Genomic DNA, 57,671 nt, shown 5'->3' with positions numbered 1-57,671 from the left:
AATCCAGTCCGACCGCCTACTGCAATACCGGCTGATGATTCTACATACGCACCAACTGGTGAAGTCCCCAATAGAGAACCTGCCAACATAGCAGTTGAATCAGAAGCCAACGCTTTGCCGACTCTCGGCATTTTATTATCTTTCATAAACCCAGCTTGATTAGCAAGTCCCACCAATGTCCCGGCAGTGTCAAAGAAAGTCACCAACAAGAAAGTCAGAACGACTACCCACATTTGCAGAGAATTGATATCACTGACATGTTTGATTGCGACTAAGAAAGTCGGTGCTAAACTTGGCGCACCGGAAACGATCTTTTCAGGCATCGCGATCAATCCAGTTACTAAACCTAAAACGGTAGTAGCAACCATTCCAATGAAAATCCCACCAGGTATACGACGAACCATTAAAATCGCAGTAATCACCAAACCAAAAATCGTTAACCATGTTGTTCCCGTGCTTAGTGAACCCAGACCAACCAATGTCGAATCATTCGCAACAATAATACCGCCTTCGCTCAATCCCAAAAACGCGATAAACAAACCGATCCCGCCAGAAATCGCATATTTCAAATCCGTAGGTATCGCATCAATGATCATTTCCCGTAATTTGAAAATTGTAATCAAGATAAAGATCAATGAAGCTACAAAAACACCGGCTAGGGCTGTTTCCCATGGAACTCCCATGCCCACACAGACAGAATATGCAAAAAAGGCATTGATTCCTAACGCTGGTGCTGTCGCAATAGGATAGCGAGCTAAGACCCCCATCAAAATACAACCAAGCGCGCTAGCCAACGCAGTCGCTGTAAAAACAGCACCTTCATCCATTCCAGAAGCGCCTAATACTGTAGGATTAACAAATAATATATATGCCATAGAAATAAATGTCGTAAAACCTGCCAAAATTTCCCGCTTGACTGTCGAATGCCACTTTTCTATTTCGAAGTAAGAAATAATTTTTTCTTTCATCAAATAACCTCCTAAATAAAACCTTTTCGTTTAATGTTCGTAAAAAAGTTTCATTTTTCATTTAAACAACGTGTTTAATCATATAATAAACTTTACGATAAGTAAATATCAAATTAAATGCCAGTAAAACACGAACATTAAATATTAAACTTAACTGAAAGCATCTTGTAAAGTCATAGCGAAATCTATAATCAACGATATACTCTAAAAAAATCTAACCTATCTTTCCCTCAAAAAATCTTTCCCTCAAAAAGATTCTACTAAAAAAGTTTCTATCTTTTTCCATAAAAATGACTGTTCCTTTACGTATAGAAACAGCCAGTATCATAAAATTCTGCTTTTCAATTTCTTAGCTGCTATACAACTCATCAGGATTGCTGGAAAAAATGGGACAGGAAAAAGAAACAGTAGGATCGCGGCGGTTACATAAGGCTGGTCCAGAATGATCGTTACACTTGCGGCGACAACGAGACCCACGATCAATCCCGGCATAAAAGGAAAAGTATTGGCTAGCGCAAAACCGATCGCTGTATTTGAAAAAATCGCCGGAAAAATCGTTCCACCCTTCCAGCCGAATGAAAAACAAATAACCGTCAGTAACGCTTTTCCGATTCCTAGTAATAAGAGTTCATTCACGGACTGGTCCAACGCGATTTCAGAAAATCCTATCAGCTGATGTTCCCCGGAAAATAAGAAATACGGCGACAACAAGCTGAAGCCTCCTATAAATAATCCTCCAATAATCCCTAACAAAATCGGCCGAGAAATTTTCTTAGCGATTTTTCCAGCAGCTCTTTCCAAAAAAAGAAAGAGCAAACCAAAAAAAATCCCTACTGCCACTGCTGGTAAAACCAGCCAGAGAGCTTTGCTGTCCCACGTGATTTCTGGAAAATGAAGTGCAAAGACCACTTCTCGCGGAAAGAAATGATTCAGTCCATTGAATCCTGCGATCCCCCAAAGAGCGGTTGTCCCGTACAAAAAAATTTTGATCCATCTGCTTTTAAATCTCAGACTTTCCCGATGCTCTTCAAACTCCATACCGATCCCGGCAAAAGGCGCATAAAAAATCGTCGCCAACATCGCTCCTAATCCTAATTCCAGCAATTCGCTTTTTTTCTTAATCGTCAGTTTCAATTGATCTCCGAGCCAGCTGATCAATCCCCCTAAAATTCCTGCCAAAGCGGCTTCCGGTCCGATACTTGCGCCAAATGATAAGACCACTACCGCTGCAAAAAAGGTTTTTCCTATTTGTCTTTTATAGTTTACTGCTCCGGTTTCTTTAAACTCTTTCAGTGTGTCATGGAGTGTTGGCGGATAATCTCCCAAATATTTCTGAATAAGTCCGACACAGATTCCACCAATCAAACCTATAATCAGCGGATAGGCAGGAAAATCAAGAATCGCCGGGATCTCCGTCCAGATCAATCGAATAAAAAAATCCGTCAATAGTAAGAATGCCGCTGCAATGACTCCTACGAGAAATCCTAAGACACTGCTGTAAAACCAAAAAACAAAATCAAACCTCATCCCCTCACCTCGCTGATCAAGTTCAGAATCATTCTTTTTTCACCGATTCTTTTACTGAATTTTCTCTTTTCTGCCGATGATACTCCGCAAAAGCCCGATTACAGTTTGCGATCATTGCGCCAAGGAGCCCTACACCCAAAAACACATATAAAATAGAAAAAAGCTTGCCAAGAGTCGTCACTGGATATAAATCACCGTACCCGATCGTTGCCAAGGTCACCACTGAAAAATAAAGGGCATCTAAATAACTCATGCCTTCGATATTATGATAAAAAACCGTCCCCAATGCCAGCAGAAAACAGACAGCAATCATCAGCGCTTTTTGCTCTTCTTGTTTGAAAAGGATCTTGATGATATGCCCCATGTTTCGCAGCAATATAATAAAAGAAATCATGTTAACTCCTCCTTTTCTCGCCTCATTGCCGTCGTTTTCCCTGTCACTTCTTTTATCAATTCTTCTCTTATTTTTTCTACGAAATATTACGACACAGATCCACTAAAGATTTACTGCTCCTCAACCACTGACAACGGAACCTTCACCAAACGATCATCTTCATCGCTAGGCTCGCCCCGACCATCAGTATTATTCGTGATAAAATAAAGATCCTCTCCATCAATATAAACATCTCGGATCCGGCCAAAATCAGTGAATAATTCGGTTGTTTCTTTACTTTCGGTATCTATCGCTAGCAACGCCGTACCCCGCAAAGCAGCGACATAAAGTTTGCCCTCATGGTAGGCGATCCCTGATGGTGCCCACGTTTTTTCACTGCCTGTGGTGATCCATGGTGCTTCCATGCCTTCTGCGGTATTTTCTCCTTCGATGGTTGGCCAGCCATAATTTTTTCCTGCTTCGATCTTGTTGATCTCATCATTTTGGCTGTTCCCGTGTTCACTGGCATATAAAATATCATCTGCTCCCCACGTCAGCCCTTGGGAATTGCGATGACCATAACTGTAAACGTAAGAATCATCAAAAGGGTTGTCATCCGGAATCGATCCGTCCAGATTCAATCGCAAGATTTTTCCCGCCAGCAAATCTCTGTCTTGGGCTGTCTCTGGTGAGGTGGCATCTCCGGTCGTAGCATATAATTTATCATCTGGACCGATCGCCAAACGACCGCCGTGATGGACACTTCCACTCGGTATTTCATCCAACAAGGTTTCGCTTTCCTGCCATTCATTTCCTTGCAGGTGCAGCCGAATAATGCGATTGAACCGCCCATCATCAGCTTCATAGGTGTAATAAGCGTAGGCTTCCTGTGTATCAGAAAAATCCGGTGCTAGAACAAAACCAAGAAAACCCGCTTCTGAAACAGAGGAAAGTTCCTCTTCCAAAGCGACTTCCTGCTCCTCTGACCGTCCATCTTCGATTTTCAAAACCTTGCCTTCACGGCTGGACAAATAAAAAATATCTCCGTCTTTTTGAATGGACCATGGAACTGACAAGTGATCGGCGACGATCTCCGGTTCACTGGAGACTTGTTCACTGCTTGTTTGAGTTTCACTGCTTTCGACTTGACTGTTTTGCATTTGATCAGTTTCTGAAGTTTCTCCGGTACCACGGTCATTTGGCGTATTTTCCGGCGTACAGCTGCTGAGCAACAAGAGACATAACGCGCCGAACAACCAAATCTGCTTCATGAGTCTCCTCCTTTTAAATAAATCCCTTACAAAACGTCCATCCTTGTTCGTATTTCTTATCTCTACGATACCATTTCACTAAAAGCTCTGTAAAAGAATATGGATGCGAAACAATTCATAAAAAAAGCGTCGCTTGACGAATCATCAAGACAACGCTTTTATTTTTTTACAATTTTTGAATACTATCGGCGCTTTCATACCATAACTCTTCTGGGGTATAAATGTCCTTACCATTTAAAATGACTGTACCGTCCGATTTGATCTCCGTTTCTGTTCCCACCCATACATTGCGAGAAAGCAGCAGCAGATTTGCTCGTTTTCCTTTACCGTTGCTGAGAGAAAGTGCATCGGTCAGATCCTTGACGTAATGAGTTTTCAAAAACTTAGTAGTGCCATTATCAAATTCGATGTGGTTGATATTTGCGATGTTCGTCACTTTGACCGCTTTAGGCAATGTGTTGTCAGCAGATTTAACCGCCTTCTGTTTATTTGTCGTCACTGTTTCTTTGTTCATCTTTCCTCTTCCCTTCTTAGAAAAAAGAGCCTCAAAAAAGGAACGCTTCTCAGTCCCAAGGATCTCATCTGTCGATACTTGAAAATACTGACTGATTTTCACCAATGTATCAAGATCTGGATAACTCTTGTTCAATTCCCATTTCGATATCGTCTGGGGCGTCACATTCAAATGATTGGCTAAATCTTTTTGCGACATCTTTTTCGCTGCTCTTAATTCCTTTAGTTTACTGCCAATTTCTACCATCAGCATACCCTCCCATATATTAAAACGGCAAACAGCCTTCTGTTGAATCGGGAAAAATACTCCTCAACTGTACGTTGAATCGTTGAAAACAGTGTATTTATCAAAAATTGCCGGTCTTTTTATTAAGTATACCATCAACCATCTTCCCAATAATTAAAGTCATCAAATTTTTCTACTGGATCTCGATAAAAGATCCGAATTGTTGACTATAAAAAATAAAAGCCCAACGATCACGCTGATTGTAAAAAATACTGCATGATAACCGACAATTGTTTTTTGAGATAGGGTATAAAAATTCTGATTGATCATTCCTAAAAAAGTGATCATAAAGCTTTGCCCTAACGTCCGACATAAAGTGATAAAACCGGAAACAGTACTAAGATTTTCTTTGGAGGCAAAAGATTGCGCCGTGATGACACTGATCGTCACTCCGATCCCGATACTAACTCCCAAAATACTTGAGAGAATCAGCAATACAATGTAAGACGTTTCTTTTGGAAGGAGACCTAATCCGATAAAACTCATCACCAAAACTGCTAAAATAAATTGCAAAAGTCGTTTTTGTCCCAGCTGAGTTGCTAAACTTCCTGAATAGTAAGAACCGCCAATAAAAAAGATCGAGGATGGCAGCAGGATCAGACCAGCTGCAGTCGGCGACATCGCCAGCTCTGTTTGGACCCAAATAGGCACATACACTTGGAACCCGATCAATGCACCGTTGATCAGCAGCACACAAAGGATCAGAAGTCGAAATGTTCCGTCTGCTAATGGTTTGATGGGTAAAATCGCAGAAGCTGCCCCCTGTTCTTTTCGATAAAAAACAATTAAGTCACTGATTCCCAACAAAATAACTGCTGCTCCCAACAAGATAGAAGTATCCGTCAGCTGGATCCCCGCCAATAAAACAAATAGACCTGTCGCAAAATGGATATGCTGACGAAACTCATTGGAATCGACGGCTTTTTTTGCAGTTTCCTCATGATAAAAAAACTGGACGATAGCTAAAACCACAACAGCAAATGGAACATTGATAAAAAAGATCCAATGCCAGCTAAGTACAGATAACAATAAGCCACCTAACAGCGGTGCTGCTAATGAAGCGATCCCCCAAGCGGAATTGTTCAGCCCCATTACTTTTCCCCGAGTTTCCAAATCAAACAGCTCGCCGATCAACGCAAAAGTCATCGGCATGATCCCGCCGGCGCCGACCCCTTGTATGATACGAGATAGGATCAGCATGACACTTGAAGTCGATAGACCGCACAGCACCGTACCTATCAAAAACAGCAGCAGACCCCATTGAAACACGCGTTTTTTTCCATATTGATCTGCGATCCGACCAAAAATCGGTGTCGCGATGGCACTAGAAAATAAATAGACTGAAAAAATCAACGAGACGGCTTCCCCGCTGTTTAAACTGTCTGCGATAGAACGGACAGCAGTGACCACGATCGTTGATTCGATGGCCGTCATAAACGTAGCAAGATAAATCGCCGCGATCATCCAATACTTGTTCGTTGCCTTCATTTTCATTCCTCCAACAAAACTTTTTATTTGACGCGTTTCATTATATCGGTTATTATTTGCTTGCGCAAGTAAATAAAATTCGGAGGTGAACTGATGGAACCATCAGTAACTGAAATTGATTTATTAAAAAAAATCCCGCTGGTCAGCCGGCATTATGTCAAATTGATCGATCGTGCCTTAGCACCTTACCAATTAAGCTCTAGCTTGTACTATTACATCGTCAAACTCCATGAATTTGGTGATCTGCCCCAAGAACGGATCGTCCAATTAACTGGGATCAACGCCAGCAACGTCACGCGAGCTGTCCAAAAACTGATCGACCTTCATTATTTGACAAAAAAAGAAAATCCTGAAGATCGGCGAGGCCACCTGCTTTCACTAACTGAAGAAGGTGAAAAAATGTATCCCATCATCGCGAACTGTTTAGCCGATGTCCACAAAGAATTTCTCGCTCCGTTGTCTCAAGAAGAACAAGAGATTTTTATCAAAAGTATCCAAAAACTAGGACACTAAAACAAGAAAGAAGAATGACCATGAACAAGGAAGCATTTATCAAAGGAATCATTACAATTCCAGAAGATTACCGGTTAACCGAAGAAACCACTGAAGTCAGAAACCAACAGCCAGTGACGATTTTGCGATATCAAAAAGATGGTGCGTTCATTTATAACGGTCCGCGAATTATTGCCGTCTTTCAGCAAGACACATTAGTCAGCCTAAAGAATTTAACTGAAGTTCCTGAAGGCAAGCTTCTTGCGCCTGATCGCGCAAAAGAAATCGCGAAAAAAATCTTTTCCCAAACTAACCGCAGTTATGCTCGTCAATTATCATTCATCCGTATCGAAAGACAACAACGAGAATTTGTGGATGATACTGGACGGACCCAGCAATTTCCTGTACTTTGGATCAAGTTTGGTCATTCGAACGGCAGTTACAACTGGGTAACTTTAGGTCCAAATGGTAAACTCATCGAAATGGAGATCGACTCTCGTTGGGACTATTTCCACGGCCGCCGCAAAACTGAAATGTGGGACAACGATGATTGGGTACTGGCTCGTGAAGGCAAAGGTCCTCAACTAGCCAGTCCCAACGCCTTGGCTTAGTTCAGAAAGGAGCTTTAAAATGGACGAGATCAATTACGAACGCGACTTGGAAACACTGGGTCAATTAAGAGACCGCCTGCAGCGTCTGGAAGATAATGATTATATGACCGCCTATTATAAAGGCTACAGTACAAGCGGCGCGACTCTTGAAGAAATCAAAGAAGAGATCCAATCACTGCAAGATCAGATCGCTCAATTAGAAGAATCACTAGAGGATTTTGAGTGGTGACGGACATCTAAACTGCCTAAAAATTTTTACCCCACCAGTGATTTTTCCTATTAAAAAGAGACTTATTGTATAACAGTTTCGACAGCCAATAAAAATCAGCTGCCAAAACCTGCTGCAAAAGTCTCTTTTTTTATACGTGTATGTCACTTTTTCTTCTGCTTGATTCAATAATCATTGCTACACTATGCCCGTTTTCACCAGACTATTTTTACTCTATTTTTACTCAATGGTAGTATACTTCATCAAGAAACAATCCTTGGGCAGGTACCGTTTCTCCCGCGGCTTTTCGAACTTTTTTCTCAAACAATTCGTCAATAGTTTCCAAAGGCAGTTTTCCTGATCCAATATCCAACAGGGTTCCCATGATGATCCTCACCATTTTGTATAAGAAACCGTCGCCTACAAATGTAAAATGAAGCATACTTCCTTCTTGCTGGATAGAAAGCTCCTTGAGCGTACGGACAGTTGATTTTTTGCTTTTTTTCAAAGCGGAAAAACCGATAAAATCATGTGTTCCCATCAGTTTTTCGCAAGCTGTCTGCATTTTTTCCATGTCCAGCTCTTGTGGATAATGGAAGCTGTAATTTCGATACAATGCAGTCGGAATCGGATCATTCCAAATGTAATAGCTGTATTTTTTTCCTGTCGCATTATAGCGGGCGTGAAACCTTTCCCCCGCTTCCTCTACTTTTTTGATGACGATGTCTCGGGGAAGATGATGATTCATAAAATCCAGCATCCGTGCTGTTTCCATCGTATTAGTTGTTTTGAAATTAGCAACTTGACCTCTTGCGTGAGTCCCGCCGTCTGTGCGACCAGAACCGATGATCTCGATTTGTTCGCCAGTCATTTGCATTAAAACACTCTCGATTTTCCCTTGGATCGTTTTCTCAGAATCCCCTAGCCGTTGCCAGCCTAGATATCTTTTGCCATCGTATTCGATAGTCAATTTGATGTTTCTCATGGTTTTGCTCCCTTTTTGAGTTTTTGCTTTCACACTAGTTCACGTATTTTTGCTAGTCCTACTATCACACTGAATGATAGCTGGAAAATCCTTTTACTACAAGACTTTTCCATTCTTTTACAAAAACTGTTGCCTTCAAAATTACTGATAAAATTTTTTTAATGATTTCCTCAAGCCAAAGCAACTTTCAATCTAACAAATGCATCTAAAAAAACAGAGGCATCTTAGCAACACCTCTGCTTTATTTTAAGAGTCCTATCAATCATCTGTTGGTTAGTTATTTTCCAATAACCAGTCTTCTTGTATAAACCGCTTGACCTGAATGCATCACCGCATCATCGATCACAGAAACGATCCGGACATGGCGGGTAACAGGCGGTGTCCAATTTTCATCGATCACTTCATCAAGACTTTCTTCGTCCATGTTTTCTAAATACTCAATCGTAAAATCTACACTGGCAGACAAATAATCCGACAACAATTGTTTGTCTTTCACGACGACTTTTGCAGCTTCTTCCGGTGTATGATGCCATTCTTCCGTATCATCTGGCAGGTCTAAATCAAATTTTTCACTCCATCCAGCAGTTAACCACAAAGATTCTGTTCCTTTAAGATCGGAAATCTGCATGTCAAGCTCGCGCGCAGTATGCCAGAACAACCAAGTAACAGATTTGATCAACGGCGCCGGCATGGTATTCGCTTCTTCCGCAGTCATCTGCTCCAATGTCTCTTCCAATCGTTCCTGCGCTCGTTTTAACGTATCGATCGATAGTTGCGTGATTTTCATTGTGATTCTGGTCCTCCCTTGTATTTAACTTCCTAACAATTGTCTCTCTATCAATTACTCTACTATAGTGGCCACCTAACAGCAAACGTCACGAATTATCTCTAAGCTCCTTGATAGAAACAGGCTGTTTGATTATTGCTTTTTAGTCAAAATATTTTCTCACCCTATCAGCAAGATAACAGTACGACACCGTAAGAAAAAGATATCTGAACGAACTGCATCACGCTTAAAACACGCTGCATATCTCGTTCAGATATCTTAGTTTGCACTTATCTCACAGTCATTTACTATCCTTTGACAGAGGCGCTGGAAACTGCATCGACAGGAGCTTCTTGTTTGGAAGTAGCGCCAGAGACCACATCGACTTTTTCTTGTTTCGAAGTCGCACCGGAGACCGCGTCAACATCACCCACTAATTTTTGACCGGTTTGGTTCAAGTACCATTCAACGATCGGTTTGAAATCTAAAATGTATTCATTGATCCCTACATAGTTTCCTTCTTCATCATGCATCGCTTGGTAATTATGAACGATGTATTTTTCAGGCATATGTTTTGGTACATGTACCCGAACGACATCCTGTGCACCAGAGCGCAGCTGAGAAATCACCCAGCTGACATTTTTGTAGGATTTTTCCGGATGGCATTTTGCCAATGGGTTGCCGGGTTGTCCAGGAACACGAGGCGCCAGCATTTCTTCTGCTGGTTTGGTTTTATTGTAGTACAGAAATTGATTGTTGCTGTCTGCATAAGTCAATTCCATCGGCATAGATTTCAAGAAGTAATTCAACTGATCTACCGTCAAGATCCCGCGATCCAGTTTGACATAGGCTTTACCTTCGACAGCATGGACAGCTTCCGCGGCTTGCTCTACCCAATCATCGGCAGTCATATCGACACCTTCGATAGTAGTGTCGATCGTACCAGTAGCATACAAATCCTCTGGAGCGGCTTGTGGTTTTGGTCCTTCCAGTACACTGACGACTTTGACAAATTGGACGAATTTCGCAAGAGTACTTCCTAAAAACTGTACAGTACTAGGATCTTTCAAGTTGTTTTCTTCATCGAAGGCTTCTTTGACCTTGCCCAATAAAAATTCATTTCCAGGAAAAACTAAGGCATTGACTCCTGGCGCATCAAGGATTTGTCGCAAGTGCAGCTGCGCACGGGAAGAACCTTGGTCATAATAAGATGCCCCTACGATCATCACCGGTTTGTTTTCCAAAGGATGGATCTTGAAAGAAAGCCATTCCAGCACACTTTTCAATGCGGCGGGGATCGTATGGTTGTGTTCCGGTGTTGCAATGATCACACCGTCTGCTCCTTTGATTTTCGTGTTCAAACGCTGGATCTTTTGCGTATTTGTTTGATCATCGCTTTGGTTGAACAAAGGGATATCCTTGATCTCTAAAATTTCTAAATCAAACAGCGGTTTAAATTGTTTTTTGATATATTGCAGCAGATATCGATTATAAGAAACTTCTGCGGCGGAACCAACGATACCAACGAATTTCATAACTATTACTCTCCTTTTAAATTTCTTCCCAATTGAAGTTTTCTGCTTCTTTTTTGTGGCTGGCGTGATTATGATTCAACTGTGCTGTGATCGCCACAAATGTCAAAAAGTCTTCAACTAATTCTTCCAATTTTTTGGTTTGCTCTGGATCCAGCAGGTTGTCTTCTTCGTCAAACGCCTGCAGGGAATGACTTAACAAAAATTCCGAGCTGGGCATGATTCGTGCTTTTAATTCCGGCGCATCCAAAATTTGCCGTAAATGAGCCTGAGCTCGTGATGAACCTAATGTGCCATAGGAAGCCCCAGTGATCATCACTGGCTTGTCGACAAACGGAAAAGTCCCGTAAGAAAGCCAATTCAACGCGTTGATCAAAGAAGCCGGCACGGCATGATCGTATTCAGGGGTACTGATGATCACTCCGTCAGCCGCTTCGATTTTTTCCGCGATCGTGGTAACAATCTCTGGCAGTTGTTTGTCTGCCGGCTTATTAAATAAAGGAATATCCTTGATCTCTACTAAATCAATGCGGACTTTATCTGAAAAATGTTTTTGCATGAAACGTAATAATGTGCGATTGGTGGATTGTTCTGAATTGGTTCCAACTAGTCCAATAAATGTTTTCATCTTTTTTCTCCCTTTCTTTTTTGGTTCAAAGGCATGCACTAATAAACAGAGCAAGTGCCGTTTACCCTAAATCAATGAGTTGTTGAGAAACTGCAGGTGTCGCAAATACTTCCCCCGAGGTAGTAATGATGATACCTTCGATGCCTTCTGTTGACAGTTCAGAAAGAATCGTCTCAACATTTTTGCCGAATAAACGAGTTGTCCAGATCTCACCATCTACAGAATGTTGTGAGAGAATCGTCAAACTTGCTATTTCTGACTCCATAGGATAACCCGTCTGAGGATCTAAAATGTGATGGTAGACTTGATCTTCTTTTTTTAGAGAGCGTTCGTAAATACCTGAGGTGACAACTGATTGGTTTTGTACTTTGACAGCAAGCAGCGGCTGATTCCGTTTACGGAAAGGATCCTGAATACCAATTCGCCACTGATGATCTTCATGCGGTGAAGGTCCGAAAACAACAACATTTCCGCCTAGATTCAATAAAGCAGTGCGTACCCCCTGTTGTTGGAAAAACAACAGGAGTTTATCAGCGATATACCCTTTGGCCAAAGCCCCTAGGTCGATCAGCATCCCCGGTTCTTCTAAATAAACAGAATGCGAGGTGTCATCTAAGCGGATTCGCTGCGGGTCTGTCTGTTTCAATAAATGACAAATTTCTTGCGGTGATGGGACGCGAGCATCTGAAAAACCGATCCGCCAATTTTGCACCAAAGGACCAATAGCAATATTCAACCGACTGTTAGGTGCACAGCTGTGTTTTTTCCCTAATTTGATCAATTGATATAAATCTGGATGAACAGAAACTGCTCGTTTTCCCGCTTGATGATTGACCTTCATCAATTCAGAATTGGTATCGTTTGCACTAAAACGTTGCTCATAGACCTTCAGTAAATCGACAGCCTCTGACAGGACTTGGTTTGGTGATTCCTTATCAATTGCCAGTTCAATGGTCGTTCCCATTAGGTGGATTGTTTGTGTATTCATTTCTCCACTTCTTTCAATCTCGATAGTGCCAAGTTAGATAACAGTTTCAAGCATAACGGATTGTTCATATTCCTCATCAAATTCGGAAGCAGTCTTATCATGAGCGTTAAATCTAACACAATCATTCACGAAGTATCTGCATGAAACAGATACACAAGAAAAAGCAACCGATATCATGCGCTATTTATCTGAAACAGTTCGTCTATAATCATTGTGTTGTAATTCACATTTTACACTCTGATCATACGCTCAGATATATATCCTGTCAATAAAATATATAAAAAAATATATAAAAAATGTGCGACTTTCATCAATCGAAAGCCGCACATCCAATGAAGATCAAATCTTTTGTTGGATATCTGTTATCGTCACAACGAGTACACGGGTCAAAAAAGGAAATTCTTGTTTCATCTGATCTACTTTTTCTCCTTCAGTCAAAAACGTCGCCGTTCCTTTTACGTGGAAACCAGTTCCTGGACCTTTCAACCCTTCAACTTCACGGCTTCCCATAGTTAATAGGACTTGATCATTTTGCGCTATATCTTGCTCGACACTGTGCATACCAGCAGCTGGGATCAACAGTTGTTCACCGTCCATCCGAACATAGCTGTTCCAAGTATTGACTACATGATAATCTCCGCCATTGGCAGAAATGATGGTCACAACCCCTTCATGAGCCAATACTTCTTTTAATTTTTCCTTCAACATACTATCTCCTCCTATATAAATAATGCATAATTAGAAATAGCACATATTGTATCGAAAGTAAAATCTTTCGTTTTTATTCCATAGCAAGCTTTTTGTCTTATACCTTTAAAAAGAAGGGGCTCTTTTAAGTAATAGATTTTTTATACCCTCTCTCAAGTCAAAAAAATTTTATAAATAGTACTTTTTGTATATAATTTCAACAAACCGCTAGATGAAACGGTTTCAAAAAAGGAGTGAGTGCTATGACAAGTTTTGCAAAAAGAACGGAAGATGATCTACTGTCTCCAGAAAACAGTGTATTGACGGTTATTGACTATCAGCCGACACAAATCAATTCTATCAATTCTATGAACCATTCCGAATTGATCCGCAATGCCGAGATCGTGATCAGGCTCGCTAATCTTTACCAAGTCCCCATCGTGTTATCCACTGTCAATGTAAAAAAAGGCTGGGATGCTGATACGATTCCTGTGTTAAAAAAGCAGTTGGTCCAGATGTACCTTCTTATGATCGAACCTCTATCAACGCGTGGGAAGATGCAGAATATCAGGAGGCGCTAAAAGCCACTGGACGCAAAAAGATTATCATGATGGCTCTTTGGACAGAAGCCTGTTTGACATTTCCAACATTAGATGCGCTAAAAGAGGGATATGAAGTATACCCTGTTGTTGATGCAGTCGGCGGCACTTCGCCTCTAGCTCACGAGACTGCTTTGAAACGTGTCCAACAAGCCGGTGCACAACTGATCACAATCCCTCAACTAGGCTGTGAATGGCAACGAGACTGGGCTCGCTCTGAAACAGTCCCTGGTTTTGACAAATTAATGACTGCTTTTGGTGCATTTTCTAATTTGCGATGATTATACAACTAAAGCCTATGAACGCTGCTTCAACGATTCATAGGCTTTAGTTTTTTCTAATGATCGATCCATCAAATCAAAAATAGGATGAAACAGAGTTCCGCTGTTTTTCTATATCTGCTAGATTTTAATTAAATTATCCATTTACGATACGGTTGAAACCAGCTTTTAATTCGCTGTTGGCAGTTTCATTAAAATAAATATAGTTGTTTGCATTTCCTTGGTTTTGTTGCGTGATCAATACTTTAGGTTGACCTTGTTGAAAACCAAAAAGATAAACATGTTTTTTCAAGTATGGCTCAGTCTCCGCGTCTGAATAAACTGCTACGATTTCAAAATCAGCTTGTCCTGTACCATCTTTCGACCATTCCATAGATACAGGCATCTCGCCGATTGCAGCCGTCCATTCCCCATTCAAAATGGCCTGCGGTAGTGGAAGACCATATAAATCGACGCTTGTTTGATTGCTATAGCTTTTATATTGTTGATCCATTTCTTTTCCCCAAGAAGCCATGAATTCTGCTAATTGCGCAGATTTATTGGCGTCCCACAATGTTTGTACATATTCACTGCTCTCTGAAGAAGTTTCCGTTGTCACTTGACTGCTTTCTGTCGTTTCTGAGCGTACTGATGAAGCAGCCGCATCATTTGTATCATTCGTTGTGACAGTTGTTGTCTCCACTGTGCTTGATGTGTTGGTACTTGATACAGCTGTGCTGGAATTGCTGGTATTTGTCGTACTTGAATTTGCTGCTTTTGCATCGTCATGGGTAGAGCCATTTGCCGTAGCACACCCTGTTAACAACAGTAATAATCCTGCTGATAGTAATACTTTCTTCACAAAAATTCCTCCTCGATCTTTTCACACGTGCTTATTCTACCAAATAATCAATCAATTTCTGTTATATTTTCAGCTATTTTTAGTATTTTCCAATCAAGCTGTAGAGAAACTAAAAAACAAATTGATTTTCGGATAAAAAACAGCGTCTTTCTTGAATTTTTACTAACAGCAAGAACTGCAAAGTGCCTGAAATTCATTATAATTGAATAAGTTTAAAAAAGCCGTGTCTATAATAGACATGGCTCTATCGTCATCACTATTCAACTGATTTGTATCGTCTCATTTATCAATGCTATTTACTTTTATCACTTTACGAAAACATCTGCATCAGCAACTTTCCTTCATCATAGATGTTCATTAGTGATTCAGGACGGCCTGTTTAAGGTGATTCTTAAAAACCTGATTGTAACTTTAAAGCAACGACAGATACGCCAAACTATGCTCCTTCTCCTAGATACTCCTCTAGTGCGATATCTGCTTCAAATATTTTTTCCGCCGCTTTTTTCCCTACATATCGATAATGCCAAGGTTCATAATCCACACCGGTAATAGCCACTTTATCTGATGGATAACGCAAAATGAAGCCATAACGATACGCATTGTCAGCTAACCAGCGATAAACAGCTTTATCCGTTGAAGCATTTGGTTTTGCATTGATATCTACCGCCAACCCCAATTCATGTTCACTGGTACCAGGAAGAGCCACCCATTTTTTCGCTTCTTTTTTTGCATCTTCATAAGAATATCCTTGTCCTTGGAATGTGGCGATTTTTTCTTCCATGATGGCTTGTTGGGTTTCAGTCGTCCGATAGCTTGAACCGATCTCTGGGTAAATCCCTTGAGAACGCGCGGCATCAAACATTTCTTGCAGTTCTGGATAAATACGTTTATCAACAGCTTGGCCATTTGGCAGTTCTTGCAACTCGACCTCATAGTTATCAGGAATCGAATGATTTTTATTTACTAAGATCAGATTCCACTCCGTTTGCTCTTGAGCATTTGCCTGAACATCTGTTTTAGATCCTTTCATCAATCCATTCATTCCAAAGATCATTGCGACAGCCATCAATCCCAATACTAGTGTATGTTTTATCTTCATTTCCCTTGTCCTCCAAAAAAATAACTTTGCTTACATTGGTGAGTGTACCAAAGGAAGCAAAGTCAATTTTCTTTTATTCGACAAGAATTTCTTACAAATTTCCTACAAAAGCGGCAATGTCACAGTAAAGGTTGTTTTTTCGTCCACACTTTCAGCCGTCAAACTTCCATTGTGCAGCTCTACGATCTGTTTTGCAATCGCCAGCCCAAGACCGGCACCGCCTCTATTTGTTTGACGAGACGTATCCAAGCGGAAAAACTGTTCAAAAATACGCATCAGTTTTTCTGGTGGAATCGTTGGCCCTTGATTGATAAATGAAATACTGATTTTCTTTTCTTCTGTATCAGTTTTTGCCACTAGCTGGATTTTTGAGCCTTCGTAGCTATAATTCACTGCATTTTGAAGCAGGTTATCAAAAACCCGCTGCATTTTATCAATATCAAAACGTGTTTCGATATTTTCCTCAAGATGATTTTCAAGGGTTAATTGTTTCGTCTTCAATACAGGCAAAAATTCAAATCCCAACTGTTCCAGCATCATTGTTAAATGAACTTTTGATGGTTCCAGCTCAATATTGGAAAGATTGAATCGTGCGATCTCAAAAAATTCATTGATCAGCTCTTCTAATCGTTCCGCTTTGTCTAAAGAAATCGTCATATACTTTTCTCGTAATGTTTTTGAAATTTCCTGTTCATCTCGAAGCAGCGTCAGATAACCGATAACAGAAGTCAATGGTGTTTTCAAATCATGAGCTAGATAAACGATCAAATCATTTTTACGCTGTTCCGCTTCTTTTGCCTGCTGTTGACTCCACTCGATCTCTTGGCGAAGCTGATTTAATTCCGCTTCGAATTCGTGCAGATCTGAAGAAAGTACTACCGGCTGTTCTGTCATTTTGTATAACTTGCGGGAAGCGTCTAATACTTCATCAAGCTGACTGATGCTTCTTAGCCACGTCCGAAATAAAATGATGAACACACCTATCAAAATACCTACAACCGCCAGCAGAGGATAGACGCTTTCTATTTTTTTAGCCAATTGATACAATGGATCTGACCAATGCCAAGCCCGCAAACCAAATAAAAAGGAACTTACAAAAAAAATAAAAACACAAGAGAGTAAATAAATGGCTACAAATACGCTCAAATTCATTGCCAGCCGTTTGATCAATTGAGCTTTAAGCATTGAACTGCGATTTTCTTTTGATTTATTCAACTTTATATCCCACTCCCCAGACCGTCTTGATAAACTTAGGTTTCCGTGCAGGTTCTTTGAGTTTTTCCCTCAAACGTCCGATATGGGCCATCACTGTATTGTTGCTGTTTTGCAGATACTTTTCGCCCCAGACTGCTTCAAAAAGATTTTCAGCAGATACTACTTCTCCACGACGTTCCGCTAAATACCAAAGGATCGAAAATTCAAGCGGCGTCAGCGACAGCTCTTTTCCATATAAAGTCGTTGTATGGAGTGTCTTGTTAATGATCAGCCCATTGATATCTATTGATTCTTCATGCTTGGTCCCATTACTTTCTGATTGAGAATTATACTTTATAAAACGGCGAAGCTGGGTTTTGATCCGCGCCACCACTTCAAGAGGACTGAATGGTTTGGTGATATAGTCATCTGCCCCTAAAGTCAATCCTGTGATCTTATCGACATCCTCAATTTTAGCTGTCAGCATAATGACAGGAAAAAAATACTGTTCGCGAATCTTTTGAACGATTTGAAACCCATCGATATCTGGCAGCATCACATCCAGTACCGCTAAATCGAAGTCTTCTTCTTTTAGACAATCCAATGCCGGTTGTCCTAAATAAAATTTTTTCACCTCATAACCATCATTGGTCAAATACACTTCAAGCAGATCGGCGATTTCCTGCTCATCATCAACCAATAAAATCTTGCCGCCCATTGTAGTTCCCCCTCTATAAATACTCGAACACAGTATACCATATGCTAATCGATAGCTTATCATTTCCTTAGCTCACTAATCACTAAGATACCTGTCTTTTAACAAAACTTTTCTACATTTTCTCTATAAATTTCTTACATTTTTCTTACATTGTCTGTTTGACTGTAACACGAAAAAAAGAAGCGTCAGAACGCTTCTTAGATTACGACTTTGTACAAACTATGATTTGGCTATACGCTGAAGCTAATATTCGCTTCGCCACTGTCTTTTGTGACTTATCGCAAGTATCGTCATTTTTATAGTAAAACATTACTGAATGACCTTACTATATAACATACAGCGAAGATCTACTTCTTTATTAAGGATCTTCATGACGATATCTTTTTCTTTTTTCCGTTCGAAACCGCGTCGTTCATAAAATTGATACGTACAGCCGCTATCCGTGAACAGAAACACTTCTTTTCCTTGCTCTCGGCGTTCAAATTCTTTTAATAATTTACTACCGATTCCTTTGATCTTTAAATCAGGATTGGCAGCTAAAAAGACAATTTCTCCGTCTGGGGAATGTTTTTTTAAATAGTCTGAAAGCAATTCATCATTGGTGGCGTCATACCCGCCTTTGCTGTCTTTCACAAATACATTTTGTAAGAAATCAAATAGTTTAACATATAACTTTTGACCAAATGAATGATGCTTTTTTGTTTTTCCTTTGATGTCCGCTAATAAAACTCCTGCCAGCTCATCATCCGCATATAAAGCAATGATTTGTGTCGCGCGATTCAATTCCAGATACCAAAAGTATCTTCCATAAAGATTCAAAAGGAGTTTGCTCTTGGTATACCAATCAAAGTGCATACCTTTAATCGCGAATTGAATGGCTTTTTTGTAGTCTTTCTTTTCTAGTTGCTTAAAGGCTAATTCCATCACTTATTCTCCTATTCTTTAAATATTGATATGCTATACTTATATTATAATAGACAAAGTGTCGGTTATCTATGTTCAGATAGCGATGAAATTGTCGGATAACCGACACAATTCCTTAATTATGTTGATTAGGAGGCTGCAAAATGAAAAAAGAAGATCGCCGCGTTAAAAAAACAGAAAAAGCGTTAGCAGAAGCATTATCAAAATTACTAGTAGATAAAAAAATTCAAAACATCACTATCCGTGAACTGACCGAAACTGCTGATCTTCACCGTTCGACATTTTATACACATTATACGGATATCTATGATCTTTATGAAAAGCTAGAAAATAGTTTTTTCCAAGACTTGGATGAAATCATTTCCTACGACACGACACATAGCTACGAGGATCTATACGCTCATTTGATCGACTATGTCTATACGAATACGTTCGTATACAAGTTATTCGTTATCAACCACGGAGATATCCAGTTTCAAAAGAGATTAAATAATCTGATCGAAGAAAATTATTTAAAAATCTGGCTACAAGAAGACAAAAAAACCGTGATCACAGAAGAAATGCGTTACTTCACCATTTACCATATCCAAGGGTGCCTCTCCGTTTTAAATCATTGGGTAGAAAGCAATTTTGCATACTCTAAGAAAAAAATGCTGACCTTCTTGCGCTTATTGAACGACAACATCGAACCCATCATGCCTTAAAGACAAACGAAAAAGGAAGCGTCGGGACGCTTCCTTTAAACAAAGATCCAATAAAATGATCTTGCGTATTTCCAATTATTTAGTAATGACTCCGTTACCCTCAGTTAACTTCGGTATTTTTCGAATGCCCAAAATAGTTAATAAAGCACCTAGCACCGCAAAACCAGTACCGAAAATCAGCATCTCCCATACACCGAAATGCTGCAGCAGACTGCCGCCCAAGACATTTCCTATCACCCCACCAAGAGTTGTGGCGATGATGATCATCGTTTGTCCAAACACACGGTCGTCATCCGCCAGAAATTGATTGAACAAATAAGCCGAAGCTGGAATAAACAAAGCAAAACTGAAGGCTTGCAGGAGATGCGTCATTTCCATCATCAAGATCGAACCGGCCAGCAGCATCATGAATCCTCTGACAGCAAATGAAATACTGGCAATAGACAGCCAAAATTTGCTGGATTTCTTTTCGACAAGCTGTTCAAAAAAGATCATTCCCGGTAATTCGCATAAAGCGGCGATCATCAATGCGATGCCGACTTCTTTACTGCCACCGTGGATGTTTTCAAAGATCTGCGCCAAAAAGCTGTTGATCATGGTGTGGAAAGTAAAAAGAAAACTGAAACCTAAAAACAACAAAATCAGAAAAGGATATTTTTTTCTCAAAGAAACTGAGCGATCCTGTTCTTTTGTCATAGGAAAAACTTCTTGATTTTTTACATCCGGCAGCAGATGCAAAATAACGAAAAACACTACTGCTTCAACTATAACCAAGATCGGCAAAATCGCGGCAGAATAAATCGCTAACAACTGTCCCAGTAAAAAAGAAGTCACAGCATAAGAAAATGAACCGCCAGCTCTTGAAAATCCAAAGTTGATTTTGTAACCGGTATTTGAATACTCAAACGCCAGCGCATTGAGAAATGATTGCATAGAAACTACTAAAATCCCACCCAAGATATAAGTAATGATCGGCAAATTCGGAAGCAATACCCCAGCTAAGAGAATCACTCCTACCCCTGCTGTCATCGTCTTCAACACGGTGATCAGTGGAATCTTTCTTTTCTTGATGATCACTTGACTGATAAAAGGCTGAAGCACCGTTGAAACAATATTGACCAATGCTAAGATCCCTCCGATTTTAGCTGGATCAATCTTGAAATAAATCAAAAACAATGTCGCAAACCCATAGACCGAACAAAACATCATCCAATAGAGAAATTGCAAACTTGTGTAATAAAAACGAATCATTTTCCCGCTTGTTTGATCGCGCATACATCTCCCACCTTATTGGTTTTTCTTTAGCAATTTACTATAGCATACTTGTAGGGGTTTTACTATTTTTGAAGGTGGTTTAGTAGACAGGTACTCTGAGAATGACAATTACTATGGATTTTTTTCAATGAAAAATCGTTTATTGTTAAAGCAAATAAATTTTTAAATTTTGTCCCCTAAATTATTTTCTGTTACACTAGATAAAATAAGAAATAGATTACATTTAGGAGAAAAAGATGATCACTATCAAACAAATCGCAAATGAAGCGGGCGTTTCTAAAAGTACAGTCTCCCGCTACTTAAATAATGGATATGTCAGCCAAGCTTCTGCTGAAAAAATCCAAAAGATAATTGATAAATACAATTTTTCACCAAATGAGTTCGCCCGCAATCTCAAAGCTGAAAAAAGTAAATTCATTGGTGTCATTATTCCTCGATTGGATTCACTGTCTGTAATGGCTATGTTAGAAGGAATCGATCAACGTGCACGAGAAGCCGGCTATCAAATCTTGATTTCAAACACTAACCTTGAAAAAGAATCAGAGATAGAAAGTCTCAATAATCTAGTGCAAAACAAAGTTGCCGGGATCATCTTGATCGCTACAGAAATCAGTCAAGAGCATATTGATACTGTCCAAAAGATCCCTGTTCCGGTCATTTTTGTGGGACAGTCAAATGAAGCCGTTTATTCTGTCAACCATGATAATTATTTAGCCGGTAAAAACCTTGCCGCAGCAGTTTTACCAAGCCGTCCTAAAAATGTTATATATATCGGTGTTTCGGAAAAAGATGTTTCAGTAGGAATAGAACGTAAAAACGGTGTTCTAGATACACTTGGTGAAGCTGGTGTCCCGGTAAAAACGATCTATTCATCTTTTCGTTCAGAAGACACCTATCTTCTTGGTCTTGAGTTGTTGAAAAAATCATCTGAAACTCTTTATATCGCTGCTACTGATAATATGGCTCTCGGTTTGATCAAAGCAGCTCATGAATTGAATATCTCTGTCGGTGAAATGATCTCTATCACTGGTTTTGGCGGATACGGCTTTGGTGAATACTTGTTTCCAAGTCTGACGACTGTAGATTTTCATTATAAAGAAGTAGGAGAAACCGCAGCTGACAGACTTTATCAAAAAATACAAGGACAAGAAATCCCCCAACAAACGATAGTTGAAACTTCCGTATTAATAAGAAATAGCCTTATTAAAAAAAATGATTGACAAGAAATCCGCTTACATGATACGCTGAATTTATAACATGAGACCGTTCCCACATATCCTTTAATCAGTGTGGGTCTTTTTTAAAAGGTATGTGGGAACGGTCTCGCAAAGGAGGATAAAAATGAACAACCGGGAAATTGCGAAAGAAGTGATTCAAGCTGTAGGCGGTAAAGAAAACATTCAAAAAGTTGCCCATTGTGCTACGCGTTTAAGAATCATGGTCAATGATGAACAAAGGATAGATAAAACGAAAGTCGAGTCTATCGAAAAAGTCAAAGGAACTTTCTTCAATTCTGGCCAATACCAGATTATCTTCGGTACTGGAACAGTCAATAAGATTTACGCGGAAGTGATTGATCTTGGAATAGCTGAAAGCTCTAAAGATAACATGAAAGCTGAAGCAAACCAAACAGGTAATTCATTTATGCGTATGCTAAGAACATTTGGTGATGTATTTGTTCCGATCATCCCCGTTTTAGTCGCTACTGGACTTTTTATGGGCTTACGAGGACTTTTGACACAGCCGGAAATTTTAGCGGCCTTTGGAACGACACCAGAAGCGATCGATCCTAATTTCTTATTGTACACACAGGTATTGACGGATACAGCATTTGCCTTTTTACCCGCTTTAGTTTGTTGGTCAACTTTTAAAGTGTTCGGAGGAAGTCCGATTATCGGAATCGTTTTAGGATTGATGTTGGTAAACCCTGCTCTTCCTAACGCTTACGCTGTCTCATCTGGAGATGCTGTACCGCTGATGTTCTTTGGCTTTATCCCAATCGTTGGGTATCAAGGAACAGTTCTGCCTGCATTTATCGCAGGGATTCTGGGAGCTAAGTTAGAAAAAAGACTGCGTAGAGTGATCCCTGACACATTTGATTTATTACTTACACCGTTTTTGACATTATTAGTAATGAGTATTCTGTCTCTGCTTGCTATCGGACCGATTTTCCATTCATTGGAAACTGTTGTTCTAACTGCTACAGAGGTCATCTTAGATCTGCCATTCGGCTTAGCGGGACTGATCATAGGATTCTTGAATCAGTTGATCGTCGTTACAGGCGTTCATCATATCTTCAACTTTTTGGAAGTTCAGCTGTTAGCTAATTTAGGAAACAATCCATTTAACGCCATCATTACTTGCGCGATTGCGGCTCAAGGTGGAGCAACACTTGCGGTAGGTATAAAAACAGATTCAAAAAAATTAAAAGCTTTAGCTTTTCCATCTGCTTTATCTGCCTTTCTTGGTATTACCGAACCAGCTATTTTCGGAGTAAATCTGCGCTATGTTCGTCCATTTATTATGGGGTTGATCGGCGGTGGTATCGGCGGTTTTGCCGCTAGCTTGCTGCAACTTGCAGGTACAGGAATGTCTGTGACAGTGATTCCTGGAACCTTGCTTTATCTAAATGGTCAATTACTTCCATACCTGTTTGTAAACCTTTTGTCTATCGGCTCCGGCTTTGTATTGACATACCTTTTTGGGATCACAAAAGAAATGATTACTGCGGATAAAGAAATTCCGGCAGAAAGAAAGATTTTGGACGTTGCTTAAGCTTCAAACAATAGAAAATCCCTACACACTGTCTTTTCATGTTATGCCCTCGCACGGTTTATTAAATGATCCCAATGGATTGTGCGAATTCAAAGGGACGTTCCATTTGTTTCATCAATGGAATCAAACAGGTTTAGTCCACAAAAATAAATCATGGGGACATCTTACATCGTTAGACTTGATTCATTGGAAAAGACAGGCACCAGCATTAGAACCTTCTGAATGGTATGACAAAGATGGAATCTACTCTGGTTCTGCAATAGAAAAAGAAGAGACACTATACCTTTTTTATACCGGAAATGTGATTAATGATGATGGAACAAGAGCTAGTTACCAATGTTTGGCTATCTCAAAAGATGGTTTTCATTTCGAAAAAATCGGTCCCGTTTTAAAGCATCCTGAAGGTTATACTCGTCATGTCCGTGATCCAAAGGTCTGGTTTGATGAAAAAACGCAACGCTATCTGATGGTCTTAGGTGCTCAAAAACTTGATCATACAGGTGATTGCCTCTTGTATCAGTCAAAAGATTTGTATACATGGGATGCGTTGGGAAGTATTTTTTCAGATAAAGACTTTTCTCAACTCTCGCAACGAGGCTATATGTGGGAATGTCCTGACTTGATAGAGTTGGACGAACAAGAGCTTTTGATCGTCTCTCCCCAAGGCTTTGAAGCAGAAGGATTTCGTTTTCACAACTTGTATCAAACAGGATATTTTAAAGTTCAAAAAGATAATGAAAAATATCGGCTGGTCGATCCAGAGTTTATTGAAATGGATTGGGGTTTCGAATTTTATGCACCCCAAACATTTGAAACCAGCGACGGCCGCAAGATTCTTTTTGGCTGGATCGGACCCATGACTGAAGAATCAGAAAAAAAATTACCTACAAATGAATTCGGCTGGATGCACAGCTTGACGATCCCAAGAAATCTATCATTCAAAAAAAATCGTTTGATCCAACAGCCGTTAGCAGAGTTAAAGAAATTGAGACAAACAAAAGAAACCTTCTCACTGAAAAAAAGCTGGCAGCTTGAAACAGCTGATTTGGCTTATGAAGTGCTTTTAGACTTTCCAGAAGGTGCCACCGATTTTGAGTTTACAATAAAGAAAGAGACAAAAATCTTTTATGAAAAAGCTACTCGACTCCTTTCCTTATCAAGAAAAAATTGGGTAACAGGATGTTTGGAATACCGTCATGTAAAGCTGTTAACGGATCTTTCCTATCTACAGTTGTTCATTGATGGATCAAGTCTGGAAATCTTTGTAAACAATGGGACTGAAGTGGCAACAAGCCGTTTCTTTGAACAAGGTCCTTTGCAACTCAGCTACCAAGGAGAAAATACAGGGTTGAGTACTTGCTACTCATTAGGGAATAAAAAAACGATAGAGGAATTGATTTTTTAACGCCAAATAGCATAAAATCAGTGAATTATAGATAAGGACAAATAATCTGGGCTTTCTCTAAAGCTCAAGTTATTTGTCCTTATCTTATTATGTATGATTGTAAAATTCCGTACACTACTTGAATAGAACAAATGGAAACTTTACTTCTTCATTGAAAGTCCATTGCAGCTCATATGTCCCCATCCCAACGGCAGCGTTTCAGATCCACTTGTCCATTCTCGCGAAAAATAATACCCTCTTCTTGCAATATTAACGGCTGTTCTGGCCAGCCTTTGGCACATTCTCCCTGACTATTCACTACTCGTTGACAAGGATAGCGACCATAATATTCGGCGTGGCTCAATACTTTACCGACTAAACGGGAATTGCGAGGATATCCTGCCAACTCGGCAATTTGTCCATAAGTAGCTACTTTTCCTTTGGGAATCTCCGATACGATCGACAACACCAAAAAAGCAAATTCTTCATCTAGTTTGGCCATACCAAATTCCTCCTTTTCTACAAAAAAAGACCACAGAGTTTTGTTCTGCGGTCTTTCATGATTGGGATAGCAGGTCTCGAACCTACAATTACCTGATTCAGAGTCAGGCGCCTTACCAGTTTGGCTATATCCCAAAAATCCAACGAGATTATAATACTGCTGTCTCACGATTTCTTCAAGTAAAAAACCTCGGTTAAGTTTTTATAGGTAATCAACAACTATGTTCAACATTAGGATAATTTTTAGACACATTCTGATAAAATCTATTTCTCAAAACGTGTGTCTAAGATAACCAATGCCAAGAAAAACTTTGATGGGGACTTTAAGATGATAATTCTAAGTTTGTATCATTCAGGTTAATCTGTTGAGTAGTTGGCAGACGAATTAGTGTAGTACCTCAGATAATATATCATCGGAAAATCTCTATACAAAGAATGAAGGGTTCAATACGCCCTAGACAGAGGTTCTTACAATAAAAACAATATACTCGAGTCGCTAATAAATAATTCATACTAAATATCGAATAGTAGTTACCACGATAATTTTTTTCTGGAAAGTAACACTACAAATATGAAATTATCAATCTTTGAATTATCCAAAAAAGATATGTTCTCTTTAATGTTAATAAAGAATCTTCCAACACACCTTGTATAATATGTTGGAAGATCCTTTTTGTGTTTAGACTAGTTTATCCCATCATTAATCAGCATGCTATTAATAATCGAATTGTCGGTAGTAGCGACGGATTTCTAGTGGATGACAATTTAGTTTTTCGACATGAGCATCGATTCGTTGTGTAACACAATGCATCAATAGAAATGACAATACGCGACCGCGATATTTTTCACTGATTCCTTCTACTGAATAATCTTTTGAATCAATGAAAGTATAGTTAGCACAAATACGTGGCAACAGATTTTTGACACGTTCTGCTAACGGCCGTTGTTCATCTTCTCCTAAGAAAAGTGTTACTGGTGTTGTTTCGTCCACAATTTCTAGTGTACCATGTAAAAACTCAGCTGCATGAATTGATTTTGAACGTAGCCAGCTTTGTTCTTCCCAGTAACACATAGCATATGAGTAAACTGCCCCCCATTGATTACCGGCACCAATGAAGTAATGCATTGCGTCATGGCGGTGTTTCTCAGCGAACTCTAAACCAAAAGCATCTGCCTGTTTTTCAGCTTCTACTAATCCTTTAGCTAAATATTTTTCTAATTCTTGGTAATATTCTTCGTAGTCATCAAATTCACCATTATTTTTCATTAAGCGATCCGCTACCATAAAGAATTTGATTTGTTCTGTTCCAGGCGCTGGATAAGTAATGACGTGGTCACATTTTTCTGCTAATGGACTGCCAACAGTATCTATAAAGCCAATCAATGTTGCACCAACTTCTTTAATTTCATCTACTGCTCTAACAACTTCTTGTGTTGTACCTGTAACAGAAGATAAGATAACGATAGAATCTTTAGTCAAACGTTTGTTGCCAGTTGTGTAATATTCAGCTGCATGTTCCACATAAACAGGCAAGTTGCTTTTTCCGTTAATGTAAGTAACAGCCTGCATAGCTGAAGCATAAGTACCACCGATTCCTAAGTAGTAAATATTATCAAATCCTTTTTCCCATACCCCGTCCATAATCTTTTCGACTTCTGGACGTAGTTCTAAAGCTCCTTGAATGTTATCAATTTGTTGTTGTTCGTTGAATTTTAACATTTTTCCACCTCTATACTTTACTTTTTAATACGTGATCAAAATCATCAAAAATACGCTGACTCAAATCAATTCCTTTTGATGTAGCAATTTTATAGGATAAAATTTGGAAAGGAATCACCAATAATAAGGATGAAACCAGTTCATCACAATCCACTGCTAAACCTAAATCATCGGCATTTTTTGCTACTTCGGTTGTCACGGTAATTGTTTTACCGACATATGATGTCATATAGTCCTTTAGACTTTGTGAACGAGTTTCATTGACACTTCTTGTTTCAATAAAGAATAAAATATGTTCACTGTCAGCTTCCAAATACGGTCCATGCATATAAGCTTCTAGTTCAAACCCTTGGGAAGGTTTGCGAACTGTTTCAGTAAATTTCGTTTCGAATTCTTTTGCTGTACCCCAGTTTGGTCCATAACCAATGGCAATAAAACGCGTTCCTAGTTTAAAGATTGCTTCATGTGTGGTAAAGAAATCATCGGTCTTTTCAATGGCTGCAGGAATATAGGTGATGACTTTTTCTAATTCACTTTGATAAAAATCCGCCTGTTCTTGCGAGAGTGTTCGCTTAGTATGGCCAATTGTTAAACCTAATAAGAATAGTTGCAACACTGTCGTAACGTAGCCCTTAGTTACAAATCCGACTTTTTCAATTCCCATATCCAAATCAATCACTTGATCAGCAGCTCTTGCAATTGGGCTGTTTATATCGCTTGTCAAAGCAAAAGTAGACAAACCTTCTTTTTTCAATTTAGCAATCGCATCAATTGTAGAGGCGCTTTTACCACTTTGAGAAACAGCTAAGACCGCATCTACAGCATTTGAAACTCGACCATAATGATTAAAGTTATAAGGTTCTTCAATAGTTACCGAGATATCAGCAAATTTTTCTAATGTTACTTTTGCCGACAAACAAGCATTGTAAGAAGAGCCTGTAGCTAAAATCAAAAGATTATTGATATTCTTAAATTCTTTAGCTTCTTTTAAGGTAAATTTTTCTAAGATACCTTTTAAAGTAGCTTCTTCTTCGTTGATATAATCCAACATCGTTTCCATAAATCAGCCCCCTAGAAAATTCCAATTAATGAGCCTAAGATTCCCACAACTGCTAAACCTAAAAGGATCGTTAATGGTTTTACTTCTTTTTTCAACAAGTAAAACACAGCTCCAAAGACTCCAAGACATAAAATTTTCGGTACTATATCATCAAAAATGCTTTGAACGGTCACAGCGTTTTCTCCAGAACCGATCTTCATTGGTAAATTAATGTCGATCATAGTAGCTGTCATGCCTCCAACAACCATCAAACCAATAATAGAAGCACCTAAAGTTAAGCTTTCCATCATGCCGTTCTCTTGAATTTTCTTTAAGAAACCTGTTCCTAACTTATATCCCCAGCCAGTTGCCAAATAACGGAACAAGATATGTGGAATATTGAAAATCAAAAAGAATAAAATTGGGCCTAAGATATTTCCTTGCAATGCTAGTGAAGTTCCAACACCAGTTGCAATTAAACGTAACGTACCCCAGAAAAATGAATCGCCAATTCCTGCTAACGGTCCCATTAATGAGGTTTTGATACTGTCGATCGTAGAGGTATCAAAGTTTGGATCATTAATATTTTCTTCTTCCATTGCTGCATTAATACCTAAGATAAGTGTTACAATGTGAGGCGTTGTATTGAAAAACTCTAAATGACGTTTTAAACCATCTGCCATTTGTTCTTTGGTATGATATAATTTTTTCAAAATTGGAATCATGGCATAGACATAAGCCATGTTCATTTGTCGTTCATAGTTCCAAGAAAATTCCATCTGAAATGAGCGCCAAAAAACTTTGTTTAAATCTTTTTTAGTGATCTTTAATTCCGTATCAGAAGTCTTCATCATCAACTACCTCCCCTGTAGTGGCTTGTACTTGTGGGCCATGGTTGCTACGAACATTCATAATATTGACCACAACAACTGCTACAATAGCACCAAAAATTGCAATTCCTGTTACCGGAATTTCCAAGTAAGCGGCTAGCGCAAAACCTAAGAAGAAATACGGAGCCACTGTTTTATTAATTAATAAACGTGCTAACATAGCAAAACCAAGAGCTGGAATCAATCCCGTTGCAACAGATAATCCATTTTGAACAAATTCTGGAATCATCGCAAGTAAATTACCAATGGTCTTACTTCCTACCATAAAGGAAATCATCACGATTAAACCTAACATCAAAGATAAACCAAATCCGGCCAATAAATGCATCCGTTCTACACCTTTATAATCACCGTCAGCGGCAAATTTATCGGCTTTATGGTTCATAATTGGAATCAATAGTCCTAAATAAATATTTTTCAAAATCAATGTCAAAGTTGCGATTGGCAAACCAAGTAATAACGCCGTTTCCGGACCAGCCCCTGCGGTAATTGCGAAAGCTGTACCTAAAACCCCTCCAGTCACCACATCTGGTGGAATTGAAGCCCCTACAGAGAAGGAACCTATAAAGGCTAATTCAAGCGTCGCTCCCATAATAACACCCGTTTTTATATCACCTAGTACGATTCCTGTAAATAAACCTGTCACAATAGGACGTGACAAAAGGGAGGTCCCTAATGCATATTCTGATTGCGCAATAAAAGCGACGATGCCTAATAAGATTGCTTGTACAATCATTTTTTCACTACCTTTCCTTTATAAAACCTCAGTAACATTCACCTTTTTATCATTTGGTACTTGGCGAATTTCAACCTCAACACCTTGATCCACTAATTTTTTCAAAAGCTCTTCTTCCTCGGGTAAAACATTTACGGCTTTGCCGATATTGCGAGTACCTTCCTTAACTTTAGTTCCACCTAGATTGATAGTTTTAATTTGTGGGTATGCTTCAGCTAATCTATAAGCATCTCCCACTGATTCCACGACAATAAATAATTTGTATTTATCAGTAACTCCACTTTTTAATGCCGCAATAGAATCCTCAATATTTTTGATTACCAACTTAACGCCTTGTGGTTTAGCGAGCTTAATTGTTGTTTTACGAACTTCATTGTTTGGTACATCATCGTTGGCAATTAAAATGCAATCTGCGCCTAAGCTTTGTGTCCAAGAAAACGCGACTTGTCCATGTAAGAGACGATGGTCTACACGAGTTAAAATAATCATAATGTTTCTCTCCCTTTTCTAAAAATCTTCTTCTATCACAGTGTTGCTATAGGTTAAGTTACAAAGCTGAATGGATTCTTTTGAGCTATCTAAAACAGTAGCAATCGTTTCTTTCAAATCTGCTGCAATTGCAAACTGTGTCGTAAACTCAATTAAAAACGGTAAATTCATCCCTGCTACTAAATAAAAATGCTCCTGATTAATGTAGCGTAAGAATTCATTATTGACGCTACCACCAAATAAATCTGTCACCACTACTACTTCTGCGCCGTTATTTTGCTGCATCAATTTGTCCACAGATTTGGTCAAATCGAAGTCTTCTGTTATGTAACAATCTAATGTGGTAATATTATCATTCTTACCACAGATCAATTCTAATGAGCTCAAAATCCCCGAAGCAAATTTTCCGTGCGAAGCTAAAATCATTTTGCGTTCCATTTTCTTCACCTCATTTCTTACATAAAAATAAGAGCAAATTGTGTGCCAACTTTAGTGGTACACAATTTGCTCTTATTAAAATTCCTCATCCTTTAGTATATTATCAACGTTTTGATAGACAATATCATAAATATAAGCAATTTCTGAATCGGGTATTTTGACACTGTAATCGCTTTCTATGACACTAAATGCCTTTTTTATTTGTATTAATGCTTGCTTTTGACACTGGTACAAATCTTCGTAGCCAGCATAGTTATCGATAGGAATATTTCGGATTAAGCGTTCAATTAGACAGCTCACATGAACATACAATGCTAATTTTTTGGCATTGGTAATGATAAGTCCACTATAGGCTTCTAGTTCCCGCATAAAAACTTCAATTTCTCTCATTACTTTCTCGGTATCTAAAATCGTGACCGAGTCGATTACTTTTTCTAACGAAAAATTACGGATGACATTAGTATTGAAAGCTGCATTTTCAGCTGGAGTTAAACATGCGCTCAACCATTCTGATAAGAGCTGATTCTCATCACCGGAAATTAATTCTTCTAAAGATAAATAAGGAACTCCTTGAATCATCGGATCCGCTGTACCAATAATCCCCAAAACATCATACATAGAAAAAATCGTTTCGTTTTGTTTCTGTTCTTTTAGCACATCGTATTCATAAGGAAAAATTTTTAACGACACTGAAGCTGGCAAACTTTTTTCTAATAATTGGCTGATATGAGTAGCTGTACCAATACCAGTCAGACAAGTAGTGATCAAAGCCTTCATTTTGTTTTCAGTCGGATAAATAATCTTCCAGTCTAATCGCGCTTGTTTAGCTGCTGTTTCAATCATTTCTTGTAGCGGCAATGTTTTTTGTAAATTTTCTCCGATGGCAATTGCTAAAGGTGTCGTCACGTTATTCATAATAACTACAGGAGTGGTAATTTGTTTAGGGAAGAACTGATAAATCTCCTTTAATGACCCCATATCTACTAAAATCACCAAACCATTAGAGACATCGTGATTTTCACTATAATCTAAAATTTCTTCTGCAATTTGTTGAGGTGTTACATCTAGTGGCATGTCAAAAGATGCAAAAATATCTTTACCTAGAAAACGATTAGCAACATTGGCAATACTGCTGGCTGTTGCATAACCATGGGCTACGATGATCCCTCTTGGAATCCCTACTTCCTTTTGCCAATCTGTCCGATTTAAATAAATCGTTAATAAAATACAATCCATTTCAGAAATTTCCAAATCTAATTTGGGTTGGCATAATTCCAACAGTCGTTTAACATACTGGTAGCTGGCAGCATATTCCGTAGCGACTTGCTGTTCCAATATTCTTATCAAGCTTAACACGCTAGCTTCTTCTGGATACCATTTACCGGCTCCTCTTTGAAATAAATAGTAACTGATCGCGTACACAGCATTTCCATTAAATTTAATTTGATAGGCACTTTCCATCTGTTTAAAAGTATCGCGGATATATTGGGTCAAATAAATCAACATCTCTTGTTTTTGCTGACGATCCGTCTCAAAAAGTAAAAAATCAAATAAATTTTCTACTTCTTGTTTTAATTGTTCTTCACATACTGCTAAATGTTGCTGCTTGGAAAATTCAGTAATTATACGTTCAAATGTAGTAATTACCCGTTGCTGTTGTGGATGATTTTTTTCTAATAGTTGCAGAATTGTTGTATTTTCTGTTATCAATATATCTTTTTGCAACACGCTTGATAGTTTGCCGGTAGTAGAGGATAGTAATTTTTCCGGCAACTGATAGATCGTTACTTGAATTTCTGGAGTATTCTTTTGTTCCGCAAAGGCTTTTGCTACTGATACCTTAACCGTATTTTTCAGCTCACCGATGTTCCCTTTAAAGTAGCTGCTCGTTAACAGGGTCAATACTTGACCACTGACTCTCAGCGGCCGTTTAATTTTTCGTGCCTCGCTTAAGAAAAAAGAATAAATCAATTCCAATCGCTCATTGCGGCTACGAGCACTAATAGGCGGTAATGTCACTTGAATCGGAATACGACGCATAAACGTCGTTAAAAAGCCGCTTTCTAAATCTTCTGTTGTAGCAAAAAACAATCGTGTTTTAACTTTAATAGGATGATCAGTAGCACCCATAGGATAAATGATGCCTTGATCTAAATATGTAAATAATTTTTCCTGGCCTTCAGCGTTTAAACGATGAACCTCATCCAAAAATAAAATTCCACCATCAGCTGCTTCAAAGGCCCCGATTTTGTCACTATCTGCCCCAGTATAAGCACCTTTAACATGACCAAAAAGATTGCTGGTTAAAAGCTCAGGATTATTAGCGTATTGGGCACAATTTAAAGTAATCAAAGGTGCATCTTCTTTAATCAACTCATTTTCCAGACAATATTTATGAATCAAACGTACCAAAAAGCTCTTACCTGTACCGCTTTCACCAGTGATTAAAGTAGGCAACCCATTATCTGGATAATACAGAGCGGTTTTGATTTGTTCTATCGCGCGACTCAAGCTTTTATCATGACCAATCAAAAGGGAAAATAAATCTTTTTGCTGCTCAAATAAAGGCTGCTCCTTTAAAATTTCCTCCTTACTTTGATAAAAGCTATCCCGCAATAGAAAAAACTCTTTTTCAAATGCTTCTTTATGGAAATAATAAACCGGACGAGAATTAATCTTTACTAATAGACCAGCTTCATTCAATTGATTTAAATAGTGACTAATAGTATTACGCTTAACAGCAAAAATTTCCGCTAATTTTTGTGCGGTAAAAACTTCACTTAAATGGTGAAGATCAATAAAAGCTGTCTGGTTTTCCAAATACATTAATAGTTCGTCTTTCATTGTTATCCCTCTCTATTTTTATTTATTGTTGGTATTTATGAAAAGGTTATGGTTTCAGCCACACTGTAACACAAAAAAAGACCGAAATTTAATGAATTTCCGTCAATTTTTAGTGAATATTAATAATACGATATATCATTAATGCGTGGTGCTGATCCGTTATAATGTCGAAGAAGTCTAAGTTATAAATGAAGATTACTAGTTCAATTTTTAATTGAAACGCAATGACACGGCGTGTTAAATTCATTTTGATCCCTAACCCCCTAACTAATATAGAAAAATAGGGTTCAATCTTAAGCTTTAACGCCTTAGGTGCCCCTTATTATGTTGCATATTTGAACGATAAAGGGACTATAAAGTATAACCAAGCTATTTAAACTCTAATCACAGTTTTTTCCACATAACCAATGTTTGACAATATCGATAATAAAGAATTGAGCATAAGTAATAGAAATAAGGGAAACTAACTTGTAATTCGTGACGATTTTGTTCAAATTATAGACTTCTTTCAAGCTTAGTCACTTATGAGTTTAATTATGTTGAGTTTTTTTGCTAAGTTTTTTTACTATTACTAATTAGCACCACGCATAATATATGCTTATAGTTAGTCAAAAAGGCTTTAATTAGTTAAATCCAAACTTTTACTTATGGAATATAGTTTAGTCTAACTTAATTTGACAATTAATATAATAAAAAAATAGCAAAAACAAAAAACTTGAGAACATCATACGTCTCAAGTTTTTTGTTCACATTATATAACAAAATGAAATACTCGTGGTTTAAGATAAAGCAACCTAAAAGTTAATCTATATTTACCGATTTACCGACAAACTCATACGATTAAAAGTATGACGAGTTCCTCGAATAGCTACACTCAACGCATAGATTGTTTCCGGAGAAGAACAATCCCCGATATGTTGGATATCGACACCACAAATTTTATTTCGAATCCCTATGTCTTCTAAAGTATGCGTAGATGAACTTTCCTGACTGGTACCAATTGATGACATTACTAACGCTCCTTTATCATGTGCTTTTTTAACGATTGCTTTTTGTTTTTCATCATCGTGATCAGGAACTGTACCTATGGCTGGCACCAATATAATATCTGCCCCAGCTTCAATAAATGCCTCCACTGTCTGGATATCGATAATTGATTCATCGACTCCTGCACTATGCATCTTTCCAGCAATCACTAATCCTTCGAAACTTTCTTTAGCTAGCTTGATTGCTTCTAGTATCTCCTTATTATCAACTCCGGTTCGTGGGTTCCCCGTCAAACAAACGAAGTCAAATCCCATGTCGTTCGCTTTTTTTAAATTCTCAGTTGTTGCAATTCGTCCCGTAGAAATATCTTTTCGTTTTTCTAACATCTCCGCTTCCTTATCAATCGGTTCAAGATTCAAACCAATAACTCTTCCAGTCAGCTGTTTTAGAATCCTGATTGATTCCTCATTAGGTATTACTTCAAATAAATTATCATCTGTAGTCTCGAGACCATTAACAAAGGGTCGATTCAGATCAAAAAAGTTCATCAATAACATATCCGCACTAAAACCAGCATGGATTTCAGCATTGGTGATTTGATCTACTAATGGTTTGTAGATAACCATGTTTTCGGCCATAATAATTCTTCCTTCACTCGCCTTGATTGATTGTTTTAACTCTGCCGTACTCATTTTTAAAATCTGTGAAGCGGTCGCACTCAATAAACGTTCTGTCATTTTTTTTATCCCCTTTATCATTATTTTACTAAATCCAATGTTAATAGCTGATCAGTTGCACCAACTACGCTTTCTTCTAACAAAGATACAGTCTTCTGTTCAGATGTTACGATAATTGGCGTTGTCATATCATAGCCCTTGCTAAGCAGATAATCGAGATCAAAACTTAAGATAAGCTCACCTTTAGTTACTTGATCTCCAGACTTTACATGAGAAACAAATCCTTTTCCGTTTTCATTGACAGTTTCTAATCCGACATGGATCATCAGTTCAAGACCATCCGAACGTTTTAAACCGATAGCATGACTTGTTGGTAAAATGGAGATCACTTCCCCATCAAATGGAGCAAAAACCTTTCCTTCCGATGGATAGATAGCACAGCCAGTTCCTATTAGATTATTTGAAAAAACCGGATCGTTCACATTTTTCAATGGAACGACTTTTCCTTTGATAGGTGATAAGATTATTTCATGTTCTGTAAGGTCATTTGTTGTAATTTCAATATTGGATTTCTTTTCTAACTCTGGTTCAGTATTATTCAACTTAGTTTCTCCAAGACCAAAAATCAGCCCCAATGCGAAACTAGTTATAAAAGCTGCGGCACAGGCGATGATCCCTGGAATAAATGTCTTTCCATCGCCACCAGCAAACACGGTAAAAAATAGAAGATTACTAGCACCATAAGCATAAGCTTTCACATTAAATAGGGAAGCTAAAGCACCACCTACAAATCCTCCGGTAAAAAGCCAAATAATCGCTTTTTTGAAACGGAAAATCACACCAAATAATGTTGGCTCACTCACCCCACCTAACATTAAAGTAACCGCATTCGAAATACCCATACCACGTTCTTCTTTCTTACTTCGAATAACGTATACTAATGAAACGCCCATCAACGCATAAGTCCCAAGTACTGCACTTAACCAGAACAAGTCATCATAGCCTTGAGTAGAAAATTGGTTAAAGATGATTGGTAACAAAGCTTTATCCATACCTAGACCAACAAGGATATACCATAGACCGCCAATCAAGCCAACTGCTAGCGGACCTCCGACTGTAGCAAGCCAATTTGCTACACTAGCAATCACGATACCAGCATATGTGCCAATAGGACCAATAACACATAACATTAGCGGCAACATTATAAGGGTCGTGACCAACGGAACAAACACATAGCGTAAAGAAGTCGGGATCACTTTTTCTGTATTTTTATATACATAAGACATGATCCATACAATAAGAATGGATGGAATAAGTTGATTCATATACGAAACTAACGTCATGGGGATGCCGCATACGTAAAAAGTGTTACCCTCAGCAACGATTCTGATTAATTCTGGATGTACTAGAATTGAACTTAAAAATACGGCTAAGGGTATACTTGTCTTAAAATGACGAGCAGCAGACCAAGCGATAAAGATCGGCATAAAGTAAAATCCTGCATCACCGACTAATGTTAGGAGTCGTAAAAGATCACTTTGTTCGGACATCACTTTAAGTAAACTTGGTCCCAAAATATTGACGATCAATTTGAGCATCCCAGCTCCCATAAAGACAGGTAAGACGGGAAAAACGCATGCAGATAGATTACCGATCAACTGCTCAGTAAAGAAAGATTTAACAGAAAATTTATCTTTAGAAATCACCAGTTGTTCTTGCATCGAGATATCAGAATTTGTTTTCATAGCCCTTCCAAAATTCTCAGCGACTTTAGCAACATCTTGTCCAATAATGACTTGAAATTGATCACCAGCAAACCTAGTCCCTAGCACACCTTCGAACTTTTCTATTTTTCTTACATCGATCAAACTTTTATCTTTTGTAAGTATTCTCAATCGTGTCACACAATTTGTATAAGAAACAACATTGTCTTTACCACCAATATTCTCTAAAATCCGTTTAGATAATTCTTCATGTTTTGTCATCCCAGAACCTCCTTAAATTATAAATGCATCACTTGATTGGTCTCTTACTTAATCATTCCTTTCATTATCAAATTAAACAGTTTGTGCATGAGAAGTATCAAATCTAGTTCAATCTCCACTTGATGCTGCTTTAGCTATTTTCTGGTTGATCACACGATATCTAATAGGAAATCCATAAAAACTATAATTTTATGCTAAAAACGCATAAAATTATACATGCAAAAAACGCATACTATAAAATAAAATCGAGGTGATTTTATGTATTATAGAATTCGAGCTTTGCGGGAAGATGCAGATCTAAATCAAGAACGACTAGCTAAAGTTTTAAACGTCAGTCAGACGACGTATTCCCGTTATGAAACAGGAAAACTAGATATCCCTACAGAAGCATTGATCAAACTTGCACAATATTATTCCACAAGCACTGATTATTTACTAAATCTAACTTCTCAAAAGAAACCGTATCCAAAAAATTAATTAAGTTATGTTACAAATTCATTTTATGCGATTTACGCATAAGTGTCAATAAAATTTTGGTTCCCTACTTAATATATTTAGTAGGGAACCAAAATTTCATTACTCGTTTATTAGACATCCATTCCAAGGAAAGAAAGATAGAGTCAGAAGAACGATAAAGATTTCATTACAAAGCAGATACGATATCTATCCCATAGAAAACTTGTAAGGTATTTGTTAGCTAGACATCTTTTTGATTGCTACTAATTAAATACATAGCCCTTTTTGATTCTTCCTGAAAATAAGTGAATTAATCAGAAACATACAAAACTCATCAAGTAACTAAAATAACCAGTCGCGGTATCTATGAGGTTATTGTTATTAGTATGCTTTAACACCAAACCTCGTTTTTGTTAAATTCCAACTAATGTCTAAATATCATTGTTCCTAAAACAACTTATATAGAAAATCTGCAACATATGCTTCTATAAAACCACTAATAATAATTAACGGTAGTACTAACACGAGATATCCAATAAAAACTCGTTTTAATTTAATGAAAAAAGGTACTCTTTCACCTTTCTTAACTAGATTTAGCAAATTTTTGATAATTGCATTATTCATAGGCTTTATAAGCGCAGCAAAAATACAATATGCAAAAATCTCAAAAGGCGCATACGTAAACACAGTGAGAAGTATTTTTACAAACGATAAATGCGAATCAATCAAAGGCATACTCAATGCAATCCCTAATACGATGGAAGAAAATATCAGATTTAGCAAATAAATCCATGGTACAGGGATCAAACCCATAAGAAACATTCCTCTTGGTACCTTAAATCCATTGTTTTTCAAATAGCTTATAAACTCATTTTCCTGTTCTTTATTTCCTCTTTGTATTGTAGAACCAAGTCCATCAACTAGCTTGTTCAAATCTGGATGTATAATAAATGTTACTACACAACTCAACGTAATTAACACAAGGCTAAATAATGCATATTTTTTTGCCCTTCGCCACATCGCTTTATCCTGAATAACCGATACTATTTCATTCTTCATGAAAATGCCTCACTTCATAAGTGTTCCACCATAATTCTTTTAAACTGTAAATCTACAGATTATGATACTTTAATATGACATTAAATGTTTGAATTATCAAGTTTATCGTTATGCTTTACATAACAAATAAACCTATTGGTTACACTGACAAGCGATCGACAATAAACTAAATTACAGACGATTCTTTAACAAGCTGTAGACTAACGATGTCTACACGTTTACTTGGGATCGTGTTTTGCATGTATCCTACTCCTCTCTCTTAGTACTCTTCTGGTAGCAACATGGTGTAATAATCCCCATCATCGATCATCCAGATCTTTTGTCGGATCAGTTGTTCAAAAGTTGGATAATAGATATACTGATACTCTGGTACTTCTTGTCTGTGGATCAAAACTTGTTTTCCATTGGTGTCGACTTGAAAATCAAAGATCTGTAAGTAATCCACTGGTTTTTTCAATCTCATACGTAGATCGATCAAGTACCAGCATAACAATTGCGCTTCAGTGGGTAACTTTTCATTGATTCCTTTTGTCAAATAGCGTTTCTTATTCTTCTCAGACATGTGTCAACTTACTCCTTTCTATTTTTGGGTATAAGAAAAGGCCAATGACGTGATTGTCATTGACCTTCATGGGTATAATATATATTTATAATTTCTGTTAAATCCTTCTTTAAATATGAAAGAAGCTTACTTAAAGATAATCATATCTCAACTTCTTATCACATTTCGTAACTTTAGTTAAAATAATTATCTTTAAATCTTCTATCTCTCAGGATGCATTCAGTATTTTTTCCAATAAGTCAGATTATTATCCAAGCTTAATATTCAAATTCATTCACTCAGGGAGTTTACTGTCAGTCCCAACTTCTCCATACGCTAAATATCCATATTCAATAATTATATCAGATAAACCCCAACTCCCCCATACCATACCCCTGCAATTCACCAATGAAAACCTTGCTATATCAATATTCCCTTTCCAAAAATATCATCATTTATGATACGGTTCCCCACGATTTATCCGATACGCCCGATAGATCTGTTCTACTAATATCAGCCGCATGAGTTGGTGAGGATAAGTCATTTTGCCAAACGAGATTTGGGTATTGCTGCGATCGATGACGGATGTCGCTAAGCCTAACGAGCCGCCGATCACAAAAGTTAGATGGCTTTTTCCTTGGGTTCCTAATTGATCGATTTGTTTGGCGAAGGCTTCGCTGGAAGGGTTCTTGCCCTCGATTGCTAATGCGAAAACATATTCCGAATCTTTGATTTTTGCCAAGATCCGTTCGCCTTCTTTTTCTTTGACCTGAAGCATCTCTGCTTCGCTGAGGTGTTCCGGTGCTTTTTCATCGGGAACCTCCACTAACTCGATCTTCGTATACGCGCCTAGTCGTTTGACATACTCAGCGATTCCTTGGACTAGATATTTTTCTTTTAGTTTTCCTACTGAAATAATTTTGATTGTCATAATTTCTCCTTGAGTTCTGCTATTGTTATTATTTAAAGATATGAACAAAGTTATGCACACTAATCACAGGTTTATCCACAGAAATAAACCAGATAAATCCTATTATAAAGGAATTTCTGATGCAAACGTATGTTTAGGTCCTTTTTTATTCACTATATCCACATTTCTGTGGAAAGTACTATCCCCTTTTTTTCTACTACTTATTTTAACTTTTTCCACACGAATTGTGGAAAATATCTCCTTAATTTTACAATTTTTTTATCGTGACTTTTTCATATTTTTTTCAAATTCATTCATTAGACTAAACTCAGCAATAAATAATATACTATATTCATGGATGTCAAACTTAGGAGGTAATATACATGGAAAGAAAAGAAGTAAATCCAGATTCAAAAAAAACATCTGGAGGTTTTTTAAAGCGGTTTGCCATTGGTGTGCTTGGTGGTATCGTGGGCGCTTTGATCACAGTAGGCGCATTTTATCTTTTGAATGGTTCGGGAAGCAATCCTACTAATAATGCAGGCAATACCAATGACAAAGGCGAAACCGTAGTAAGCAACGTGAAAGTCAATGCAGACAGTGATATCACTGAAGCGGTGGATAAAGTCCAAGATGCGGTAGTGTCGGTCATCAATCTGCAAAAGCAATCTCAAAGTTCTGAATTAGGACCATGGGGCGGCTTGTTTGGACAAGACGAAGGCACGGAAAATTCTGAAGGCTCAGACGACTCCGGCGAAATGCAAGAATCCAGCGAAGGCAGCGGCGTCATCTATAAAAAAGACGGCAATAGTGCTTACGTTGTAACTAATAACCACGTTGTCGAAGGGCAAGATGGATTAGAAGTCGTTTTGAAAGACGGAACAAAAGTCACTGCTGAACTTGTGGGAACAGATGCTTATACTGACTTGGCTGTATTAAAGATTTCATCAGATAAAGTCGATACTGTCGCAACCTTTGGCGACTCCAGCGAATTGAAAGTCGGCGAACCTGCGATTGCTATCGGTTCACCATTAGGTTCTCAATATGCCAACTCTGTCACTTCAGGGATCGTTTCATCATTGAATCGTCAAGTATCTAATACAACAGAATCCGGTGAAGCAGTCAATATCAATGCGATCCAAACTGACGCTGCTATCAATCCTGGGAATTCCGGCGGTCCATTAGTAAATATCGAAGGTCAAGTCATAGGGATCAACTCAAGTAAGATCGCCAGCACCAGCAGTTCTGCTTCCAATGTCAGCGTAGAAGGTATGGGCTTTGCGATCCCAAGTAATGATGTTGTCACTATCATCAATCAATTAGAAAAAGACGGCAAAGTGACTCGACCAGCACTAGGAATCACTATGCGGGATCTTTCAACCATCTCTTCGCAACAACAAGAACAAATTCTAAAAGTTCCTTCTTCTTTGAAAAATGGTGTCGTTGTCTTGTCTGTTGTTAACGCAACACCTGCTGAAAAAGCTGGTCTAAAACAATATGACGTTATCACAAAGATCGATGGCAAAGAAGTTACTTCAACTACTGATTTGCAAGCAGCTCTTTACAAGAAAAAAGTCGGTGACTCCATCGAGATCACTTTCTATCGTGAATCTAAAGAACAAACAGTCACTGCTGAATTGTCCATCGATCAGTCAACATTGCAAAAATCACAAAACAACTAAAAAAAGAACGGGATACGATCCCGTTCTTTTTTATTTTCCAATTGTAAAAGCTTCACCGACAACCGCGTCAGCTGGCAATTCTAGAATTCCTTTTTTTGTTGGCGCGTTTGGCAGATGAAGTTCACGGGCTGAACAGATCATTCCGTAACTTTCAACGCCCCGCAAAACGCCTGGCCAGATCATCATTCCATCGGGCATCATAGATCCTGGTTTAGCAACGACTACTTTTAAGCCCGCCTTGATATTCGGCGCGCCGCAAACGATCTGTAATGTTTGTCCACCGTCTACTTCTGTTTCAGTGATAGACAAATGATCGCTGTCGGGATGTTTTTCGCAAGTCTTCACATAGCCCACCACGAATTTTGGTTCGTGATCGTATGCCAACACATCCGAAAACCCTGCTTCTTTGATCAAACGGTTCAATTGATCGACTTGTTCATCTGTCAATTCTACCGCTCCATTGCCCGATACCGTCAAATAATTGGAAATATGAAAAAAGTTCCAACCGACAACGGTTCCGTCAACAGTTTGGATCCGCGTCACATTTGATCGGCGTTCAGCAGTCTGATCTGATCCATGATCATCAGCAGTGATCACCATCAGTGTATCGCCTACTTGTTCTTTATTGTATGCAAAAATCACTCGTTCTTCCTCCTAAAATCTACTCTGCGTTTTATCATAACAAAATATTGTCAGTTCGTCATGAAAAATCGCAGCTTCTTAGAAAGAGCTTTAAAAATCTTTTTGTTTTTTTAATTCTTCGATCAAGAAGAGCCTATCTTTCTTTTTCGTCAGTAACAACTAATACGTCACATGGCGCTTGTCGAATGATATGACTGGCAACACTGCCGGTCATAAAACGTTCCACCGCATTCAAGCCGGATTGCCCCACCATGATCAAGTCGATATTGTATTTTTCCGGCAGTTGTCGTGCCATCGTATCCTTTGGTGAACCGTAAGCGACGATTCCTTCGATCGCTTTGAAATGAACAGAAGCACCGTATTCTTTGCATTCTTCGATCATTTCTTTAGCAGATTCTGTTTCCTGTTCGATGATATTTTGATTCAAAGCGCCATAGCCCATCATATCATAGAATTGTTGCTCGATGACATTCGCCACGTAGATCTTACCTTCATTACGACGCGCGACTTCTACTGCCTTTTTAAATGCTTCTTTCGCCTGATCGGAACCATCGATACCGACAAGAATGTTTTTATACGCTTGTGACTCCATAGTAGTTACCTCCCATTATGCTTGTATGCTGGATAAAAAGCTTTCGATTTCTTCTTTCGTTTTACGATCTTTATTTACTAACCGGCCCAGTTCTTTGCCGTCTTTGATCACTACAAAACTAGGAATACCAAAAATATTCCATTCCGCCGCTACATCGATATAACGGTCACGGTCTACTTCGATAAATTGCCATTCAGGAAAATCTTTTTCGATCTCAGGCATATATGGTTTGATGAAATTACAATCTCCGCACCAACCTGCCGTGAAGAAAAAGACATTTTTTCCTTTCTCTACATAGGTTGATAACTCTTCTAAACTTTTAGGTGTAATCATTCGTTTGCCTACTTTCTCTATATTATAGGTAAATTATACACCTTTCTTTTTCTCTCACAAACAGATTTATCTTTTTAGCAGTCTTCCGTCCTTTATTGCTTTACCAATTATTCACCGCAAACTTGATATTTTATTATATGTGTCTGAAAATCTTTCGCTGATTTTAAAAAGGTCTGCTTTTACGAAAGTGTTTTCTTTGTCAGTGTTTTTAAAATGGATTAAGCTAGAATTAAAGACAGGAGGAATGGACATGAAAAAGATACCAGAAATAAAAATAAAAGCAGCGGATATCAAAGCCCTCTACCAAGCCGGCTACGACGCTCTTGCTGAATTGAGAGAAGAAGCCGCGGCACCAGTGGTCAAAGCCAGCTTTTTCAACAAGGAAATCATCGTCGTTTACGGACAAGAAGCCGCGAAAAAATTCTATGATTCTGAAAACTTCAAACGCAAAGGCGCGATGCCTGAAATCGTCTTGAAAACATTGATGGGTCAAGGTGGAGTCCAAACATTAGACGGTGCTGCCCATCGTCACCGCAAAGCGGTTTTCATGGATTTAATGACTCCTGAACGGATGGAAGAGTATCATCAAATCTTGGATCGTAAATTGTCAGAAGCCTTGGAAAAACAACATGGGCACTTTGAATTGTTCAATTTAAGCAAAAACGTCTTTTTCGAAGCCATCTGCGAATGGTCAGGAATCAATTTAGGGAGTTATTCTCCTCAAGAGATCGACGAATTAGCCAGCTGTCAAATCTCGATGATCAGCGGTGCCGCAGCTTCACCAGTGACACACCTCAAAAGTCGTGCCGACCGTAAAAAGTCAGAACTTTGGGCACAACAACTGATCGAAACTGCTCGCAAACATCCTGTTGAAAACAAAGAAAACGTGGCGTTGTATGCTTTTGCCAACGCCACGGATTTAAACGGCGAACGACTGCCTCTTGAGATTGCGGCAGTTGATCTGTTGAATATCATCCGCCCAACTGTAGCACTAACTGTCTGGGCTGCCTTGATGGGGCATGCGCTGTTCAGCCGTTCTGATATTTATGAAGCATTAAAAGAAGATTTTGATGAGCTGCAAGATTCATTTATCCAAGAAATGCGGCGGTATTATCCATTTTTCCCAATGATCCCTGCTATCAGCTTAAAAGAAGTTGAGATCGACGGCTATCGTATTCCTAAAGACAGTTGGGTCGTTTTAGACCTTTATGGTACAGACCATGACCCACGTTCTGTCAAAGAGCCCTTTACATTTGTCGTCGACCGTTATAAAGGACGTACCAAAGAGATTTCTTATGAAGAAGAATACGAAATGTTGGCGCAAGGCGGCGGCGATTTCCGCAAGATGCATCGTTGCGCCGGTGAATGGATCACCCTTCACAGCTTGCGGGTTTTCAGCGATCAGCTCGTCAACAAACATCACTTTATCATCCCTGAACAAGACTGGTCGATTCCTATGAACCGCTTCCCGACTTATCCGAACAGCAGAGTGTTGTTGTATAGGGATTAGGGATTTGTTGAAAGAATCAAAAGAAGTTTGTGAGTTCTAGGACTGATGGGGATTTTCTGTCAGTCCTAGAGTTTTGTGAAAAAAGAGGAAACGCTGTGGCGTTTCCTCAAAATGATATAATCAATATGAACTGTAAATCTGAATTCCCCATCACTGCTTCGCAGAACCATTCCCATGTCCTGGACTATAGTTTGCGGCTTCTGCCACTGTGATCAGACTGAAATTATTAGGATTTTTGACTTGTCCATAAGTTTTACCGCTCGAAACTTTCAAGAATTTATATCCGTCTGGTGCTTGATACCAGCCTCCTGAAAGTGTTGGTTTGCCCGCTGTAGAAGAATTATTGGCTTGTGAGGCTTGTTGTTTTGCTGCCTCGGCTGCCTTTTCTGCCGCGGCTTTTTCTGCTTGCTCTGCTTTTTTCTTTGCTTCTGCGATCCGTTGTTTGCTGTTATCGGAATAATCGTCGTATTTTTCTTGCAAAGCTTGATAGTCAGCAGCTAAATCGCCCGGCTCATAATCTTTTAGGGCAAGAGAAGCATTCAATGTTTTGCTGGCTTTGTTTAATTCATCTTTTTCTTCTGAAGTTAGATTTCCTGAAGAAAGCAGCGTTTTAGTTGATTGGATGATTTTTGTTGCATCTTTTTTATTTTCTTTGAAGTCTTTTTCGCTTTCTTCCTGTTTACTTTGCAGAAGGTCTACTAAATCTTGTGAATCGCTTTTCCGACTTTCAATAGCTGCAAGTTCAACAGCGTCATCGAAATACTTGGCGTTTTCTTTTTGATCTTTTTCCAGTAATTTCTTATCTTCTGAAGTCAGATAATCTTTTTTAGTCAGTTCTTCTGAGGTTTGATTCAGCTTTTTCAGATCTTTCGATAAAGCAATCAATTGTGACTGATTATCTTCCATTTCCGTTGCTAACTCGTCTACCTCTGTCGCCAGCTCTCGAATCGGCTGAACTTTTTTTGATGAAGTTAGTGCTGTTAATTCTTCTTTCAGCTCTTCGACTTGTTGAACATCATCATCTAAAATAAATGCTTCCTGACTTTTTGTTTCAATCACTTTTAAATCATTCGTCAGTTGTGCCAATTCATCCTGTGCCGCTTGCGCCTCGTTTGCAACAATGTTTTTCTGCGCCGCTGCTATGTATTTCTTTTCCTGGTCGATCTTGGCTCTAAGAGTACGTCGTGTAGCACTCTTCTCCGCTTTGTCGATCGTTGCCATTTCTTGCTTTAACTGTTTTTGATCTGCTTCTGAAATGAATTCAGAATCTAATAATTTTTTTATTTTTACTTCCTGCTTGTTCTGCTGCTCATAAGTCGTTTGATACGCTTGCGCATTCGTCGTTGTCGCTACGATCCCTGTTGCAGAAAAGGCTAAAATAATCCCTAACAATTCCCGTCTCAATTTCATCTTTTTCACTCTCCGCCTACACTAAGTCTTGCTTACGCTGTTCAATTGATTTTTTATACCAACTCAAAGAAATCTCCATCTCTTGTTCCAATGATTGACTATCCAATAAATAATCATGATAGTTCTTTATCTCTGTGGTGATCCTTTGCAAATCAGCAGCCGCTTTTTCATCGTTCCAGTCTTCTGCATCATTCAGCATTTTGATCAGTTCATCTGACTCATGATCAAAATAATGTCTCAACTGATAGTCGATGAAAAAGACAAGTTCTTTGTTTTTCAACGTTTCAGGATCATGTTCTTGTAAAAATTTGATCAGTTTATCGTAATTTCTGCTTTCAACACGTGAACGAACTGCGTAATAAAGCGCCACTGCCATGGCAAGAACGTAGAGAATAAATGGATTAATCCGTATAAGATCCAACCACACAAAAATACTGACACCCACGATCAATGCGAAAGACACCAACGCCAATCTTCCTTTATACTGCTGATGCTTCTGATATAGCGATAAGATATATTTATACTCGCTCATGCTACCAACTCCCTAAATTAGTTATCTTATAGCCAATGATAGCTCTTTCTAAAATCACTGACAATCTTTTTTAGCATTTTGGTACGTTTTTAGGTGTTTTTATTAGAGAAAAAACCAATATTGTACTCTTGAGCAATCAAATAGCCTTTTCAAGAATCATTTGATTTTGTTGGAATATCAATTGCAAACACCTCATCACATAAATTCTCTTTCTAAAAATAAAAAGCCAGAAATACTGTTTAAAAGTATTTCTGACTTGGGATTTCATTTTTATTTGAGAAATGGTTATATAAGATTTGTAACTGTCAAGAAGTTCACTATATAGGATTTATTGATCCTTCACAGTTTTTTAATCTTGACCGATATACGTTACTTGATTTTTTCTAGTGCCTTTTGTGGAACATCTTTTTCAGGAACCTCTTCGTATGTCTCAACATGAGCGCCTTTATTGGTCAATTTTAGGTAATGGCCTTTTTTCAGTTCCTGCATCCCAGTAAATTCTATCGTTCTTGTCGTACCATCAGAAGATGCAGCTGTTTGTTTATACATTGCTGTACCATGTTCATTGACTGATTCAGGTGCCTGTGTTTTGACATAGACTTCACTTTCTGGAATTAGCGGATTTAATTGATCAAAAAGGGCAGCCACTTCTCCCGATGAATTCTTGGTGTACAACAACGCACCCCCACATAGAAGCAAAATAAAAATCCCTACTGACAATACTACTTTTACAATTGTTTTCATAACTCTCTCCTTTCGAATATATAACTATACTAACAAATATAAATCTTAACTAATCGGGCTTAAGACCTAAACTGTGGTAACAGTATTGAAAGGTTTTTGTAAGGAGAAGTCGGGTTGGATATGTGTTTATGTAAAAATTGTAGGGAGCGGGATTGTGGGAAAGATTCTGCATTTCTGCATCAAGTTTTCTTTTCAAGAGAGGTTGGGAGCTCTGAATTTTTTGAAAAGTAAAAAGCCAGAAACGCTAAATGTCGGCGTTTCTGGCTAGAAAAATTTTATTACCCCACTGACCCTTCCAATGACTCTTTTGGGAATCAGAGTAAAGGAATAAGCTTTGTATAGATATTTCATTTAACAAATTACTATAGACTGACAGTATATAGCAGCAGATATTATCATCGGGAACGTAGCCAATATCGTAACCAAAACAGCAGGTAGAGAAGTTATTTGAGGATTCAAGTTATTCTGTTTCAGCTATGAAGTTAAGTTCATTTACTATAATTGAAGATAATTGATTTTTTTCTAAATGATTCACGTATTTTTTTAAGCTCTTTAGTAATTGTTGATTAAGGGTTATTGTATCTCTTTATTACAACTTAAGATATTTCTTACCTATCTGATTAGTTTCATATCTTTTTGAATTTCTTCCATATCAATAATCTTATGTTTATTTACGACTCAAAGATAAAGTTATGAATCGGCTACACTAGACTAGACAGAAAAAATAAGGTGTGTAGAATAATAAAAAACACACTGGAGGATTTTTCATGTCAAGACGTCAACGAAGAACCTATTCAAAAGAATTCAAACAACAAATCGTCGATCTCTATCTCGCTGGTAAGCCTCGCGCAGAAATTATTCGAGAGTATGAGCTTACGCCTTCTTCTTTCGATAAATGGATGAAGCAAGCACAATCAACGGGCTCATTCAAAGAAAGAGACAACTTAACACCAGAACAAGCAGAATTGATCGCACTAAGAAAGAAAAATAAGCAACTCGAAATGGAGAATGATATTTTAAAGCAGGCGGCGCTGATATTCGGACGAAAAGACAAGTAATTGATGCCAACAAGCATAAATATTCCATATCAGTGATGTGCAAAATTCTAAATATTTCTCGTCAAACCTACTATTATCAAGCGAAACCGATCGAAAATGAGTCCGACTTAGAAGAGATCGTTCAGGAAGAGTTTATTCGAAACCGAAAGGCTTACGGTACCCGAAAATTGAAGAAGTGTTTAGCAAAGCGTGGGCTTCAACTCAGTCGGCGCCGAATCGGTCGAATCATGAAACGCCGCGGATTGACATCTACCTATACGATCGCTCATTTTAAAGGGCAACGAACAGCTTGTAATGAAGCGAAAACAGCGAATGTATTAGATCGGACCTTTACACAAGAACAGCCATTGGAAGCCATCGTTACGGATCTTACTTATGTTCGCGTGGGGAAAAAGTGGCATTATATCTGCTTAATACTTGATTTGTTTAATCGAGAAATTATTGGTTATTCCTGTGGTGAGAAGAAAGATGCCTCATTGGTAAAAGAAGCCTTTGGACGGATACCGTATTCTTTAACAGACGTCAAGCTTTTTCATACAGACCGGGGAAAGGAATTTGATAACCAAACCATTCATGAGATTCTGAATGGTTTTGGAATTACTCGTTCATTGAGTAGGAAGGGTTGTCCGTATGATAATTCCGTTGCGGAATCAACCTATAAATCTGTCAAAGTAGAATTCGTGCATCAATACCAATTTGAGACACTGGCACAGCTACGTCTAGAATTGTTTGATTATGTGCATTGGTGGAACTATCTACGCTTACATGGCACGTTGGCGTATGAAACACCGATCCAAATTCGACAACAGAGATTGGCGAAGCGAATCCTTGATAATGAGCGCGGATCTGATACCTCTGGAGAGGCAGCCTAATTGAATGATTGTGCTTCTGCCGGAGAAAATCAGATCCGAGGATGCTCATTGTCAAGGGCAATCGGAGCCATAACACCGCAGCATTCACAACACCTTATAATTTTTGTCAAAAAAAGTGTTGCCATTCCATTATGGATAGTTGATCGATTAAGTACAATAGATATTTGCAAGAATTATCTAAATCTGAAAATAAAGTTGATTTTATCATCAAGATATTATAAAAAGAAGAAACGGTGACATAAGTCGCTAAAAAAGAAGCATGTGTAACTCTTCAGATCAATTCTCCCTATATTTAGTCGTCCAAGAGAATATGATTTAAGCGCAATGGGATTGACAAAAATAGATACTGGAAACATTGAAGATAAATATAAAAAATAAGGAGCACTCGAAAAAATAAGCCATTTTCGAGTGCTCCTTATTTTTTATAGAGTGTAACTAACTTATGTCACATCTCCAATTTATTCGTATTTCTTAGCGCTCAATTACTTACATAGATAGTTAAAAACATCAGCGCTACTTCCATCAACTAAGATTAGTGATTCAGTTAAATTAATATTTTGATAGAGATTAGATAAGACAACGATGATTGAACATCACATTGTAAATGATCATTGAAACTTTCGACACCTTATTTATTTTTTGTTAACGTCAAAGATTTGTAAACACTCCCAATTATTGATAGTATTCAAATGACACTAAGCAAGATCAAATCAGTCGTTTTCCATGTACTATTAAGAGACAAAAATGTGTATACGTACCAGTGATCAAGAGATAGATAGATCGAACAATGATCGAATACTTGGAAAACTTTCTTTACCTTTATAAAAATTAGACTATGAAATAATGTAGAAGAAAAGCAAATTTAATAACGCTGCGATTCCATGTGTAACTGTATTTAATACTTAATTGATGAATTCGTGCTTTCGTCTAAATTCTATCTCCATCTTATTACACTCCGTTTCATTCGTGAGATTCCACTATACACAAAAGATATTCTGTTTACGTAAACTATATACTTACTTTTTTAAAAATTTTATTAGGATCACTAAAAATAGCAACAAGAGCACACCGATCAAACCGCTTACAAGTAAAAATGCAGTACACTTTGCCTGTTTCACTTTTTCTAAGGATTCCTTTATTTCTTCTGGTTCAACAACGATTCTGTGTCCACGCACCAGTAAACGGTGACTGTTGATCATATACGGAGTACAAGTAACCAGTGTGACTAGATCTTGATCTTCTTGGATTTGCAGCGCTTCTGTTTCTGTGGGTTCTACGGTTTTGATTTGATCGACTTGATACGCAAGATACTGTCCGTTAATTTCAATATAAAAGTGATCTTTTATTTTTAATTGAGGTAAATTTGTAAACAATTTTGCTTGCGACAAGCCTCTATGGCTAGAAAGTACCGCATGTGTCGATTTGCCTCCAATAGGGTATGAGGTTCCCTCGAGCAGACAAGCTCCTTTTTCCAATAGTTTCATCGTTGTTTGATCAAAAATCGGTAAGTTGACATTGATTTTGGGGATCGTCAAAATACCGATCGTATGTTTTTCAAAATAGGTTTTGTCCGTTTTCACTGGTTCCTTTTTCTTAGTAAAGGGATCGACACCGGGATTTCCTCCTTTTTTTGCTAATTGCTGGTTTTTCTTTGTCATGTCTTTTTGGATTTTGGCCATGACTGCTTCATTTTCTTTTACTGCTTGTTGCTGATAATGAGAGATGATTTGCTGATCCAGGTAGTTATTCAGCGCATCGCTAACGAATGGATAAGCCAAGACGCCTATCCCTGACAGAAGCAGAAGAATCATCAGCAGATCTAGAAGTTTCCTTTTCTTTGGTTTCATTTGTGTTCTCCTTGTGATGACTGTTTGATAATAAAAGAAAAAGGAGCATTTGCGTAATCCGCTGCTCCTTTTTCCAATTCTTGCAAAAAGACTAAATCTGACTGTGCTTGCGTCTAGCAAAGTACAGTCCAGCAATCAATAGAAGGACTACTCCTGCACCGATATACACATAGATTCCCTTACCGCCTGTTGAAGGAAGTGTACCTTTGTGTTTATTTGGTATTTTTTCAGGAGAAATCAACTGTCCTGCTGTTACATAAGATTGTTCATCGATAGTAAATGCTACACGGTTTGTTAATGGAACATATTTTTCTGGCGCTTTCGTTTCTTCCAGATAGTACGTGCCATATTTTAGACCTGTCACATCGATTAAACCGTTACTTGTGGTTGTAAAAACCGTTGCTGATTCTTTCGCCGATACCCAGCTGACGGCTTTTGTGGATGGGTCGATCGATAAATATTTCGCTGTGTCACTATCTTGATCACGAACGACGAATTCTGCTCCAGCAAGTGTTTGATCTGATGTAACGTCACCATCTACTTTAACAAATCGTTTGCCCCCAGTAACGACATCGACTGACGGTGGTGTTTGATCATTTGTATGCCCGTTATCGACATTTGCTTGGTTAGAAAATCCTTTGGTTGGATCTGCTTTTTCGTTCAAATGCATATAGTAAACGAATTTCAATGTACCGCCAGGAGTTAATGAAGGAATATAATTCGGATCAACTGAAACCGTGAATCCGTTTGTTTGCTCAGTGACAGAATAATTTACTGGGTCGATTTCTTTATTTCCATCATATAAGGCATAAACATACGTTCCTGAAGAATCATTATCAAATGTTAAAGCAGCGTCATGAGTATCGATAAGTTTGAATGTTGTGTACTTGTTTTGCGTTCCTTCTTTATCAGCGATACCTAATGGGATATTGACAGAAATCTCATATTGAATTTTTTCACCGATTGCGACATCTTTTCCATTCAATTGAGGTGTTGTTTTATCAACTTTAGACGTATCATTTTTGATGGTCTTTTCTACTGGTGTTTGGCTATTTGCCAGGATCTCAAAAGGCGTGATTGTTTGCTTTTCAATCATTTCCGCATTATCAGGAGCTTTTACTTCTTCTAAATTATATTTTCCAACTTCTAAATGATTAACGATCAACTGGCCTTTTTCAATAGATGCCTCGGCAAAGTCATTGTTGCCGATGTCATAAGAATGACCAGTAATGAAATGTTTGGCTTTGGTTTGATCAGTTGTCCAAGTGTACAATCCATCTGTGACACTTTGGATGTATTTTTTGACGCTTGGTGTTCCTTCTTCTTTAGAAATAATAAATTCTGCTCCATTTAGTGCTTCGTTTTCGGCAGTACCGATTTTTGTAACTTTCAACGTTCCATCATTACCGACTGTATTTTTAGGGTAGAGATGGATAGTATCTAGTTCTTCTGTTCCGTATTTATAAGAGCCATCTGCTTGTTTGATCATCTCATATACAGGGAAAGCTAAAACCATGTTTGCGGCAGCTGACACTCCGTCTTTTGGTTCTTCTTTGATCGTGTAGACTGCATCTTTCCCATTTTGTTTTTTAGGTAAAGATAAAGTGACATTTCCATCAGCATCTGTCGTTCCTGAAGCAACTGGTGTACCAGGAGTCAAAGACTGGACTGCTTGTTTTGCTGCATCCACGGACGCTCCTTTATCTCGTTGCGCATAAAATTCTTGAGTGACGTTATAAACTGAAAATGAAATATCGGCTAATCCTTGGTATTGATCGAATTCACTCATTTCTTTCCCACTGTTTTGAATCAAAGGATCGGGTAAATCAGTCATTTTCTTTTTATGGAGAATGACTTGAGCTGCTGTCTCCTCTGCAAACACTTTTTTTGCGCCGAAGCTGTTTGTGAGTAATGGTAAAATAAGGAAAAGTACTCCTAACATAACGTTTATTTTTTTATGATTTTTCATTTTTTCACTCCTGTTCTTTTTTTGATAAACAACCAGATTGCAAAGCTTGCGAATACCATACCAACAACGCCTAAAAGTGTATTTTTCGTTTCGTTTGTTTTTGGAAGAAATGGACGGCTATTTTCTTTTTTATTGACTACTTTCAATATACTGTCCGCCTCTTTCTCCTCAGAAAGAAAAGTTGAAATGGTAAACGGAATTTCTGTTTCACTTAAAATATAACCAGAAGGTGCTTCGATCTCTTTTAATCGATAACTTCCTGTTTTCAACCCGGAAATTGAAAAAGCGCCATTTTTATCGGAAATCAGGTGAAGCGCATCTGATTCGTTCTTTGTCCACTTGTATCCGTTGGCTGTTTGCTGGAGGTAATTTCCTGCTTTGTTTTTAATAAGGAATACTGCGCCAGCTAATCGTTTATCTGGTTTATTTGTCTCGATTTTGACAAATTGCTTACTCCCTGTATATACAGAGACTTTCTTTGTACTGATACCAAAACCAAAATCCAGTGTTCCGTTGTTGTTGATTTCCTTGTTCGCCTGTGCTGTACTGCTTAGCTGCATCTGATAAGAAATGGTCAGTTTTTTTCCAGCATATTTTTCCAACGAAGGGATCGAAAATAAAACATCAAATCCGTGAGGTTTTTTGTGTATGACAAAGCCTTCTGTCAGCTTTTCTCCATTCGATGAAATCGTTAAACTATTAGGTAAAAACGTTAATGCTCCATCCGCACTATCTGATAATACGAATTTTTGATAGTCTAAGATATTCATAGGGATCGTCGTGTGCAAGGAATAAGTGACTTTGTCACCAATCGTAAAATTATCCCTCGTTTCTTCTAATACCTTCTCAAAAGGTGGATCAGGGTAGTCGTTTTCTTCATTTTTAGGATACAAATGGATAGTTGAAAGTTTTTGATTGTTTTGTCCATGTACAGGAAGAACAACTACCATATTCTCTGCCTTTTCTTTGACGACTTCTGGTGCTTTGGATTCAATGAAAAGATACGCTTTATCTCTTTTTTCTTGATCTTTAGCGGCCAGAGAAAAAGAAGCGATACCATCTTCGTTGTTAAGAGTTGTAGTTGTTGCTTCTGCGGTAAACGTACCGGAAGACGCACCGTTTTTTGCGATCTCTGTTTGTGCTTCTTCTACCGTTTTGCCCTTTTCCCGTAGATGGTAAAAAGAATCTGTGACATCATAAACTTGGAATGTGACACCATTTAATCCTCGATACGTTTGTAATAACGCTTTTTCTTGTCCGTCATTTGGATGATTTTTCGGCAGTTGCCCGTTTGGGAAAAGCAATTTGTGTAAAGTAATCTGAACCATTTCTGTTTCTGTTTCTGTTGCTGCCTGAGTAAAAGCTGGTTTAAATAGTAACAAGAAGAGACACATACTAAGCCAACCAAGTTTTTTCATATTTAGCAGCCCCCTCTTTCTTTTTTCAAAAAAAGATACCAAATAGAAAACGCACAACCAATCATCCCTACTAGATAGATTCCTAAGCGGCCAATTCCTCCCGTTTCAGGTAATGGTACTTTTGCCTGATTCGTGATGTCTAAAGAAATCTGGTTGTTTTTGGCTCCTGGGGAAAGAACAGACTCATACTCTTGTCCACCCACTTGAATCGACCCATCTTCTTTTATGATGATAGTAACTGGATCTTTTAGTCCTTGGTATCCTTCTGGTGTAAAGGTTTCGGTCAGCTTATAAGTTCCAGGTTTTAAATTTTCGAATAGAAAGGTGTCCGTTTCTTGTCCATCTTTTGGCAATTCTAAGTCCATTTCTGGTCCCTGCAGTCTGAATTTTGCTCCTTTTAATGTCTGTCCGTTGTCTTCTTTTTTGTGTACCGTTAGATCAAACGCTTTTAGTCGATTTTGATGAGTGAGCGTCCATACATTATTTGTCATCTCGGTATTTTTTCCCGTGTAAATGATTTTTCCATATTTATCGATTTGGAATTCATAATTTCCCGGCGAAGTATCATATCCAGCAGGACCAGCTGTTTCAACGACTCGATATTTACCAGGTGTGAGTGAATCAAAACTGGCAAGACCTTTTTCATTCGTTGTTTGGCTGTCCATTGGCTGATAAGTACCATTTGCTTCTTTTTTCTGTAGGGAAAATGCTGCTCCTTTAAGATTTATCTCTTTGTCCGTCCCTTGCATCGCATACTTACGTACTGCTATAGGAATTTCAACAAAAGGATTTTCAATGGCCAACTGGATCGTATCATCGGAAGTAGTGACTGTTTTTCCATCAATGGTTACCGTACCCTCAGAAGCAATCTTGATTTCCCAAGTAGTCTTCTTGCTTAATTCATGACCTTCTGGAGCTTTTGTTTCTGTCAGTGTATAAGTCATTTCTTTTTGCAATTTGACATTTTCCGGAAGAGAATAGGTCCCATCACCATTATCAGTTAGTAAAGTATCAATAGAATCTCCTGTTAATTTGAAAACAGCGCCAATGAGATCCTTTTCTCCTGTAGAGGAATTTTTCGTTATTTTTAAGTCTAACGGTGTGAATTGTTTAGTATTCTTCCATGTCAGTGCATCTATTTGTTGAGAATCATATCCTGGTACAGGTAGTTCTTTGATTGTTTGGTAACTGAATGCTTGACCTTGATTATTATATTGAGGCAGTGATAGTATCTCTTGATAACTTTCTCCACTATTTGCAGAGAGTTTGTCGACGTCTGCACGTTCCCACGAATTTGTAGTATCTTTAGCTGGTTTAGTGATGCGGATATATCCGTTTTTCCAAGCTGCAGCATCTGTTGTATGGTTCCGTTGGATTTCAAAAGTGACTTGATCTGGACGATTAGCTGGATTATTGTCAAATTCTTCCCATAATTTTTTGATGTGAAGATTGACTCCGGGAGCTTTAGCAGATGGTATACCGAATTCAGCTAATTCGTCAGTGTCAATACTTGGTTGGAAAGTCGTCCTACCGTTCATTTGATACCAGAAATTCGGGTGGAAGTCCTCATTTTCTGTCTGGATCCTCACTTGGTAATGAATTTGGATTTCTTGGTCTTTTCCTAAATAAATCTGATTGCTCTTGATTGTATTTCCGTCTATAGAAATAGTTGGAGTAACTGTTGTAGGGTTTGTTCCCACGCTTTTGACTGAAAGTGTACCAGGTTGATAAATAAATGGTTCTGCGATTGGATCATTTATTTGTCCATTACTTACAGTTGCTGAGATCTGTACAGCTTTTTTGGCTAGGTATTCAGAGATATCTGTTGCATGATCAGCTGATTCATAGTAAAGATCGCCTTTTTCATCTGATGAAACCATTTGTCGCATACGAGACTCTACTTCTGCTTTTGAGAGACCAGCTGCCGGATCGCTTTGAAGTTGGATGCCAAGACCATGTATTTCGATTCCTCGTTCTTTGAGTGCCATCGCTTCTCCGATGGTTGCGATAAACGTACTGTCGATTCTTCTGGATAGATTGTTTTGGTCAGGTGCATCATAGCTTCTTGCAATTCGAGAAGTATTTCCCGGCTGATCTTGCGTATTAGAAAACTGAGTTCCGTAATAATTGCTGCTTGATTGTGCGTGTACCCGCTGTACTTTATAGGAAAATGTTGGTACACCATCCGTCAGCAAAACGATCACTTTTTTATGTCCATTTGGAACGGATAGCATGTCTCCTGCATCTCTTAGTCCTTTTTGTGTAAAAGTACCGCCATTTGTCCATGAAGGTGTAATGGATTTTACTTGATTTTTCACTGAATCAAATGAACCCATCTGTACTGCACCGTTACTGTAGCTATATCCTTCGCTTGAGTAGCCGACATATCCCATATTGATTTTGTCTGTGATACCGCTATCTGCTAAAGTATCGACAAAACGATCGACACCAATCTTTACTTCACCGATCCGATTATTGTCGTTCATACTTCCAGACCAGTCTACGACCAATACGAGATCAAGAGGAGTGATATTTTTTTGAGTATTTCCTCGAACATTCAGATACAAGTCAAACAATCCAGGAGTCGCTGTCTCTTTGGCAAATTTTCGGATGGCATAATCGGCATCCTCTTTTTCCCCACCATATTCAATATAAGAATTGTTGCGATTGGTT

At 38.3% G+C, this 57,671-nt stretch carries 51 protein-coding genes, 1 tRNA gene and 2 pseudogenes (2 of these 54 cut by a window edge); 12 read left to right on the top strand and 42 right to left on the bottom strand.

The genetic code is table 11. The features are described 5' to 3' along the window. From EFB00_RS08630 to EFB00_RS08605, 6 genes and pseudogenes are all read right to left on the bottom strand, one after another. Positions 1 to 968, bottom strand: partial view of an NCS2 family permease gene (locus EFB00_RS08630; RefSeq protein WP_122646424.1) — the 5' portion only. The gene continues 346 nt to the left of window position 1, outside the view; 968 of the gene's 1,314 nt are visible here — the first part of the coding sequence; its start codon is at positions 966 to 968; its stop codon lies off the left edge, out of view. A gap of 324 nt (positions 969 to 1,292) precedes the next feature. Next, entirely contained in the window at positions 1,293 to 2,495 is a 1,203-nt protein-coding gene (locus tag EFB00_RS08625) for a chloride channel protein (protein WP_122646423.1), read from the bottom strand. Between the two features lie 28 nt (positions 2,496 to 2,523). Continuing rightward, on the bottom strand, positions 2,524 to 2,889 hold the full coding sequence (locus EFB00_RS08620; RefSeq protein ID WP_122646422.1) for a potassium channel family protein: 366 nt from the start codon (positions 2,887 to 2,889) through the stop codon (positions 2,524 to 2,526). Positions 2,890 to 2,999: 110 nt separating this feature from the next. Continuing rightward, positions 3,000 to 4,139, bottom strand: coding sequence for a PQQ-dependent sugar dehydrogenase (locus EFB00_RS08615; protein ID WP_122646421.1), 1,140 nt, complete (start codon positions 4,137 to 4,139; stop codon positions 3,000 to 3,002). Between the two features lie 166 nt (positions 4,140 to 4,305). Then, positions 4,306 to 4,899, bottom strand: a complete 594-nt coding sequence (locus EFB00_RS08610; RefSeq protein WP_122646420.1) for a helix-turn-helix domain-containing protein — start codon at positions 4,897 to 4,899, stop codon at positions 4,306 to 4,308. A gap of 162 nt (positions 4,900 to 5,061) precedes the next feature. Next, positions 5,062 to 6,465, bottom strand: a pseudogene (locus EFB00_RS08605) (MFS transporter); the annotation flags it as partial. A 54-nt stretch (positions 6,466 to 6,519) separates the two neighbouring features. Between EFB00_RS08605 and EFB00_RS08600 the strand changes: the two are divergent. From EFB00_RS08600 to EFB00_RS08590, 3 genes are read left to right on the top strand one after another with little or no spacing between them, the layout of a single operon-like run. Continuing rightward, positions 6,520 to 6,939 (top strand): MarR family winged helix-turn-helix transcriptional regulator, encoded by a 420-nt coding sequence (locus EFB00_RS08600; protein ID WP_122646418.1) that lies wholly within the window; start codon positions 6,520 to 6,522, stop codon positions 6,937 to 6,939. Between the two features lie 20 nt (positions 6,940 to 6,959). Beyond that, on the top strand, positions 6,960 to 7,529 hold the full coding sequence (locus EFB00_RS08595) for a hypothetical protein (RefSeq protein WP_206423469.1): 570 nt from the start codon (positions 6,960 to 6,962) through the stop codon (positions 7,527 to 7,529). A 19-nt stretch (positions 7,530 to 7,548) separates the two neighbouring features. Continuing rightward, positions 7,549 to 7,758, top strand: a complete 210-nt coding sequence (locus tag EFB00_RS08590) for a hypothetical protein (protein ID WP_122646416.1) — start codon at positions 7,549 to 7,551, stop codon at positions 7,756 to 7,758. A gap of 223 nt (positions 7,759 to 7,981) precedes the next feature. Here EFB00_RS08590 and truA read toward each other — a convergent pair whose 3' ends face one another. From truA to EFB00_RS08560, 6 genes are all read right to left on the bottom strand, one after another. After that, positions 7,982 to 8,722: a tRNA pseudouridine(38-40) synthase TruA gene (gene truA / locus EFB00_RS08585; RefSeq protein ID WP_122646415.1), complete on the bottom strand. Its 741-nt coding sequence runs from the start codon at positions 8,720 to 8,722 to the stop codon at positions 7,982 to 7,984. A 277-nt stretch (positions 8,723 to 8,999) separates the two neighbouring features. Then, complete coding sequence (locus EFB00_RS08580; RefSeq protein WP_122646414.1) at positions 9,000 to 9,509, bottom strand: DinB family protein; 510 nt, start codon at positions 9,507 to 9,509, stop codon at positions 9,000 to 9,002. A 287-nt stretch (positions 9,510 to 9,796) separates the two neighbouring features. Next, entirely contained in the window at positions 9,797 to 11,023 is a 1,227-nt protein-coding gene (locus EFB00_RS08575) for an NAD(P)H-dependent oxidoreductase (protein WP_122646413.1), read from the bottom strand. A 16-nt stretch (positions 11,024 to 11,039) separates the two neighbouring features. Next, positions 11,040 to 11,648 (bottom strand): NADPH-dependent FMN reductase, encoded by a 609-nt coding sequence (locus EFB00_RS08570; RefSeq protein ID WP_122646412.1) that lies wholly within the window; start codon positions 11,646 to 11,648, stop codon positions 11,040 to 11,042. A gap of 61 nt (positions 11,649 to 11,709) precedes the next feature. Then, on the bottom strand, positions 11,710 to 12,636 hold the full coding sequence (locus EFB00_RS08565) for an FAD:protein FMN transferase (RefSeq protein WP_241153422.1): 927 nt from the start codon (positions 12,634 to 12,636) through the stop codon (positions 11,710 to 11,712). Positions 12,637 to 12,975: 339 nt separating this feature from the next. Further along, positions 12,976 to 13,341 carry a pyridoxamine 5'-phosphate oxidase family protein gene (locus EFB00_RS08560; protein WP_241153452.1) on the bottom strand — a complete coding sequence of 122 codons (366 nt, stop codon included), beginning with the start codon at positions 13,339 to 13,341 and terminating at the stop codon, positions 12,976 to 12,978. A gap of 245 nt (positions 13,342 to 13,586) precedes the next feature. On the opposite strand from EFB00_RS08560, the pseudogene EFB00_RS08555 reads away from it, so the two are divergent. Beyond that, positions 13,587 to 14,203 (top strand): annotated as a pseudogene (locus tag EFB00_RS08555) (isochorismatase family protein). A 136-nt stretch (positions 14,204 to 14,339) separates the two neighbouring features. Here EFB00_RS08555 and EFB00_RS08550 read toward each other — a convergent pair. The 5 genes from EFB00_RS08550 to EFB00_RS08530 all read right to left on the bottom strand — a co-directional run bounded on the left by EFB00_RS08550 (position 14,340) and on the right by EFB00_RS08530 (position 18,979). Beyond that, complete coding sequence (locus EFB00_RS08550) at positions 14,340 to 15,044, bottom strand: DUF4767 domain-containing protein (RefSeq protein WP_122646410.1); 705 nt, start codon at positions 15,042 to 15,044, stop codon at positions 14,340 to 14,342. Between the two features lie 436 nt (positions 15,045 to 15,480). Beyond that, complete coding sequence (locus EFB00_RS08545) at positions 15,481 to 16,143, bottom strand: M15 family metallopeptidase (RefSeq protein ID WP_122646409.1); 663 nt, start codon at positions 16,141 to 16,143, stop codon at positions 15,481 to 15,483. Positions 16,144 to 16,245: 102 nt separating this feature from the next. Next, on the bottom strand, positions 16,246 to 17,358 hold the full coding sequence (locus EFB00_RS08540) for a sensor histidine kinase (RefSeq protein ID WP_241153421.1): 1,113 nt from the start codon (positions 17,356 to 17,358) through the stop codon (positions 16,246 to 16,248). Then, positions 17,351 to 18,055: a VanR-ABDEGLN family response regulator transcription factor gene (gene vanR, locus EFB00_RS08535; RefSeq protein ID WP_122646408.1), complete on the bottom strand. Its 705-nt coding sequence runs from the start codon at positions 18,053 to 18,055 to the stop codon at positions 17,351 to 17,353. The genes EFB00_RS08540 and vanR overlap by 8 nt, the downstream gene beginning before the upstream one ends. A gap of 309 nt (positions 18,056 to 18,364) precedes the next feature. Next, a complete protein-coding gene (locus tag EFB00_RS08530; protein WP_122646407.1) occupies positions 18,365 to 18,979 on the bottom strand; it encodes a GNAT family N-acetyltransferase in 615 nt (204 codons plus the stop codon). A 143-nt stretch (positions 18,980 to 19,122) separates the two neighbouring features. Between EFB00_RS08530 and EFB00_RS08525 the strand changes: the two genes are divergently transcribed. Next, entirely contained in the window at positions 19,123 to 19,683 is a 561-nt protein-coding gene (locus EFB00_RS08525) for a TetR/AcrR family transcriptional regulator (RefSeq protein WP_002364878.1), read from the top strand. Between the two features lie 75 nt (positions 19,684 to 19,758). Here the strand turns inward: EFB00_RS08525 and EFB00_RS08520 are convergent, their stop codons facing one another. Then, positions 19,759 to 20,958, bottom strand: coding sequence for an MFS transporter (locus EFB00_RS08520; RefSeq protein WP_122646406.1), 1,200 nt, complete (start codon positions 20,956 to 20,958; stop codon positions 19,759 to 19,761). A 236-nt stretch (positions 20,959 to 21,194) separates the two neighbouring features. On the opposite strand from EFB00_RS08520, the gene EFB00_RS08515 reads away from it, so the two are divergent. The 3 genes from EFB00_RS08515 to EFB00_RS08505 all read left to right on the top strand — a co-directional run bounded on the left by EFB00_RS08515 (position 21,195) and on the right by EFB00_RS08505 (position 25,138). Further along, the gene (locus tag EFB00_RS08515; RefSeq protein ID WP_122646405.1) at positions 21,195 to 22,178 is read left to right on the top strand and encodes a LacI family DNA-binding transcriptional regulator; all 984 of its coding nucleotides are present in this window, start codon (positions 21,195 to 21,197) and stop codon (positions 22,176 to 22,178) included. A gap of 121 nt (positions 22,179 to 22,299) precedes the next feature. Then, positions 22,300 to 23,733 (top strand): sucrose-specific PTS transporter subunit IIBC, encoded by a 1,434-nt coding sequence (locus EFB00_RS08510; RefSeq protein WP_122646404.1) that lies wholly within the window; start codon positions 22,300 to 22,302, stop codon positions 23,731 to 23,733. Further along, positions 23,726 to 25,138: a glycoside hydrolase family 32 protein gene (locus EFB00_RS08505; protein ID WP_122646403.1), complete on the top strand. Its 1,413-nt coding sequence runs from the start codon at positions 23,726 to 23,728 to the stop codon at positions 25,136 to 25,138. Before EFB00_RS08510 ends, EFB00_RS08505 begins: the two co-directional genes overlap by 8 nt. A gap of 169 nt (positions 25,139 to 25,307) precedes the next feature. On the opposite strand, the gene EFB00_RS08500 is transcribed toward EFB00_RS08505, so the two are convergent. From EFB00_RS08500 to EFB00_RS08450, 11 genes are all read right to left on the bottom strand, one after another. Continuing rightward, complete coding sequence (locus EFB00_RS08500; RefSeq protein WP_122646402.1) at positions 25,308 to 25,619, bottom strand: MGMT family protein; 312 nt, start codon at positions 25,617 to 25,619, stop codon at positions 25,308 to 25,310. 61 nt (positions 25,620 to 25,680) lie between these two features. Further along, a tRNA-Gln gene (locus tag EFB00_RS08495) sits at positions 25,681 to 25,753 on the bottom strand. Positions 25,754 to 26,333: 580 nt separating this feature from the next. Then, complete coding sequence (locus tag EFB00_RS08490; RefSeq protein ID WP_122646401.1) at positions 26,334 to 27,338, bottom strand: SIS domain-containing protein; 1,005 nt, start codon at positions 27,336 to 27,338, stop codon at positions 26,334 to 26,336. Positions 27,339 to 27,348: 10 nt separating this feature from the next. After that, positions 27,349 to 28,398, bottom strand: a complete 1,050-nt coding sequence (locus tag EFB00_RS08485; protein WP_122646400.1) for an SIS domain-containing protein — start codon at positions 28,396 to 28,398, stop codon at positions 27,349 to 27,351. A gap of 11 nt (positions 28,399 to 28,409) precedes the next feature. Next, on the bottom strand, positions 28,410 to 29,231 hold the full coding sequence (locus tag EFB00_RS08480; protein ID WP_122646399.1) for a PTS system mannose/fructose/sorbose family transporter subunit IID: 822 nt from the start codon (positions 29,229 to 29,231) through the stop codon (positions 28,410 to 28,412). Continuing rightward, positions 29,215 to 30,003 carry a PTS mannose/fructose/sorbose/N-acetylgalactosamine transporter subunit IIC gene (locus EFB00_RS08475; RefSeq protein WP_122646398.1) on the bottom strand — a complete coding sequence of 263 codons (789 nt, stop codon included), beginning with the start codon at positions 30,001 to 30,003 and terminating at the stop codon, positions 29,215 to 29,217. The genes EFB00_RS08480 and EFB00_RS08475 overlap by 17 nt, the downstream gene beginning before the upstream one ends. A gap of 18 nt (positions 30,004 to 30,021) precedes the next feature. Next, positions 30,022 to 30,492, bottom strand: coding sequence for a PTS sugar transporter subunit IIB (locus EFB00_RS08470; protein ID WP_122646397.1), 471 nt, complete (start codon positions 30,490 to 30,492; stop codon positions 30,022 to 30,024). Positions 30,493 to 30,510: 18 nt separating this feature from the next. Further along, the gene (locus EFB00_RS08465; RefSeq protein WP_122646396.1) at positions 30,511 to 30,930 is read right to left on the bottom strand and encodes a PTS sugar transporter subunit IIA; all 420 of its coding nucleotides are present in this window, start codon (positions 30,928 to 30,930) and stop codon (positions 30,511 to 30,513) included. Positions 30,931 to 31,005: 75 nt separating this feature from the next. Beyond that, entirely contained in the window at positions 31,006 to 33,774 is a 2,769-nt protein-coding gene (locus EFB00_RS08460; RefSeq protein ID WP_122646395.1) for a sigma-54-dependent transcriptional regulator, read from the bottom strand. Positions 33,775 to 34,586: 812 nt separating this feature from the next. Further along, positions 34,587 to 35,498 (bottom strand): DUF7916 family protein, encoded by a 912-nt coding sequence (locus EFB00_RS08455; protein WP_122646394.1) that lies wholly within the window; start codon positions 35,496 to 35,498, stop codon positions 34,587 to 34,589. A gap of 20 nt (positions 35,499 to 35,518) precedes the next feature. Further along, on the bottom strand, positions 35,519 to 37,423 hold the full coding sequence (locus EFB00_RS08450) for a glucose PTS transporter subunit IIA (RefSeq protein WP_122646393.1): 1,905 nt from the start codon (positions 37,421 to 37,423) through the stop codon (positions 35,519 to 35,521). 258 nt (positions 37,424 to 37,681) lie between these two features. On the opposite strand from EFB00_RS08450, the gene EFB00_RS08445 reads away from it, so the two are divergent. Beyond that, positions 37,682 to 37,900: a helix-turn-helix domain-containing protein gene (locus EFB00_RS08445; protein ID WP_122646392.1), complete on the top strand. Its 219-nt coding sequence runs from the start codon at positions 37,682 to 37,684 to the stop codon at positions 37,898 to 37,900. 426 nt (positions 37,901 to 38,326) lie between these two features. Here the strand turns inward: EFB00_RS08445 and EFB00_RS08440 are convergent, their stop codons facing one another. The 3 genes from EFB00_RS08440 to rlmH all read right to left on the bottom strand — a co-directional run bounded on the left by EFB00_RS08440 (position 38,327) and on the right by rlmH (position 40,410). Further along, on the bottom strand, positions 38,327 to 38,938 hold the full coding sequence (locus tag EFB00_RS08440) for a stage II sporulation protein M (RefSeq protein ID WP_122646391.1): 612 nt from the start codon (positions 38,936 to 38,938) through the stop codon (positions 38,327 to 38,329). A 259-nt stretch (positions 38,939 to 39,197) separates the two neighbouring features. Further along, a complete protein-coding gene (locus tag EFB00_RS08435) occupies positions 39,198 to 39,500 on the bottom strand; it encodes a DUF960 domain-containing protein (RefSeq protein WP_122646390.1) in 303 nt (100 codons plus the stop codon). 430 nt (positions 39,501 to 39,930) lie between these two features. Further along, positions 39,931 to 40,410, bottom strand: coding sequence for a 23S rRNA (pseudouridine(1915)-N(3))-methyltransferase RlmH (rlmH, locus tag EFB00_RS08430; RefSeq protein WP_122646389.1), 480 nt, complete (start codon positions 40,408 to 40,410; stop codon positions 39,931 to 39,933). 362 nt (positions 40,411 to 40,772) lie between these two features. On the opposite strand from rlmH, the gene EFB00_RS08425 reads away from it, so the two are divergent. Then, positions 40,773 to 42,071, top strand: coding sequence for a S1C family serine protease (locus EFB00_RS08425; protein ID WP_122646388.1), 1,299 nt, complete (start codon positions 40,773 to 40,775; stop codon positions 42,069 to 42,071). A gap of 30 nt (positions 42,072 to 42,101) precedes the next feature. Here EFB00_RS08425 and ytpR read toward each other — a convergent pair whose 3' ends face one another. From ytpR to EFB00_RS08410, 3 genes are all read right to left on the bottom strand, one after another. Next, complete coding sequence (gene ytpR / locus EFB00_RS08420; RefSeq protein WP_122646387.1) at positions 42,102 to 42,713, bottom strand: YtpR family tRNA-binding protein; 612 nt, start codon at positions 42,711 to 42,713, stop codon at positions 42,102 to 42,104. A 133-nt stretch (positions 42,714 to 42,846) separates the two neighbouring features. Continuing rightward, a complete protein-coding gene (locus tag EFB00_RS08415) occupies positions 42,847 to 43,305 on the bottom strand; it encodes a universal stress protein (protein WP_122646386.1) in 459 nt (152 codons plus the stop codon). Between the two features lie 15 nt (positions 43,306 to 43,320). Then, complete coding sequence (locus tag EFB00_RS08410; RefSeq protein WP_420889761.1) at positions 43,321 to 43,659, bottom strand: thioredoxin family protein; 339 nt, start codon at positions 43,657 to 43,659, stop codon at positions 43,321 to 43,323. Between the two features lie 229 nt (positions 43,660 to 43,888). Between EFB00_RS08410 and EFB00_RS08405 the strand changes: the two genes are divergently transcribed. Further along, positions 43,889 to 45,148, top strand: a complete 1,260-nt coding sequence (locus EFB00_RS08405) for a cytochrome P450 (RefSeq protein WP_122646384.1) — start codon at positions 43,889 to 43,891, stop codon at positions 45,146 to 45,148. A 150-nt stretch (positions 45,149 to 45,298) separates the two neighbouring features. On the opposite strand, the gene EFB00_RS08400 is transcribed toward EFB00_RS08405, so the two are convergent. The 3 genes from EFB00_RS08400 to EFB00_RS08390 all read right to left on the bottom strand — a co-directional run bounded on the left by EFB00_RS08400 (position 45,299) and on the right by EFB00_RS08390 (position 47,834). Then, positions 45,299 to 46,558, bottom strand: a complete 1,260-nt coding sequence (locus EFB00_RS08400) for a coiled-coil domain-containing protein (protein WP_122646383.1) — start codon at positions 46,556 to 46,558, stop codon at positions 45,299 to 45,301. 16 nt (positions 46,559 to 46,574) lie between these two features. Further along, positions 46,575 to 47,090 (bottom strand): hypothetical protein, encoded by a 516-nt coding sequence (locus tag EFB00_RS08395; protein WP_122646382.1) that lies wholly within the window; start codon positions 47,088 to 47,090, stop codon positions 46,575 to 46,577. Positions 47,091 to 47,459: 369 nt separating this feature from the next. Then, positions 47,460 to 47,834, bottom strand: coding sequence for a YxeA family protein (locus tag EFB00_RS08390; protein WP_122646381.1), 375 nt, complete (start codon positions 47,832 to 47,834; stop codon positions 47,460 to 47,462). A gap of 767 nt (positions 47,835 to 48,601) precedes the next feature. Between EFB00_RS08390 and EFB00_RS08385 the strand changes: the two genes are divergently transcribed. After that, positions 48,602 to 49,764, top strand: a protein-coding gene (locus tag EFB00_RS08385; RefSeq protein ID WP_122646380.1) for an IS3 family transposase whose coding sequence is annotated in 2 segments (ribosomal slippage) — positions 48,602 to 48,878 and positions 48,878 to 49,764 — 1,164 coding nt in all. Because the reading frame shifts where the segments join, the coding sequence is not laid out codon by codon here. 1,016 nt (positions 49,765 to 50,780) lie between these two features. Here EFB00_RS08385 and EFB00_RS08370 read toward each other — a convergent pair. The 4 genes from EFB00_RS08370 to EFB00_RS08355 all read right to left on the bottom strand — a co-directional run. Then, positions 50,781 to 51,611, bottom strand: a complete 831-nt coding sequence (locus EFB00_RS08370; RefSeq protein ID WP_122646379.1) for a class C sortase — start codon at positions 51,609 to 51,611, stop codon at positions 50,781 to 50,783. A gap of 91 nt (positions 51,612 to 51,702) precedes the next feature. Beyond that, complete coding sequence (locus EFB00_RS08365; protein ID WP_002306734.1) at positions 51,703 to 53,580, bottom strand: SpaH/EbpB family LPXTG-anchored major pilin; 1,878 nt, start codon at positions 53,578 to 53,580, stop codon at positions 51,703 to 51,705. Next, the gene (locus EFB00_RS08360; protein ID WP_086309871.1) at positions 53,577 to 54,998 is read right to left on the bottom strand and encodes a SpaH/EbpB family LPXTG-anchored major pilin; all 1,422 of its coding nucleotides are present in this window, start codon (positions 54,996 to 54,998) and stop codon (positions 53,577 to 53,579) included. The genes EFB00_RS08365 and EFB00_RS08360 overlap by 4 nt, the downstream gene beginning before the upstream one ends. 2 nt (positions 54,999 to 55,000) lie before the next feature. Continuing rightward, positions 55,001 to 57,671, bottom strand: partial view of a SpaA isopeptide-forming pilin-related protein gene (locus EFB00_RS08355; RefSeq protein WP_122646378.1) — the 3' portion only. The gene runs 782 nt beyond the window's last position; only the last 2,671 of its 3,453 coding nucleotides appear in the window; the start codon falls outside the window, past its right edge — the gene reads right to left on this strand; its stop codon occupies positions 55,001 to 55,003.

The sequence above is a fragment of the Enterococcus mediterraneensis genome (genome assembly GCF_900604485.1).
GTDB lineage: Bacteria > Bacillota > Bacilli > Lactobacillales > Enterococcaceae > Enterococcus_C > Enterococcus_C mediterraneensis.
Note: the sequence above shows the minus strand (reverse complement) of the source record. Positions and strands in the feature narration are given on the sequence as shown.

Coding starts and splice junctions, on each gene's coding strand:
- EFB00_RS08545 (WP_122646409.1), bottom strand. CDS start 16,143: ATGAAGATAAAACATACACTAGTATTGGGATTGATGGCTGTCGCAATG.
- EFB00_RS08405 (WP_122646384.1), top strand. CDS start 43,889: ATGAAAAAGATACCAGAAATAAAAATAAAAGCAGCGGATATCAAAGCC.
- rlmH (WP_122646389.1), bottom strand. CDS start 40,410: ATGACAATCAAAATTATTTCAGTAGGAAAACTAAAAGAAAAATATCTA.
- EFB00_RS08390 (WP_122646381.1), bottom strand. CDS start 47,834: ATGAAAACAATTGTAAAAGTAGTATTGTCAGTAGGGATTTTTATTTTG.
- EFB00_RS08455 (WP_122646394.1), bottom strand. CDS start 35,498: ATGACAGAACGTTTATTGAGTGCGACCGCTTCACAGATTTTAAAAATG.
- truA (WP_122646415.1), bottom strand. CDS start 8,722: ATGAGAAACATCAAATTGACTATCGAATACGATGGCAAAAGATATCTA.
- EFB00_RS08520 (WP_122646406.1), bottom strand. CDS start 20,958: ATGCGCGATCAAACAAGCGGGAAAATGATTCGTTTTTATTACACAAGT.
- EFB00_RS08570 (WP_122646412.1), bottom strand. CDS start 11,648: ATGAAAACATTTATTGGACTAGTTGGAACCAATTCAGAACAATCCACC.
- EFB00_RS08590 (WP_122646416.1), top strand. CDS start 7,549: ATGGACGAGATCAATTACGAACGCGACTTGGAAACACTGGGTCAATTA.
- EFB00_RS08490 (WP_122646401.1), bottom strand. CDS start 27,338: ATGTTAAAATTCAACGAACAACAACAAATTGATAACATTCAAGGAGCT.
- EFB00_RS08480 (WP_122646399.1), bottom strand. CDS start 29,231: ATGATGAAGACTTCTGATACGGAATTAAAGATCACTAAAAAAGATTTA.
- EFB00_RS08450 (WP_122646393.1), bottom strand. CDS start 37,423: ATGACAAAACATGAAGAATTATCTAAACGGATTTTAGAGAATATTGGT.
- EFB00_RS08575 (WP_122646413.1), bottom strand. CDS start 11,023: ATGAAATTCGTTGGTATCGTTGGTTCCGCCGCAGAAGTTTCTTATAAT.
- EFB00_RS08525 (WP_002364878.1), top strand. CDS start 19,123: ATGAAAAAAGAAGATCGCCGCGTTAAAAAAACAGAAAAAGCGTTAGCA.
- EFB00_RS08365 (WP_002306734.1), bottom strand. CDS start 53,580: ATGAAAAATCATAAAAAAATAAACGTTATGTTAGGAGTACTTTTCCTT.
- EFB00_RS08470 (WP_122646397.1), bottom strand. CDS start 30,492: ATGATTATTTTAACTCGTGTAGACCATCGTCTCTTACATGGACAAGTC.
- EFB00_RS08445 (WP_122646392.1), top strand. CDS start 37,682: ATGTATTATAGAATTCGAGCTTTGCGGGAAGATGCAGATCTAAATCAA.
- EFB00_RS08620 (WP_122646422.1), bottom strand. CDS start 2,889: ATGATTTCTTTTATTATATTGCTGCGAAACATGGGGCATATCATCAAG.
- EFB00_RS08580 (WP_122646414.1), bottom strand. CDS start 9,509: ATGAAAATCACGCAACTATCGATCGATACGTTAAAACGAGCGCAGGAA.
- EFB00_RS08425 (WP_122646388.1), top strand. CDS start 40,773: ATGGAAAGAAAAGAAGTAAATCCAGATTCAAAAAAAACATCTGGAGGT.
- EFB00_RS08360 (WP_086309871.1), bottom strand. CDS start 54,998: ATGAAAAAACTTGGTTGGCTTAGTATGTGTCTCTTCTTGTTACTATTT.
- vanR (WP_122646408.1), bottom strand. CDS start 18,055: ATGGGCGGCAAGATTTTATTGGTTGATGATGAGCAGGAAATCGCCGAT.
- EFB00_RS08400 (WP_122646383.1), bottom strand. CDS start 46,558: ATGAAATTGAGACGGGAATTGTTAGGGATTATTTTAGCCTTTTCTGCA.
- EFB00_RS08435 (WP_122646390.1), bottom strand. CDS start 39,500: ATGTCTGAGAAGAATAAGAAACGCTATTTGACAAAAGGAATCAATGAA.
- EFB00_RS08460 (WP_122646395.1), bottom strand. CDS start 33,774: ATGAAAGACGAACTATTAATGTATTTGGAAAACCAGACAGCTTTTATT.
- EFB00_RS08510 (WP_122646404.1), top strand. CDS start 22,300: ATGAACAACCGGGAAATTGCGAAAGAAGTGATTCAAGCTGTAGGCGGT.
- EFB00_RS08370 (WP_122646379.1), bottom strand. CDS start 51,611: ATGAAACCAAAGAAAAGGAAACTTCTAGATCTGCTGATGATTCTTCTG.
- EFB00_RS08440 (WP_122646391.1), bottom strand. CDS start 38,938: ATGAAGAATGAAATAGTATCGGTTATTCAGGATAAAGCGATGTGGCGA.
- EFB00_RS08600 (WP_122646418.1), top strand. CDS start 6,520: ATGGAACCATCAGTAACTGAAATTGATTTATTAAAAAAAATCCCGCTG.
- EFB00_RS08465 (WP_122646396.1), bottom strand. CDS start 30,930: ATGGAACGCAAAATGATTTTAGCTTCGCACGGAAAATTTGCTTCGGGG.
- EFB00_RS08395 (WP_122646382.1), bottom strand. CDS start 47,090: ATGAGCGAGTATAAATATATCTTATCGCTATATCAGAAGCATCAGCAG.
- EFB00_RS08565 (WP_241153422.1), bottom strand. CDS start 12,636: ATGAATACACAAACAATCCACCTAATGGGAACGACCATTGAACTGGCA.
- EFB00_RS08530 (WP_122646407.1), bottom strand. CDS start 18,979: ATGGAATTAGCCTTTAAGCAACTAGAAAAGAAAGACTACAAAAAAGCC.
- EFB00_RS08485 (WP_122646400.1), bottom strand. CDS start 28,398: ATGGAAACGATGTTGGATTATATCAACGAAGAAGAAGCTACTTTAAAA.
- EFB00_RS08500 (WP_122646402.1), bottom strand. CDS start 25,619: ATGGCCAAACTAGATGAAGAATTTGCTTTTTTGGTGTTGTCGATCGTA.
- EFB00_RS08415 (WP_122646386.1), bottom strand. CDS start 43,305: ATGGAGTCACAAGCGTATAAAAACATTCTTGTCGGTATCGATGGTTCC.
- EFB00_RS08615 (WP_122646421.1), bottom strand. CDS start 4,139: ATGAAGCAGATTTGGTTGTTCGGCGCGTTATGTCTCTTGTTGCTCAGC.
- EFB00_RS08595 (WP_206423469.1), top strand. CDS start 6,960: ATGAACAAGGAAGCATTTATCAAAGGAATCATTACAATTCCAGAAGAT.
- EFB00_RS08610 (WP_122646420.1), bottom strand. CDS start 4,899: ATGGTAGAAATTGGCAGTAAACTAAAGGAATTAAGAGCAGCGAAAAAG.
- EFB00_RS08625 (WP_122646423.1), bottom strand. CDS start 2,495: ATGAGGTTTGATTTTGTTTTTTGGTTTTACAGCAGTGTCTTAGGATTT.
- EFB00_RS08475 (WP_122646398.1), bottom strand. CDS start 30,003: ATGATTGTACAAGCAATCTTATTAGGCATCGTCGCTTTTATTGCGCAA.
- EFB00_RS08515 (WP_122646405.1), top strand. CDS start 21,195: ATGATCACTATCAAACAAATCGCAAATGAAGCGGGCGTTTCTAAAAGT.